The sequence below is a fragment of the Candidatus Zixiibacteriota bacterium genome (genome assembly GCA_022865345.1).
GTDB lineage: Bacteria > Zixibacteria > MSB-5A5 > MSB-5A5 > RBG-16-43-9 > RBG-16-43-9.
On sequence record JALHSU010000134.1, the window covers coordinates 57672 to 106243 of the forward strand.

The following is a 48572-nucleotide window of genomic DNA, read 5'->3' on the forward strand; positions in this document are numbered from 1 at the left end:
CACCGCAAAGGCTGCCGCCGCTAAAACTGAAATGCCACTACACAGTCCATCCATATTATCCAGAAAATTGAAAGCATTCATTAACCCGACCATCCAGAGGAAGAAAAGCAGATCCCCTAACAATCCAAAATTTAACTTGCCAAAGCTCTGGCTTACCAGGAGAAAGATGAATGCGGCAACTATCTGCCCGAAAAATTTAATTCCCGGCCGCATCCCAAACTTATCATCCCACAACCCCAGCCCTAATACAAGTAATCCACCGAGCAAGACTCCGGAAAGCTCATAGCTCCAATGCATACCATAAAAAAAACTCAAAAGGACTCCGCCTAAGAACCCTAAGAAAACCGAGGCGCCCCCCAAAAGAGGAGTAGGATGGGAGTGAATCTTTCTGGGATCAGGGTAGTCCAGGAAATTCTTTTTAAAAGCAAACTTTATGAAAAAAGGGGTAAGGGCTAAGACTAAAAGTAAAGATACACCAAAGACAAATATATATAACATTTCAAAATCTACTCCCGGTAATTGGCTATTATCCTTTCTATGCTTGTCTCTAAGCTTACCCTGGGTTTATACCCTATCAGATGGTTCAACTTGGCAATATCCGGAACTCTCCGTTTCATATCCTCAAACCCTTTTTCAAAGGCTTTCTCATAAGGGATATACACGATCTTGGATTTGCTATTGCTCATCTTTCTGATCAGCATAGCTAACTGCCCGATGGTTATTTCTCTTCCATTTCCTACGTTGAAGACCTCGCCCACCGCCTTAGGGTGTTCGGATAGCCCGATTAAAGCCGATACCACGTCAGAGACATAGGTGAAACTCCGGCTTTGTTTTCCATCCCCATACACGGTAATTGGATGACCCAGTAGTGCCTGTTGAACGAATGAGGGCACCACCATGCCATATCGTCCGGTTTGACGTGGACCAATAGTATTGAATAATCTGGCTACTACAATCGGAAGCTTTTTTTCATGAAAATAGGCTAAAGATAAGAACTCATCTATCGCCTTGGAGCAGGCATAGCTCCAACGGCTCTTGGTAGTTGGACCATACACGCTGTCGTCATCTTCCCTAAAAGGAACTTTGCTATTTTTCCCATAGACCTCAGAGGTGGAGGTAAGGATCACCTTTCTCTTGAATTTATTTGCCGCCCGAAGAACTATCTCGGTCCCCAGGATGTTGGTTTCTATGGTATCGACTGGCTTCTCGATGATCAGTCTCACGCCTACTGCAGCTGCCAGGTGAAAGATCACTTCACACTTGGAGGCAAGATCTTCCATCAGCTTTTCTTCCAGGATAGTCTCGATGGTGATGTGAAACCGCGGATTAGCCGCTAAATGTTTTATGTTCTCCAGCCGGCCAGTGGAGAGGTTGTCGATGACATAAACCTCCTCCCCCCTGCGCAGAAGCTCCTCCGCCAGATGCGACCCGATAAACCCGGCACCCCCAGTGATTAATACTCTCATGAAACCTCTACCCTTAGAAAGTTCTGCCCACATCAGAATCTGCTGAGACCTCTCTTCGCGACTAAATCCTCATATAATTCTTCAATATCTGAAACCAGTCTTGTATAATTTAATGCTGGATAGACCTTTTTCCTACCATTTTCTCCAAATTTTAGACCTTCTTGTGGATTCCTTAACAGATATAACATCCCCTGGGCTAAGTTTTTCGAATCCTGCTTGGGCACAAGAATACCTGTAACCCGGTTCTCCACCAGATCTCTTACCCCTCCAACTTCAGTAGCAACCACAGCTTTTTTTGCTGTTAAAGCTTCAATTATGCTAACTGGGAGTCCTTCATTTAGGGAAGAGAGGACCACAATATCTAAGTCCGCATAAATATCGGTAAGATTCTTTCTGAAACCGCAGAAAATAACTTTATCCTTGATTCCCAAATCTGTGACTAAATCCATTAGTTTTTTTCTCAGCTCTCCATCGCCAACAACAATAAATTTGGCAGAAGGGAAATCTTGACTGACGAGTTTAGCCGCTTCCAGGAAGTAAATATGCCCTTTTATCGGAACAAGCCTGGCCACTATTCCAATTAAAGGAATACCCTCATCTAAATTCAATTCCTTACGAAAAATCCCTTTTTTCTTTTCAGAATTTAAAAAAGGCTCAAGTTCCAAACCCAGAGGAATACAGCTTATTCTGCCTGGATTACAGATCTTGTATTTCAAAAGCGCTTGTTTCTGAGAATGACTTATAGCAATCACCTTACTGCTTAAAGAGGCGAGCAACCTCTCAATATTTAAAAATAACTTGCTCTTCAAAGAACTAAAATATCCCTCAAAAATATTTCCGTGAAATGTATGCACGACTATGGGAACTCCAGCTAACCTGGCTGCAAATCTGCCCAGGGTTCCAGCTTTAGCAGTATGAGTATGAACGATATCTGGTTTTTCCCTTCTAATTATCCGATATAACTTCCACAAAGCAATCAGGTCTTTTCTCAAGGATATTTCCCGGCTTAATTCTTTGACGTAGATCAGCTCAATCTTCTTACTCTTAGCCAGCTCATCCATATCCCCCTCATCTTTTCCTTCACTTCCTTTTACCAGGATGCTTTCAAACCTGTTATGATCCAGGTGTGAAGTCAAAAGAATGGTGTGAAAGGCTGGCCCGCCGATATTCTGCCTGGTTATTATTCTTAAAACTTTGATTCTTTTCATAAGCAAAAGATTTTCCAAGAAACAACATCTATTAATCAAAAATTCTCTTTGACCTGTTTAAACCACAGCTCCAGAAGCAATAGAGCCCAAATCTGAGGTCCATAATCCATTCTTTTAGACTGATGCTCCTCTATCATTCTTTTTATCTCTCTCCGCTCTAAAAAGCTACCAAGCTGGCTATCAGAGGATAAAAGCAGGTCAAAACTCATCTCTTTCAAGTCCTTTCTTAACCAATCCTCAATCGGGAAGGCGAACCCGTGTTTAGGTTTTCTGATGATCTCTTCAGGAAGCTCGGCTCGAGCCAGCAGTTTAAGGATATACTTGGTTTCTTTACCTTTCAGTTTCAAGGAAGAAGGAAGCTGTGAAGCAAATTCAATCAACTCTTTATCTAAGAAAGGAACTCGTCCCTCTAAGCTCCAGGCCATAGTCATCCGGTCTTCCTTGACTAAAAGGTCATCTGTCAAATAGGTATGAAAATCTACAAAGAGAAGCTGATTTAAGCGTTCTTCAGTTTTCATCTTATCAAAATAACTTAAGAAAGGATTTTCGATTTTAATTGCTCCTTTAAAAATCTTTTTTATCTCCTCTGGTTGAAAGATCGACATTATTTTAAAATATCGTTCTTCTTCCTGAGAATCAAGAGTAATAAAGAATTTTTTTAATAGGAGAAGATACTCCCCTATTCTGGTCTTTCTGGAGAAGTTAAAATTTTTAAGAACAGGAGCAAAAATTTTACTTAAAAAGCAATAAGCCAAGTTCCCCAGAGGAAGAGGATAATATCTTCTATACCCAGCAAAAATATCATCTCCCCCTGTGCCGGTCAAGACCACTTTAACCTGTTCTCTGGCTTTCATGCTGATATAGTAGGTTGGCAGAACAGAGGAATCAGCCATGGGTTCATCTAAAAAATAAACGATACGCGGGAGATCATCCTTAATCTCAGGTTTTATTATAAACTCATGATGAAGCGTATTGAATCTTTCGGCAATCACTCTGGCTGAAGGCCTTTCATCGTAATAACCCATCCCCTCATATCCTACCGTGAAAGTTGAAATAGGTGCAGAAGATACCTCTGAAGCAAAAGCCACTACTAAACTTGAATCTAAACCTCCGCTTAACAAAACACCTATCGGCACATCTGATACCAGCTGCCTTTTGATAACTTTCCTCCATAAATCCCTTAACCTCTCAACCTGTTCTTCCCGGGAAATCTCCTTTTGATCATGTTTATAGTTTAAAGTCCAATAAGGTATGTTTTTAATCGATGAAGAACTTACCCGAAGCATATGTCCCGGGGATAATTTTTTGATACCTTTTAAAATGGTCTCAGGCTGAGGGACGTATCCTAAAGAAAGATAAGCTAAAAGGCCTTCCGGGCTTATCTGTGTAAAGATTCCGGGGTAAGCCAGAAGTGATTTTATTTCAGAGGCAAAGATAAATTTTTCCTTGTCTGAGTAATAGAAAAGTGGCTTTATACCCGCATGATCGCGAGCTAAGATCAATTTTTTTTCTTCCGAATCATACAGGGCAAATGCAAAAATCCCATTTAGCTTATTAACGAAATCTAAAGGGTTTTCCTCATATAAATGAACTATAGTCTCAGTATCAGACCTGGTTCTGAAATTATGTCCTTTTAAAACCAGCTCTTGCCGTATTTCAGAAAAATTATAGATCTCACCATTGTAAACAATGACTTTGGTTTTATCCTCATTAAAAATTGGCTGGGAACCGGTCTCTAAGTCAATTATCGAAAGCCTTCGGATACCCAAGCCCAGGCTTCCATTGAGGTAGAAGCCCTCTTCATCCGGACCCCGATGAACCAGCCGCGAGGTCATCCGGCTCAAAATCCCCTTTTCAACCTGCCTGTCAGGTGAAAAATAGAGTATCCCACAGATCCCGCACATAGCCGTTATTGCCTTTCAATTGCTTTATTCAAGACTTTAATAAAAACCGGAGCCCAGACGTCCAAGGCATATTTACTTTCTACGGTTTTACGTCCCCGAACTCCTATTCTCCTTCTCAGGTCTTGATCTTTTATTAAGGTTTGGATTTTCTCAAACCATTCCTCAGGAGAGGAAGCTAAAAATCCGTTCTCGCCATCTTTGATAATCTCTTTGTTCATTTCCACAGGTGAGCAGACAGCGGGAATTCCCATGCTCATATAGAGCAGAAGTTTAAAAGCGCATTTGCCTCTAGTCCACGCATTATCCGGCATAGGCATTAAACCTATATCAAAGGAACCTAGCTCTTCAATCTCCTCTTCCAATTTCCAGGCACGACATTCTGTGCCAGGCAATTGCTTTTCATATCTCTCCGCTCCTACTAATCTGATGACCAAACCTGAATTCTCCTTTTTTAATTTCTGGAAAACGTCTTTTAATTCTAAAAGATATTCTGCCGTGCTGTGGCTTCCAATCCAACCTACTACAATTCCATTTTTCTTATGTGAAGAATTAAATGGTTTGTATTTTTCTGTATCTATAGGGGTGGGAATCACGGTTATGTTTTTGTTAAATTGTTCAGCATATTCATTCAGATAATTGTTTCCTACTATCACCTGCTGTGAAAGACTGATAATCCTGGCAACTTTTCCTGGATTCTTTAAAAAAGATATGGCTCGGTTAGCCTCGCTTCTTTCCCCTAAAAAAATTGCATCGTCGAAATCATAAACTAAGGGTTTGCTAAAAAGTTTAGATGACAATATTTCAAAAAAAGGGGGACCAAAAGGAAAAGCCTCCCGGTGAACGAAAACCAGGTCATATTTGGATGTACTGAGAAGGTCAATTATTCTTTTCAGGAAACTCTTGATAAAAAAATAAATTTTAAGCCAGCATCTATTAGGCTCGTAAAGTATGCGGTAAAATTCAGAGGAGACAAAAGGGCGTACTGAATAATCAATCCCTGCTGCAGACAAATAAGGCAAATACTGCTCTACCCTGAACCTGTTGCTCTGCCCCTCTTTGGGATATGGCACCCAGAAAAGTATTCTCACCTTGGATTTACTTGAAACTTTTTCTTACAGTTAAATAAAATGACTCTGTGAAAAGACTCTACTTTCAGTTCAGATTAGACAGAATAGCCTCTTCAAACTCCTTAGCTGATTCCTTAAGGTCAAATTTTTTTATAAAGTTTGCTCCAGTTAGGGCTAACTTTAGGCGTAGAGGCTGATTCTCTATTAATTTAATAATCTTCTCGGCCATATCTTCTGGATCTCCAACTTTTGTTAGCAGTCCTATCTCCTGATCTTTCACAAACTCTTCTGCTCCCTTATTCCTTGTGCTTATGAGCGCACATCCACAGGCCATAGCCTCAGCCGCAGGCAATCCCCAGCCTTCAGACCAGCTTGGATTTATGAAGATACTACAACTGTTGTAAATATCTACAAGCTGAGAGGGCGACGGGTTTCTCCGATATTCAATCCAGAAAGGTATTTCTGAGTTTCGTGAACATACACTGAAGAAGATAGCTTGAAGCTGAGGAAATCTTTCCTTTACATTTTTTAATGCTTCGATCCCGTCCTTAGAGCCCTTCCACTCATAAATTGAATAACACATTCCTATTTTTATAGGAAGCCGATCTTCAACTGGCCTAATAATTTTAAAAAAATCAAAATCTAAACCATTTGGTATACAAGCTATTGGTTCTTCGTTCATACTTTTAAGCATCTTTTCAAGCCAGATTGAAACCACAATCTTTTTAAGAGGAAGCTTAAAGGTAGCATTTACTTTTACATCTTCCGTATCCCAGTTTTCATACCCTTGAATAAAGTAAAATTTAGTTCCTTTATCTGGGCTTAATCTGTTTACGTTCTCAGCAGTTGACCAAGCCGTAGCTATGACAGCATCAGCTGAAGGGATATTACTATCATCGAGATCAAGCACCACTGTACTTTCTACTTCCGGAGAGAGTTTGAACCAACCTGGCTCAGCTTTTCTACTAAGGAAGGTCTTTGACCAGAATGCCAATCTTAAAAGTTTCTTCCATATATTCATATTCCCCCTGTCGAACCTGAGCGTATGAACTATGCGAACTTTATGCCCCTTATCTACTAAGCAATTAGCATAACTATATACCATCTTAAAACCACCTACCGGAAACCTTGCCCAGCCAGGCAATACAAATGTGATCCTCATAGACTTTTTTTGAACCAAATCTTAAAAAATTATAGCTTTCAGAGCTTCTTGATAAGCTTTCAGCTTTGCCTTTTTCCTTTCTAAAGAGCTATCCTTATCGAATCTAAGCTTAATATAAGCCAGGCGAGTTAATAGGTCAATAAGCATAACTATTCTTATTAAAAAGTTTCCTAACTTACTATAATACTTTCTTCCGAAGTAAGTTCTTCTGACATATGAATGAAAAAGCCGAACGTAAAAAGATTCCGCATCCTCTAAAGAGCTTCCGCCCACTATATGGACGATCTTTGCCTGGGGAAAATAGATCACCTTCCATCCTTTTCTTTGGGCTCTCCAGCAAAAGTCCACATCTTCAGAGAAAAGAAAAAGGTTCTCATCAAAGAGACCTATTTCATCCAGAACCCTTTTCCTGACCAAAAGGCAGGCTCCCGTTACCCAGAATACTTCAAATGGGTCTTCGCTTTCTTTGATCAACTTATCATAAAGACGATCAGTCCAATACTCTGGCAAAATCCTTTCCAATTTCATATAAGGAACAATATCTAGTATTTCTCTCAAAACTGTTCGCCGAGGGAAGGCAGTTCTTTGTTCCTTTTGCTTCTCATCGAGGATCTTACAGCCCAAGATGCCCACCTCTGGGTTTTCTTCCAGAAATCTTATCATCTCCTTTAGACTTGAATCTAGAATCTCAGTGTCAGGATTCAAAAGTAGGATATATTCACTGCTTATCTCCCTTAAAGCCCGATTACAAGCCTTCGAGAAACCTAAATTCACTGAATTGGCTATTAGCCTTACCTTAGGGAAGTTCTCCTTAATTTTCTGCGGACTATTATCATTTGAAGCATTATCCACCACTATAACCTCAAAATCAATATCCTCTACTTTCTCATAAATAGAAGAAAGGCACCGGAGCAAGAAAAATGAAGCTTTGTAATTGACTATAATTATCGAAAGTCTATAAGTATTCTGGATGTGATGTAAATCTGAACTGTATGAATCCATCTGCGGTTACTCGGCTTTTGGTTTAAAAACGTTGAGCAGACCTAAAAAAAAGAGAAATTCAATTCCGCTTACTCGGTAAAACCACTCCCCGGCATAAAAAGAGGAGATGAAAACGAAGAGGACAATCCCCAGAAGTGCAAAAGTTATGCTCGTATCCTGAGGGGTTAAAGATAATTTAAACTTTGCCCAGCCAATTTTTAAGACGGAAAAGAAAAAATAGAATAAAGCCAAAATTCCCAAAATGCCAGCAGAGGAAAGATAATATAGGACTATGTTATGAGGGTCTAATCCATATATATAAAAAACTAAGGGGGAAAATCTAAGTTCCGGAAAAACCTGGGATAGATTGTAGAACTGGCCTAAGCCAATTCCCAGAACTGGATTGTGCAGAAAAGACTTCACAGCCAAACTCCAAAGGTACAAACGTATCTCAGTAGTTTCCACATATCTACCTGGCAAGTAATAGAGTCCATGATGCACTCTCTTTAAAAGCTCAGGGTAACTCAAAAATAAGACCGCCATCACCAGCAAAACCAAAGACAACGAAACCAAAACCCTTTGCTTGGAGAATAAAAAACCCACACTTCCAGCTTTCTTAAGAGCAATGAAACTTAGAAGTAGATAAATTAGAACAAAACTTATCATGGCACCTCTGGTCTGAGTAACAAAAAGCCCTCCCAGGAGAAGAAGAAAAATTAAGCCATAGGTCAGCCTTTTTTTGGGCAAAGGCTCAAAAAGATAAAACGAATAAGAGATTATGAGTCCTCCTATAATAAGATCTGCAACGTTTGGCCCACCAAGTCCGAAAGCTCTTACCTTGCCTGACGCATGCCAGAATTGAAATATACTATAGATGGTGTGCAGGGAAGCCAGACCCAAAAAGAAGTTTAAAAACCTATGAACCTCCCCTGAATCTATACCCCAGCTCACCAAGTAGAAGATTACAAAAACCTGCAGATGCCAGATATAAACTCTAATTCCGCTGCTGAAATCAACCGTATTTACCAGAGAAAGTCCAAGGATAACAAGAAAGAGATAAATAGGTTTATCCAATGGGGTTCCCCTGAAAATCAGTGACCTGGAAGTCAAGAAATACCCTAAAAAAGAAAACACTAAAATTAGACTAATCAAATCAATCGGCACAAAAAACTTACCCATAAAATAAATGTCATATCTTATAAATAAGCTGATTAATAATAAATATACACTCAACTTGTAATTTAAAAGCAGTACAAAGGAAATCCCTATGACCAACGGTAAAAACAAATAGATGGACCCTCTCAAAGCAGAAAGAAATACAAGCAAGATTATGGCAAGATCTATTATGAAAATCGTTAGTAACTGTTTTCTTGATAAATTAAAATCAAATCTCTCAATCCAGGTTCTCATTTTATTCTCGTTTTAATAAAATAGCCGGCAGTGAAAAACCTTTTAAGACCACCCAGGGTCATAAGATTTCCTATCTTGTTTATGAATCTAGGAGGGATATGATGTATCAACTCTTTAATCTCCAAACCAGACCCTTGAAATAAATCAATCAAACTTTTTCTGGTGAAAAACCTTAGATGAGTTCTGTCCAGAATCCCTGCATCCACGTACTCCCACTTATCTAAAAAGATCATATCTTTTAATATCTCCCAGTAAGTTATATTAGGTATGCTGGCAATCACAAAACCAGAAGAGGATAGGTATCTCTTCAGTTTTCTCAAGGTACCCCATGGGTCAGAAAGATGCTCAAGCACATCGCCAAATATTATATAATCAAAATACCTATCGGGATAGGGAAGAGATATCACCTGAATGTCTCCAACTATGACCTTATCTAATCTTTCTTTAGCCTTTAAGGCTGCAGGTTCAAATATCTCTACTCCTATGACCTCTTTAGCCTTACCAGTCCTCTTCAACTCGGAACCGGTAAAACCCTCCCCACACCCAACATCCAAAATCTTATTGCCATTACCCTCAATCATTTGGATCAAGTCATGTCTTATAAGACCATAATAGTTATTGTTTTTTTCTTTATAGATATCCTCTTTATTCATGCGGAGCCCTTATGATTTGCTTTAGCCATATAACATCTTCTCTATGAATCCCTCGAAGAATGATCATGGCTCCTAAATAAACAGCCATTCCTATGAACACTTTAATTAGAAGGTTCCCAGAAAGAGAATATAGAACCAGACCCATAAGAGAGGAAGAACCAAGTACTTTTAAAAGATCGATCCAGGGAATGGATTTCACTATTCTTCCTGAATAAAAGAGAATTAATCCCAGAGTGACTACCTCACATACTATGGTTGCAATGCTTGCGCCCAACATACTATATTTTGGTATAAGTATTAGGTTTAAGGTTAAATTGACCACAGCGCCAATTAAAACGCTGTACATATATTCTTTCTGTCTATCGCTTGCCAGCAAACAAAATGCAAAGGAGCAATTGAAATAAACCGTAAAAACGCTCCAGATTAAGATTTGAAGCGGCAGTATGCTAGACTGATAAGCTGACCCGTAAACAAATCGAATGATTTGGTCACTCAAGATCGTTCCACCTACAGCAATAGGAAGTCCAAAAAAAATAGTCAGTCGTGAAAATTGAAGCACAAATTTCCGAAACTGGTCTAAAGACTCCTTATAGCATCTCGAAAGTACTGGGAATACCGCGGTTCCAAACAGAGAAGCGAAACCGACAAATACCAGAACTATCTTATAAGCTGCATTATACCAACCTACCACCGTTACCCCCTTCATAAAACCCAGCATAATGGTATCTAAATTATAATATATCTGGATCACTACTAAGGAAAACCCCATAGGCAGTGATTGTTTGAAGATTTCTTTCCAGGCTGAAGGATTCAAACTCAGTTTAAATGATCCATTGAGCTTGAAAAATAAAAGAGCCAAAAGGCATAAAGAGAAAAAAGCTGCGATAACTTTTATCAGTGGAACTTGGAAGACATAAGAGCTATTTTTCACAACTATAAAAATGCCTCCAACATAAAGCAGTTGATTCATCAGCTGTCCCAAGGCTATAAATTCCATTCGCTCAATACCTTGAAAAAACCAATTAAGGGTAAATGAAAAGGTGAAAATACTTAACCCATATATAAGGATGAGCTGTTTAATGTCCCAGGGTTTATTTATAAGTAAAACGAAGATAACCAGTAATCCATAAGCCAGAAGAGATAAAAAAAATCTTATGCTAAGCACATTGTTGACTATTTCCTTAATTTTCTCTTGCCCTTTTGCAATTTCCCGAACACCCCATAGATCCAGACCTTGATTTACTAGTAAAACAAAATATATGATTATGGCTTGAGCAAATTCTATCTTTCCAAAACCTTCTACAGTCAGTACCCGCGCTAAATATATGACACTTATAAAGCCTAAAGCTTTAGTGATAAGATCCGCACCTAGTAAAAAAGAAAAATTTCTTAGAATTTTTTTAGAAGTAGTCAATGGGAAAGGTTCAGGTCTTCTAAATCTATTTATTGAAAATCGGTTTATGTGCTTATAGACTTTTTTATCTTCTCTATTACAAAATCTTGTTCCTCTCTTTTTAGCTCCGGATAAATTGGAATCGAGAGGACCTCCTGGGCTTTTTTCTCTGCATTTGGAAGATCGCCTTTTTTGTACCCTAAATCCTCAAAACATTTCTGCAGATGTAAAGGGAGCGGGTAGTAAGTATCAAAGCCTATCTGATTTTGAGCTAAATGCTCTTTCAGTTTTTCCCGGTCTTTGACTGCAATGGTATACTGGTTATAAATATGATAATTGAAACTTTCCACCCTGGGCGTAATCAGGTCCATCTCCTTAAAGGCACGGTCATAGTAAGCTGCGTTTTCCCGTCTCTTTTCATGCCAGGAATCCAGATATTTAAGCTTAACCTTCAAGATTGCTGCCTGCAGAGTGTCTAATCTGCTATTATATCCGACTATTGAATGAACATATTTGGTTTGGGAACCATGTACTCTCAAAAGTCTTAATTTTTCTGCTAAATCTGGATCATTGGTTACCACCATTCCACCATCCCCTGCCCCACCTAAATTCTTTGAAGGGTAGAAACTAAAACACCCAGCATCCCCTATTGAGCCAGCTTTTTTTCCTTTATACATTGCGCCGATGGACTGGGCGGCATCCTCGATTACTTTTATCTTATGCCTTTTTGCTAAAGCTAAGATCGGGTCCATATCTGCACTCTGCCCGAAAAGATGAACCGGCATAATTGCCTTGGTCTTTTTGGTGATCCTTTTCTCGATTTGATCTGGATCTATATTATATGTGAAAGGATCAATATCTACAAAAACCGGCTTGGCTTTCAGGTTGGCGATCACACCGGCTGAGGCGAAAAAGGAAAAAGTCGAAGTAATAACCTCGTCCCCTGGCTCAACCCCACAAGCTCTTAGAGACAAAAGCAGGGCATCTGTGCCTGAGGCAACTCCGATAGCATATTTGGTCTCGCAGTACCGGGCGATTTGTTCCTCCAAAGTCTTTACCTCTGGTCCCAGTATGAACTGGGTATGATTCAACACTTCAGAGATCGCTTGATCGATTTCTTTTCTAATAGAGGCATACTCCCTTTTCAGGTCCAGAAACGGGACTTTCATTTTCTCCTCCAGATTTTTCTATTGATTTTCCAAAAGCTGATCTTCGGGCACGTCTTTCATAACTTTCGCAGGAGATCCCAGGACTATCTTTTTGGAAGGGGTATCTTTGGTGACCACTGCACCTGCAGCCACCTGTGAATCTTCTCCAATCACCTTGCCCGGAAGGATGGTAGCATTAAGCCCGATTCTGCCGCCCTTCTTGACAGTCACTCCCTTGTAATGCTTGAACCTTTCCTTGCTTCTCCCCATATAGTTATCATTACTGGTAGCCACACACGGTGCGATAAAACAGTAATCCTCCAATTCGGAATAAGCTGTTATGTAGACATTGGTCTCCAGTTTGCAATAGGAGCCAATCTTGCATAAATTCTCAATGGCTGCCCCTCTTCCTATTATGGTGAAATCTCCAATTGTTACATTCTCCCTGACTGTGGACAGGTCAGCTACCAACACCTTTTTTCCAAGAGTTGCGCCCCGGTATATGACTACTGAGGTTCCGATTATAGAGTTATCCCCTATTTTCGCTGGAGGAAGCTCCTGCTCTTTAGTAGTAGCACTCCTTGCAGCTTTCATCGGATTCTTGCCAATTACAGTATTATCATCAATCCTCACATAATCACCTATTTCAGTTCCCGGATAAACTGTCACATTGTTCCCAATTACACATTCCTTACCGATCTGGACTTCTTCCCAGATCACCGTGTACCAGCCGACTTTTGTCTTTTCACCCAATTCAGCCTTGGGATCTATATAGTTTTGCATCCTTACTCCTGGTCATCTTGCAGGGCAAACCTTTAGGTTTGCTTTTTTTCGTAGTGCGACCCTTTCAGGGTCGCTATCGCTCCACCAGAGGCGGAGCCCTATGGTTTTACTTTTTGCGTCTCCCGTCTCTCATCTTACGTCTTACTTTTTACTCCTGATTTTTGCTCTTTCTAAAATTCAGTATGTTCTTTAAGCTCGCTAAGTCCTTCCTTACTAAGGAGATCATCTCTTCCATCTTTCTATAATCCTCCGGCTGTTTTCTCTTAGTCCTTTCAATATATTCCAGGCTAAAAGAAAAAATTACACTTAAAAACAAGCTAACTATTCCAGCTATTAATACCATGACTGCCCGTTTGGGTTTGTATTTAGTCTCCGGCGGCGAAGCTTTGTCCAGCACCTGAACCGTGGGAGTGTCCTTGGTTTCCTCAATTTTATATTGCTCATACTGCTGGGTCAAAAGCTCAAACAGCTTCTCCTGGATTTTGACCTCGCGCGTAAGACGAGCCAGCTCTAAGCTTAAAGAGGGAACCTGTGAAAAAGTGACACCCAGGACATTCTTGTCTTTGGTGTTTTCAGAACCGGATTCCAACATGCCCAGTTGCCTTTTAATCTCATTTATCCTGGATTTCAACTGCTGGATCTGCGGATGATCAGGCGACATATTTTTGCCCAGCACGTTCATCTGGATCTCCGCCGAGGTCATCTCGGCTTTTAATTCTGCTGCTGCCTGAACAGCGGCTTTCATCTGCTCGTCAAGGACTATAGCCTTATTCCTCTCCTGATAACTCCTTAGACTATCCTCAGCCGCCTTCAGATTCGTCTGGGTCTGGCTCAGTCTTTCCTCAATGAAGATTCTGGCGTTCTTGGCCTTTGAGGTGCTGGTCATCCTGTTTACCCGATCCAGTTCTTCTACCAAGAGGTTAGCCACCCGTGCAGCCCGGTCTTTATTTTTATCCTCGAATTCAATTGAGATAATCCCCTCACTTTCCACTTTCACCTGAAGATGGGAAAAGAATTCCATCAGACCATCCTCCATCCTGCTTACCCCGTAAACTTTTAGGAGGTTTTCCTGCTGGACCACCGGTTCCACTACTGCCCGACTCTTAAGTATCGCCGCGAAAACATCAGATGGGGTCGCGGTCATCGGAAGGCTTAACCCGCTTAATGTAGAGAATTCACCTAATAGTGAACTGCTAATCCCCACTCCCAGACTGCCTTTTTCCGGAGGTAAAAGGGTAGTTTTAGCCCGGTACCAGTTAGGCAGAAAAAGGGAGAGCAGGCCAACTGTAAAACAAATAAAAATGAAATTGAAAAAAATGAACCGTCTGTATTTGACTAAAACGGCAAGATAACTGTAGAGATTTATATTCTCCAGTTCTGTGGAGGTAGATTCAGGATTATTTGATTTTTCTTCTACCATTTATTTTTTAAAAAAGCTTATTTGGTGGCATTATTTATGACCAAATAAAGAGTGGCTGCACTGCTTATCACTGTTATCACATCTTTAAAAGTACTCAAGAAGCTTTTCTCTGACTTTTCTGGTACCCAGATAACGTCTCCTGGCTCTATACTCCTGTCAGGCTTTTTCCACTCTCCGGTTGTACTCTTGATTAATTTAACTTTCCCCGTACTTGCTCTCCACGAAAAGCCACCTGCTTTTTTGATATAATAACTATAATCCTTCCCTGGCTCATAACTCAAAAAACCGGGGTTAACAACGCTGCCGGTAACCTTTACCGCCAGATTTTTCCTTGGAATAAAGACCTCATCCTTATCTATTAACAGAATATTTTCCTCCGGATCTCCACCCTTAAAAAGCTTAACAAAATCTATTGAGGCCCTGCCTGGTCTTTCTCTGGACTTGGTCTTGAAATATTCATACTCGTAGCTTTTCATATCCGCAACCGGGATTTTTTTCAACCTCTCATATTCCAGATCAGGTTTTTCAGGAATATATTCTCTGATCATCTCTGCTTCTTCTAAGGAAGCCTCTTCTGTAAATCCACCAGCCAGGCTGATTAAATCTAAAAGTCTCGTCTTCCCCTCCTCAATTGCATAAACCCCGGGATAAAGAACCTCTCCATTAATGTTGACCTGTTTTTTCTCCTTGAAATCAGGGGTAGAACGGATAAAAAACCTGTCACCCGGGATCAGAGGTATGTTTTTCCCCCGGTTACCGGCAATGAAAAGCGGAGTTAAATCTTCTTTGAAGGTTTGAGTATTCTTATTGTCGGAAGCAAACCTGACTATCTCGGTTTTGGATAAATCAGCATCCGGCTCCAACCCTCCGGCTAAGTTTATCAAATCTAACAAGCTATCATCTTCAGAATATTCATATTCCCCTGGGTCTTTAACCGCTCCATAAATCCCATAATACATAGCAATGTCCTTTAAAGGAACATAGATGATGTCACCATCCAGGACATAAGGGTTCCGTTCATTATCCCCAGTTTTTAAAAATCTCAGGATATCTATCTTCTTCTGCGACCCATCGTTCCTCTTGAGGATTATGTTCCTGGTAGTAGAGTTAGGCAGTACCCTTCCTGCCCTCTGGATTATCTCTGAAACCCGTTCATTAGCATAAGCCGAATAAACTCCGGGACTTACGACTGCACCGGTTACCGAGACTTTGAACTTTCTTAAATTAAGCAAACTGACAGTGATCTCGATATTTCTATACTTTTTTAAAACTTCTTCCTTAACTCCGGATTTAACCTCCTCCAGAGTTTTCCCGGAAACCAGAAGACTTCCGACCCGGGGGATAAGAATTTCTCCCTCTGGAGTGACTTTCAAATTGTAGGTAGTCTGGAACTCATCCCAGAGCACAATGGAAAGAACGTCTCCTGGTCCGATTACGTATTCCTTTGGGTCAATAGCCTGCTCTAAAGTTTGCTCCCCTGCTGGAAGCTCTGTCTGTCTGGAAATAAGCGTATCCCGGTTAAAGGTTTCCATCCGATATTGAGCAAAGGTAATCGAATAGATGCTCGTTAGAAGTAAAAGACTCAAAATCAATTTTGCTCTCATTTTTTGTCCTTAAAGTCTCAATTTTTATTTAAGAAAACCCTTTTATAAAAAAACCGAGTTTGTTAGGACAGGTTCTCCTATTTGCAACCCGGTGAAAAAATAATATTATCATTTCCCTCAAGTTAAAGAGTTATGCCCTAATAATCTTGGGTCTGTAAATTCCGATTAAACCGTTTCCTATTTTAAAATCTCTAAAAACTATAACTCTTTAACAAATATACTCTAAGCCTTGCCTCCTGAAAAGAGTAAGCTATTCTGCGAAAAATAATAAAATAATCTTGCTTGAATGTCAAGTAAAATATGAGAGCAAAAAGAGTGAAGAAAAGTAGTTCGAGGGTTCGACTATTCGACAAGCTCCCTTTGGGTCTGAGCCTTCGTTCGATACTGAGTCTCACGACGAAGTGCAGGGTCGAAGACATAGTCCTGAACCGTGTCAGAAGGGAGGCTCACATCCCCTGACTGTTCGACTTTACTCACAGTCTGTGAGCGAAATCGAAGGAGGGATGTCCACCAGAAATTCAGCTTTGTCTTTTTTCGTCCGGAATTCGTCATACGTTATTCGTCATTTTATTTCTTATTTTTGCCATTCCTCTATTTTCTGTACATATTCCTTAAATAGCTTTTCAGCAACGCTTTTATCCATAGCCTCCACGTAAATATGTAGATTCGCCTTTCTATTATCCGGAACCACCAGAATCCAGGAATCGTCATACAAAACCCGTACCCCATCGATGAGTTCTCTTTTAAATTTTTCAGTATACTGGATAAGCTCCCTCATCACCTGACCCTTTTTACTCCAGTCACAAGGAATCTCCTCTGTAATCCTGTAGAACCGATCCAACTCCTCTCTGAGGTTGCCAAATTTCCGGTTGGCCCTAGCCATAAGCTCTAAAAGCTTGACCACATCATACATTGCATCTGCCCCCAGCTGGAATCCGGGAAAGATGAACCCGCCTTTTGTCCCACCAACAAAATCAACTTTTAACGAGCTCAAGGCATCCATCATGGCTAAATGGTCATTCCTTACTCTGATTACTTTGACTCCATATTCTGAGGCAATCTTTTCCACTCCCATTGAAGCCACTACCGGCACTGCGATCTTCTGGGCTTTATTAGAGCTTAAGAATAAAGATGTGACTATTAAAAGCAGAAGATCAGCCGGGATAAATTCGCCTTTCTCGTCCACAGCTGATATTTTTTCCGCTCCCGGGTCAAGCAGGAACCCAACATCTGCTTTCAGAGATTTGACGATAGAAGAGAGCCGGTGTAGAGCCTGGATCTCTTCCTCCTCCTTCCGGACTAACCTCTTGGGGTCTAAATAAGCGTTTAAAGAAATAATATCGCATTCTAAAGCCCCTAATATCGAAGGGAATATTTCTGAGGCTCCTCCATATGAATAGTCTATAACCACCTTAAACTCCGACTTTTTTATGGCTTCAGTATCTGTACCCTTCAGGAAGTCATTTCTATAATATTCGATAACCCTCTGCGGGAAATCGAGTTGTCCTACATCCTCCATCGAGGCTCTCCTAAAATCCTCCCTGAAGAAAAATCTTTCCACGGCTTTAGCTTTAGAGGTCGGAAGGTCCTGTCCGTTTCCATCAAAGAAGATGATGTCTATGATTTTGTCATCCAAAGGTGAAGACCTGACGTGAATGCCACCCTGTTCTCTTCCAGATTTCAACTCGTATCTGACCACCGGTATAGGCAGGGTTCTGAGGTCCTGAACGTTCACGCCAGAGGACAAAAGCCCGCAGATGACTGCCCGGTTGGTCATCCTGGAGGTTTTGCCGGTATCCCTGCTGGTGACCACAGTCGCACCTCTACCTAAAATAGCTCCGAAAGCCGCGCCCAATTTCACTGCAAACTCAGGGGTTAATTCCAAGTTCCCCAGGCCGCTGACCTTGGCATCAGTAAACAGTTCCCGGTTCCACTTCTCACCCCAGACCAGGCTGGTGGAAAGTATCGCCCCGGATTCGACCTCTTTCCCAGGCCAGATCTTCACGTTGGCACTGATCTTGGCTCTTGAACCTATGATGCAATTATCGCTCACGATCGAGTTCTCTAAAAGGGTCGCCCCCTCGCCCACGATGGTCTTCGAGCTTACCACTGTCTCCATCAAGGTTGCGCCATTTCCGATGAAACTGTCCTTCCAGACGACCGCGCGGTTTATGTTTACCCCTTCTCCGCAATGAACCCCTTCTCCGATCACCGAATTTGAGATTTTCGATCTTGAACCGATATCAGAATTACTCCCCAAGATTGCCACGCCTTCGAATTCGACCTCCTGGCCCACCTGCACGTTCTTGCCTACCCAGATCATAGCTTCTTTTCTTTTCAGGAGATTCCCTTCTATTTCTATCTTGACTTTACCTTCTAAGATATCCTGATGAGCTTTGGAATATTCATCCAGATTCCCCACGTCTCTCCAGTAGTCAGGAGAAATGAATCCGTAGAGTTTTTCATTTTCTTTAAGCATCAGGGGGAATAAATCCTTGCTGAAATCGAATTCCTTTTTAAAAGGTATTTTCTCCAGAACCTCTGGCTCGAGGATATAAATTCCGGTATTGACCGTATCGCTGAATACCTCCCCCCAGGTGGGCTTTTCAAGAAAACGGGAGATTCTGCCATCCTCCCGGGTGATGACCACTCCATAAGATAGAGGGTTTTCCAGCCGGGATAAGACTAAGGTAGCTGAAGCTTTATTTTGAATGTGAAAATCTATGGCTTTAGATAAATCGATATCGGTAAGCACGTCTCCGGAGATGACTAAGACTTTTTCCTTTTCGCCTGAAACGGATCCGTTGTACAATTGCCCCTCAGCATTCTTCACACTACCGGCCGTGCCGTAATCTTCAGTCGAGGTTACGTATTCAATCTTCACTCCGAATTTTGAACCATCTCCGAAATAATTTTTTATCTCCTCACCCTGGAAAAAAAGCAGAGCTACGATATCTTTGAGATTATGTTTTTTAAGAAGGTTTATGATATGCTCCATCATCGGCTTGTTGGCAATGGATACCATGGGCTTAGGCAAATTGCAGGTCAGAGGCCTGAGCCTGGTCCCAAAACCGCCTGCCATTATAACTGTCTTCATCTTTGATCCTTATCTTCTGTTTATCATTGAAGACAATAAAACGATTTTAAATATAAAATCAACAGTTTTTAAATCCTACAGATGAAGAATCAATTCTTTTGATAAATTAAAGTCCTACAAATATTGAATGTAGTGGTTCGATTTATCGAACCTGTTTTGTAGGGGCGTATTGCAGTTCGACAAACTCACTGCTCTGAGCCAAGCCGAAGAGCAATACGCCCCTACCCTGCTAAAAAACTTCTGCTCTCCTGACAAGAACAAAAAAAACTCCATCCTCAATCCAGATACATTTTTTGTTTTTCTGGAGACAAACGGAGTTTTCCATACCTTTTTAATCCTAATTTGCTGGAAAATTTGAGCTTACATTTAGGTTTATCGGCTGAAATTCGGTTTTTTTAGGAAAAAAATTGCAATTTTCCCTTAATGGGAACCTATGATGGAATCAAAAACTTACTGTATTCATCTTTATTCTTCAAAATCTCAACCGCCCTTTTTATCTGCTCCTGGTATTTTGACCAGAGTTTATATCTTGCCTTAGGTCCGAACTTAGTGGTCAGGATAGCCTCCTCGATCTGCCATTTCAAAAGGCTCTTGTCCTTCTCGAACTCAACTTTCTTCTCCTGTTCTAAAATCGACTCTAATCTGTCCAGAGCTTCTTTCAACCTGCTTCCTGATTCGCTCTTTGAGGAAAGGTATTGCTCCTGGGAAATAGTTTTCCTCAGTTTTTCTAGTTCAGACTCGGAAGCAGTCGTGTATTCTAAATCTTTGGATTTGAGAAATTCCCTGAAATCGCTCAGCACTTTTTCATCTGCCTGAAAATTCTCTGAGATGTCGGGACGTACGACAGTATAATGAACCGCGAAATAGAAAAAGTATCCCTCCTGAAAAATTTTCTGGATCAAAGGAGGGTAAACCGGATCCGGGATGATTATGTCCGGGACAATCCCTCCACCCCCATAGACTTTTCTGCCTTTACTGGTAAGGTAAATTTTCTTCTCTGTCTGTTGTTGCAGGGGTATACCACCCTGACGGGGTTGCTCTTCTGCCGAGGTGATAGTATCGGAGACTTCTTTTATTCCTCTCTCCTTTTGAATCAGCCTGCCACTTGGGAGATAATATTTAGCAGTGGTCAGTTTCAAGCCTTTATCCCCTCTCAGCTCAAACAGGGTCTGTACTGCTCCTTTGCCATAAGTGGTGTCACCTAAAATCAAACCCCGGTCCTGGTCCTGAATGACACCTGCCAAGATCTCAGAGGCCGAGGCAGAGCCGTAATCAACCAGGACGATCATCGGGAGGTTCTCAAAAACAGGCCTGGCAGAGGTATAGAATTTCCTGGTATCCGGATCTCTTCTTCCCCTTATTTCAACTACTAACTCCCCTTTTTTTAAAAAAAGCTCTGCTACCCCAACCGCTTCCTGCAAAAGCCCGCCAGGATTTCCTCTTAAATCTAAGATCAACCCGCTTATATTCTTCTCTTTCAATTCTTTTAAAGCTTCTCTTAACTCAGTGGGCGCATTTTCCGAAAATCTGGTCAACCTGACATACCCAATCCTGTCCTCGATCACCCCTGCAAAGGTTACGCTTCTTATTTCTATCACGTCCCTTTTCAGATTGAACTCCAGAGTATCATTGATTCCCTCTCTAACAACCGCGAGCTTAACCCTGCTACCTTTTGGACCTCTTAGTCTTTGCTGGGCCTGGTCAGCGGACATATCTTTAGCCGATTGATCTCCTATTTTGACGATCTTATCCCCGGTTTTTATTCCTGCTCTATAGGCTGGGCCGTCTTCTATCGGCGAGATAACTGTCGGATACCCTTCTTTGACAGCAATCTCCATTCCCAAGCCCTGAAATTCACCTTTGCTCTCCTCCAAAAGCCCGGCCAGCTCTTTTTTATCCAGATAATCTGAATAAGGGTCCAGATCTGATGTCATCCCTTTGATCCCATCCCGGATTAAATTTTCTTTCTCTATCTTGTCTACATAATTGGAACTTATCAGAGAAGCCGCCTCGTCCAGCTCATCATATTTCTGAAAAGACAGAAATCTAAACGCACTGTTAAGAACCAAAACCAGAACAGTGATAACTATAACCAAAAGAATCAGACTTGAGCTTTTCAATTTTATCTCAGGCATATTCACTCCGGAAAAATCTGTTTAATGAATTAAATATCTTCATCAAACAATTTTATTTGGCCCGTTTCGTCTTGTGCAACTTTATTGGAGACAATCGCTTTGAAAGAATTTAAGTGAAGCTCTTTTTTCCTCTTTGTCCAAGAGTAAAATTCTTCTAATTTTGTATAGTAGATGAACTTCCAATTATCATCGATTATCCTATCTTCCAGAATTGGCTCCTTAATTTTTCTCATGAGAAGGTCTGCTCGCTCATCTGGTATGACTATATACCGATTAATCTCAAACGGTATATGAGAACCCCTGACTATGGCTTCTGTAATACTAGTCGTGTTTTCGATTTCAAATTCGCTTATTATGTTATTGTCTTTACACCACAACAAATCTATGTTCTCTATTCTCTCTAATTGTTCTTTAGTTAGATTTGTCAGGGCTTTTATTTTAACATTACAAAGCTCTGTTAACTTCTTACCTTCAAAAACCTGACTCTGTTCTTTTGAGCCAATCCAGATTTTATAACCAAGTTTTTCCCCTATAATTGCCAGATAATAAATCATTTTTGAGTGCTCCGATTCTCTCTGTTTAACTGAAGGCTTAAGCAACCATTTGCCATCCTTGGTTGGCTTGGCATATTCTTTAAGCAAAGTCTTGATATCATAAGGTTCAGGAGTCAAGGCATTGGGGAACTTAATGAAAATCTCCTGAAGCACGTCATCGAAACTGATTTTTACCTTTCTTCTCAGCACATCTACAATAGCTGTTTCAACTCTATCAGCTAAAGGTACCAGCTCCAAATATGGAATTGTCTTTGGGTCTAAAAACCACCATTTCTGCCCTATCGGTTTGCTTTTTTCATCAAAAACATTAATCAAGCAGAATTCTTTGTAGAGAAACTCTTTCATCACCTCATCTACATTAGTCGCTCCAGTTAAAAATACTCCTTCTTTTTTTAATTCAACATAGATGCCATTCAGGATATAGGTATAAGGAGTCGGCTCGCCCCTCTCCGCCAATATTTTCTTTGCAGATTCTAAAACAACCTTTTTATATCTTTCTTCACTTACCTCTTCTTCTGTTTTGGGCTTAACGCTCTTTGGTTTTCTAAATCTTATGTAATAGTCTCCAACTGCGCTAGCATAAGGATGTAAAAGCCCTTTGGCGGAAGGACGTGCAGGCGGCTGATAAGTAATTTTCTCTAAATCAAATCCTCCATAAGTAACTGCATTTATAATAGATTTCCAGACTTTGATATCTGTATTATGAAAAGTTACCGTCAGATATTTACCTGATTTTAGAACTCTAAAAATTTCTCTAAATGCAACTTTAAGCATTTTATCGTACAATTCAAAATCCTTATTTCTCGCCGGGCTATCGCTTATAATTATCTCGTCCTCAAAATTCACGGGAAACTTTAACCATGAGTTCCACATATAATCTAGTTCTAAATAAGGAACGCTATCACCGTAAGGAGGGTCCGTAAATATATAATCAACACTATCGGTCGGGATATTTGACAGATCCAGAGATGACTGAGTCAACAATAATATATTTGCATTATTATCAAGGTCTGAGAATTCACTTCCTTCTTTAAAATTTTTAATTAATTCATTGGATTCTTCTTTTCCTCTTACCACTTTTTTAAACCGCTCATCAAAACAATTCCAGGCATTTATCTCAAAATATTCAGATGGAACCCAGTAACCTCTTGTCGCCCAGCTGCCCACCTCTTTTTTCCCCTCTACCGTTTTACCAGTCTTTCTTCCTCTTTGTCTAATGACAAAAACCATCTTACTGGCTTGAGGTAGTGCAGATGAAAAGGTAAATCGCATTAATTCTTTTATTGTTTTATCCTTAATTGCCTCTATCTCGTTATAAATATTAGATAAAGCTAATAAATTTCTCCTCGTGAATAAATCAGATACTTTTGTTCCCTTATGAACATTGACCCTTGTATTCCATATAAGCTCATTCTGAGGATACCAGTAGGTAGCATCCATCTTTTCTATTTCCTTCAACAATTTAGAATCGTCTTTAGTAACGTCTTTCCATTGGGTTCCGTTTTCGCAATCACAAGTATATCTTATCTCTTTGGGCGTATTTTTACCCCAGATTATAGCCTCAGCAATTGTTTCTTTCTTGCATTTCGAGCACTTAGTAAGATATAAGTGATAAATCTTCTCCTTCACTTTTTTCTCAATTCTCCTGAATACCCTGGAGAACTCTGTTAAATCCACTGGTAAGAGAGTGCAATATGTGATAAAGTTTGCTAAATGGTCTAAATCTACCGCAATCGCTTTACGATTTAGCTTTAGCGACTCGATTGCGGTAACACCTGACCCCGAAAATGGATCAAGAACAATCTCATTCGGTTTTGAATAGGTTTTGATGTATTCCGCAACCACATTGTGAGGCTTCCGCGCCCAGTACTTATGCATTAAATACATGGATGTATGCGGCTTAGCAACTATGGGATAATTTATCTGCTTCAACTTTTCCACCGTTCTTTTTATCTCCAATCTTCTAAGAAGATATCTGTGACTCCTTTAATCTCCTTCCAGACTTCTTCAATCTTTCCACCACCATCGATCACCTTGAACCTCTTCTTCTCTTTCCTGGCTATCTTCAGATATCCATCTCTGACCCTTTTGTAAAAATCTATCTTCTCCTTTTCAATCCTGTCTTTTTTCTTATTGTTTTGTCTCATCCGACTAGAAAAAACATCAATGGGAATATCGATCAAAATCGTCAAATCTGGCTGAAATCCTGAAACGGAGATTTTATTAAGATATTCTATCATCTTTATATCCAGACCCCTGCCATATCCTTGATAAGCTAAGCTCGAATCATAAAACCGGTCGCAGATTACAAGTTTACCCTGTCTTAAGGCAGGCAGGATTACCCTGGAGACAAGCTGAGCTCTGGCAGCCTCATAGAGCAGAAGCTCGGTCAAAGGATCCATTCCGGTATTTCCGGAGGATAAAAGTACCTGACGAATATTCTCGGAAACCTTTTCTCCACCCGGTTCCCTCAAGAGCATGGCCTTATGACCTTTTTTTTTCAGATAATTGAAAAGTTTTTTTGCCTGGGTGGTTTTTCCGGAATAATCGATCCCTTCAAATGTAATTAGAATGCCTTCCATATCATTTTTTGCTTTTCCTATTTTAGTGGGTCAGGCATCCCTGCCTGACCATAGAGAACAGACAAGATGTCTGTTCCACAATTCAAGAACTTTGGGCGAACACGCAGGTTCGCCCCTACATTCAAAACAAAGAGGTGGTTTATCACCACCTCTTATGTTATAAAAGATCAAACATTCTCATCTCAGATTATCTTTTCTTCCCTACGGGTCGTAAAGCTTTTATCGACTCGGCCGTCTTTCTCTTTTCAACCGTAGGCTTCGCCGCATATTTGTGGACATACTCTTCTGTCTGTTCCCTTGCCTCTTCGTCTGTGACCTGTTTGGGAGGAGACTTCATAAAGTAAGAGGAGGGTGCTTCCATCGCTCCTGAAAGACCGTTATCCAAAGCTAATTTGCAGCATCTGACCGCATCGATAACCACGCCGGCTGAGTTGGGCGAGTCCCAGACCTCTAATTTCAGTTCCAGATTCAAAGGAACGTCCCCGAAGGTTTTCCCCTCTAATCTGATATAGGCAGTTTTGCGATCCAGCAGCCAGGCAACATAATCTGAAGGACCGATATGCACATTATCCCTGCCTAAATCATAATCTAACTGAGAAGTTACCGCATCCGTTTTGGAGATTTTCTTTGATTCCAGTCTTGACCTTTCCAGCATATTGAGGAAATCCGTGTTTCCTCCTACATTTAGCTGATAGGTCCTTTCCAACTTTACTCCTCTTGTTCGAAAAAGCCTGGTAAGCACGCGGTGAACTATGGTTGCCCCTACCTGCGATTTAATGTCATCCCCTATCACTGGCAGATTCCGGTCAGCAAACCTTTTCTGCCAGTATTTCTCCCGGGCGATGAAAACCGGGATGCAGTTAACAAACCCGCATCCTGCCTCCAGCACCTGTTCCACATACCATTTGGTTGCCTCTTCGCTACCTACCGGGAGGTAATTGACCACCACGTCGGTCTTGGTCTCCTTGAGTATTTTCACGATATCCGCAGTCGGTCCCGGAGCTTTCTCGATTATCTTGGAAAGATACTCGCCCAACCCATCATGAGTCATACCCCGGTGAACCGGTATTCCCTGATTGGGAACTTTACAGAATTTGTAGGTATTGTTTGGCCAGGTATAAATTGCCTCGCTCAAATCTTTGCCCACTTTGTTTTTGTCTATGTCAAAGCAGGCAGAAAACTCTATATCCCGGATATGATACCCACCTAAATCAACGTGCATTATTCCCGGGATAAACTGGTTTTCTCTGGCATTCTTGTAATATTCAACTCCCTGAACAAAGGAGGAGGCACAATTCCCCACTCCGATAATTGCCACCCTGACTTTGCCCATTCTTCTCTCCTTTCCTGAAGATTCCTTCAAGTTTCCTCCAGTTTTTTCTTAATGTAGATAATCCTCTGCACCACGGTAATATTTGCGAAAACAGCTATTAACCATAAAGAAAGCACCAAAAAAAAACTTCTGGTTCCGGGGATCGAGCCTAAGATAGCCCCGGACGCCAGAAAAGTCATTCTCTCCGGGCGCTGCATAAGTCCTATTTTGCACTCTATGCCCAGCCCCTCTGCCCTGGCCCGCGTATAGCTGACCATAAAGGAACCGGCAATGGCTAAGATTATCAACAGCACCAGATATGAGCCCTGGCGAAGAAAATAGGTAGCCAGCCCCAGGAAGATCAAAACCTCAGAATAGCGATCGATGGTGGAGTCGAACAGAGCACCGAACTTGCTGATCTTATTGGTCTCCCGGGCAAGCCTTCCGTCCAGCACATCGCAGATTCCTGCCAGGATGATCATTATCCCGGCATAGAGAAATGCCCCCTGGATGAAGTATAAAGCGGCCAGGAGGCTGAAGACCAGCCCGGCAAATGTCACTACATGCGGGTGAACATCCAGACTCACCAGGAGCCTGGCTAAAGGTTCGGTTACGGTCAGGAAACCGTTCACCAGATGTTTATTTAAAAGTTTTATCTCCGTCATCTTTATCACTAAAAAAATTATAATATCATTCAGACCGAACTAAGTCAAGCGAAAAATCTTTTTCCTGAATGGTATACTGCTGCTTTTTCCTCTTCCGATCTTTTTCAATCCTTTTCGCCAGATAAAGACTGAAGATTCCGACCAGGATTCCGGCTATCACATCTGAAATGTAATGAAATCTTCCCCAGATAGTACCTATGAAAAGGCTCAGGATCAAGGGTCCCAGAAAATAAAACAGCCGGCGGGTGTACTTGTAAGCAAAGACGAATACCACCATAGTGACTGCCACGTGCGAGCTGGGCATACAGCCGCCGTGAAGTCCAGCCACTTTTACTACCCACTGGGCTAAGGGCGCGAAGATAAATCCCTTGATCGGCGTTTGATGCAAAGATGCCAGCGCGCACCTGGGTCCTTCTACCGGGAAAAAGATAAAACCTAAATAGGAGATGTAGAAAGATATAGCCGACGCTAAGACTAAACTATCGAACTCTTTCAATTTACCTCTGAAATAAAGGGCAATTCCTAAAATCGGCAGGATAAAATAATAGGAAAAATATGCCATCAGAAAATATTCATTCAGAATCGGGAAGGAGAATCTCTCTAAAAAGATGGTGGGGTAATTCCCCAGAATGGCTAATTCCAAATAATTGATCCAGGAATCGAAAAACCCAGGAAAAATTAGATGAACCAGGTAGCGGGTCTCCTCATACAAAAAGGTGAAAAGAAATATTGGATACCAGTGCCTGAAGAATATCGCCAGTTTTTTTTCAGGAGAAGATAAGTAGTATACAATTGCCAGAACTAAAAATATTATTGAGAAATTGAAAATAAGATAATAATACCAGGGGGGCTGGACATGATGAAAAAGGAGAATGATGAAACTCAAAGCTAAAAGATAGATAATGGTCACCCAGTCAACTGGCAGGAATAAAGGCTTTTTATTCATCTTAGTTTTTTTCGCCACCACAGAGGTTTTGAACCTCCAGACCTTGAACCCTCAGGTTCGTATTTTCGCATGGCTGAAGCCTTGCCCTACGATTCTCATCTTCCTTCTTCCTTTTTCTATTCCCTTTTTCCTTCCACGATCAGGACGAACTCTCCTCGGACTTTAGCAGCTTCGAAGTATTCTTTTATCTCTGATAACTTTCCTCTTTTGACCTCCTCGAACTTCTTGGTCAACTCCCTGGCAATGCAGGCTCTTCTGTCTCCAAGTATACTTGATATATCCTCTAAAGTTTCCAAAAACCGGTGAGGTGATTCATAAAAGATCAAAGTTCTTTTTTCCTCGGACAGATCCAGAATCCTTTTTTTTCTTTTTCCGGATTTGGGCGAAAGGAAACCTTCGAAGATAAACTTATCCGTGGGCAGACCTGAAATTATCAGGGCCGAGACAAATGCAGTAGGCCCTGGTATGGATTCCACTCTGATACCTTCCTGGATGGCTAATTTGACCATAAGAAAAGCCGGATCCGAGATTCCCGGTGTGCCGGCATCGGAGACCAGAGCAATCGAGTTTCCGGATTTAAGAGACTGGAGTAAATCATAAGCTTTTTTCTCTTTGTTGAAATCATGATAGCTGGTAAGCTGATTGGAAATCGAATAATTTTTAAGGAGTATCCCGGTTTTTCTGGTATCCTCGGCCGCGATCAAATTCACTTCCTTTAAAACCCTGAGAGCCCGTAAAGTTATGTCTTCAAGATTGCCGATCGGGGTGCTGACCAGATAGAGCACTCCTTGATTTCCTGTAGCCGAATTCATAAGCAAACTTATCTTTAAGCTGTTAGAGCTTCTTTAGTAGGAACCCAGTCGTTATCCTTTTTCTCTAAAGGAATCTTCCCGTTCTTTTTGTATCCCCAGAGGATTTTATAAATATAAGGCAGGGTAAGTTGAAAAAACTTCTTGGGCCTTAAGTAGAAAGAGAGATAAGCCCGGATGATCAATCTCTGCAGCTCCTTAGGAGTAATTTTATCCAGGCGTATAACTGGCTGACCTCCCCAGTATATCTCCCAGTTATCAGTTAAGAGCCTGTCTTTTACCGAGTCGTAAAGACGGGTACCAGGATAGGGGGTTAAAACGGAGAACTGTGCATAAGCCGGGTCAAGCCTCTTGGCATAGCGTATGGTTTTTTTGATCATCTCGCTGGTCTCATCCAGACACCCGATGATAAAGCTTCCCCAGGCATCGATTTTATTTTTCTTTAAGATCTCCATACCCTTGAAAGCTGTGTCCGCTTCTAAGTTCTTGCCGAATCCATCTAAGGTCTCTTGATCTCCACTTTCAAACCCGATGAAGACCTGCCTTAACCCGGCTCTGCTCATCAACTGAACCATTTTTTCATTTTTGACGATGGTATCTATCCTGGAAAAAGCCCACCATTCTAAATCCCACCCCTTTTGCAGAATCCTTTCGCAGAAATCAACAACCCGGTTGGGATTCAGGGTGAAATTGTCATCTAAGAAGGAGATGGCACGGTACCCGTAATGGTTATAAAGAAAAGAGACCTCGTCGATGATGTTGTCAACGGACCTGGTTCTCCATTTTACCCCGGAGAACTGCGAGCAGGAGCAGAAATCACAATCAAACGGACAGCCCCTGGAGGTAACCATAGTGGCAGAGTACCTTTTCCCCATGTTAAGAGTATACAGATTCAATGGAAGAAGGTCGCGCGCAGGAAAAGGGAGAAAGTCAAGGTCCTGGATAAAGGGACGAGGAGGATTTTTATCCCAGGTTCCGTTTTCCCTGTAGGAAAGACCCCCAATTTTTCCGATCTCCCCATCATTTCCAAGTGCATCCGCTAAATCCAGGATAACATACTCTCCTTCACCTCTTATCACATAATCAGCCGAAGAAGAACTCAAAATCTCCTCATCGAAAAAGGTGGCGTGAGGTCCGCCCATCAACACTTTGACTCCACGTCCTTTAGCGGTCTGCCCAATTTTTTGTGATACCGGGTAGCGGGTGGTATCAACTGAAATCCCCACCAGGTCAAACTCTCTATAGGGAAGAGACCGGTAATCCAGAGACTCCACGTTCAGATCCACAATTTTTACCTGATGTTTCTTCTGCCTCAGGATGCTGGCTAAATATGCTAAACCCAGGGGCGGAAGCTTAAGCCCGATCCGGTGATAAAAGTTAATAGCCGGGGGATTAACCAAAAGTATCTTCATCTTGTCCCTATAGCCCTTTAAAGGTTATTTGATTCAAACCTGTGCTCTAAATTTAGCAGCGAACTCCTGCTCCCAGATCGGCTCTGCGATCTTATGTATGCTTCTGAATATCTGTCTGTTGAAAAATGTAACAGAATTTTATTTATCTCCTTTACCAGGGACTTTCTAAAGTTCTTTGCATCATAACCCTCCTTGTCTAAAAGATTAAATACTTTTCTACAAGGCCTTTTTGAATTTACGATTTTTGTAGTGCAATTACAAGAAAAATATCAGAAAAGATTTCTCTATTTTCAGAAAGTCAAGCGATAATTTTAAAATTAATTTTATAATAGTAAAGAATTTTGGATTCTGCAAGAAAAAAAATGCAGACGGATCATCGCGGGAAAGGAATTTCCCAACGAAAAAAAATTGAGCGGCCACAAAGGATCGCACTGGGAAAAGAGTATGGCAAGTCCGTCAAGGTCTTCAGACTTCAGCCGTGCAAAAAAAAGTTCACACCTACCGCACGTAGATGAACTAAACGCTGGGCGAGGAAACCTCGCCCCTACAAAAATTGTCAAACCCATCCTACGGGGTATGCTTGTGAAAGGGGAAAATCGTACGGCAAGGCATTAGCCTTGCATGGTTTATTAAAAGTAGGGGTTCAAAATTTTGAACCCCTACATATCGAAATGCCGGAGCCCGGAATTGAACCGGGACAGTGAGTAATCACCGAGGGATTTTAAGTCCCTTGCGTCTACCTATTCCGCCACTCCGGCGTTTTAAAAAAGTGGTTGGTGGATAGTTGTTAGTTTATAGTCCTCCCCACCCTAAAAATATCAAGTTCGACCTCTCTAGAATCGATTATAATATGGAATTATATATTTCTGTCAAGAATTCTTTTTGAAAATTGCACCCACGGAGGGACAACCTGCTTGCTTATTGTTTTATCCGCATCTTATGAACTTCTTCGGAACTTCTTTCTTTTCTCCTTAGAGATTTTTTCGGTGGCATACTGGATTATCAGCCGGGGAGCTTTATCTTTCCATTTATAGAGAAAATCCTCCACCTTCTCTGGTGCTTTTTTCCAGGTTTCCCGTAGAAGCCAGCCCACTCCCTGGTGAACCACCCTTTCCGGATCAAGGATCAGCTTCCGGGCAACTGACAAGCCTTCCTTTATATAATCATCTTTTGAGACCAGCTTCACCAGGGTTACTGGAACCGCTCTTCTTTTCCATTTAGAAGAGGACTCAGTCCACTCCATAAGCTCCTTTAAAGGGACCATCTTATCCTTTATGAAGAAATATAAGATGGCACCGCAAGCCCAATCAGAGTGCGCCCAGTTTACTATATATTTCTGAAACCATTTTCCTATTACCTCGAACAGTTTTTTGTTGTAGTTTTTCTTTAATCGGATGAAGAAATCGAGGGCGACCGAAGCCTCTTCATACTTGCCTGTCTTAATCAGGTTTTCGCACAAGGCGAGAAGTTCATCCTCGGTCAGATTTTTCTGACAGGATTCAAACCACTCTTCTCTTTTCTTCTGAAATTTATCCGGGTCAATTCCATAGGCGTCGTATCCCTCTTTAAAATAGCGGGCATATTTCTGAACGATCTTCTCATCCGCATTTTTCTTTAGAAACCCTTTGATCTCTTTTTCAAACTTTTCAACCATCTGCTTTTTCCCTTCGTTGGAGAGGGGCTTGTTGAGCTTTGCGAAATCCCCTACGGGGGGTCCCCTCTTACTCTATTTACCACTCTCGGGCGACCACACGGTTCAACAGGCCCACCGTCCTGAGCAGGGTCGAAGGAAGGTCGCCCCTACTTTTCAGCTTGTCAACTATAAATTTTGTGATGAAATTAAAGGGCTTGATGAATCAAGCCCTTACCAATTAAGCCCTGCCTGTATTTGATTTTTTTCTTCAAACTCCAAACTTTTAAACTCTTAAATTTTTAAACTGTATTCAAAGGCGGCTTCCGGATTTGAACCGGAGAATCGAGGTTTTGCAGACCTCTGCCTTACCACTTGGCTAAGCCGCCAAATTAGAGTGACAAAGTGATAAAGTGATAAAGTGATTTTTTACTAATCACTAATCACTGTATCACTTCATCACTTATCCTGGAGCGGGAAACGGGATTTGAACCCGCGACATTCACCTTGGCAAGGTGACGCTCTAGCCAACTGAGCTATTCCCGCTTGTGAGTTTTAAGATATACGTTCAGAAAAAACTTGTCAATAAAATTTTCGCTATCCTTCTCCTTATTTCTATAAGGTATCCCGGATTATGCCGATCCAGGGAGTCTTCTCCTTTTGGCTGTTTGACTTTAGACTTTGGACTATCGCCTCTTTTTTGCCACTGCTTTATTGTAAAGCTGTATATACTTTTTGGCCGAAGCCTCCCACGAGAAATCCTTTTCCATCCCCTGAAGCATAAGGTTTTTCCAGGCAGTCCGGTCTTTGAAAAGAATCAAAGCCCTTTTTATGGCCGAGAGAAGTTCATCTCCATTATAATCTTTAAAAACAAAACCCGTTCCTTTCTGGTTTTGAGTATCATAATCTTGAATGGTATCTGCCAGACCACCGGTTTCACGCACTATTGGAACAGTCCCATATCTCAAGCTGTACATTTGATTCAGGCCGCACGGCTCATATCTTGAAGGCATAAGAAAAATATCTGCGCCCGCCTCGATCAGATGAGCGAGTTTATTATCATATTTCAAGTATATTTTCGCTTTATCCGGATATTTTTTCTCCAGCCCGGATAAGAATATGTGATATTTCTGCTCGCCCGTGCCTAAAATTATTAATTTGACCCCCAAAGACAACAGTTTATCAGCTATCTCATGGAGTAAATCAAACCCCTTCTGGTCAGCCAGTCTGGAGATCATCCCGATCAAAGGTTCGTTTCGGTCTGTTTCCAAACCAGCTTGTCTAAGCAGTAATTCTTTATTTTTGCTTTTTATCTGAAGATTACCTTTTCCATAATTATAAGGGATGAGTTTATCCTTTTCCGGGCTCCACTCCTCATAGTCTGCCCCGTTCAATACCCCGTATGTATCCCTGGTCCTATCTTTTAATATCCCCTCCATCCCGTACCCGAACTCTGGCCCGGATTGAATCTCCTGCGCATATTTTTCACTTACCGTGTTTATCAGATCAGCATAGGAAATCCCGATCTTCAAGAAATTCACTCCACCCCAGTATTCAAAAGGGCTCAGGGGATAAAAAAGCTCCTTTTTGAGTCCAAGCTTGTCAAAGGTGCTCCTAGGGAAATTCCCCTGATAAGCGATATTGTGAATGGTCAAAAGCGTGGCTATGTTCTTATAAAAAGGCTCCTCTTCTAAGATGGTTTTAAGGTAAGCCGGGATCAAAGCTGACTGCCAGTCATTGCAGTGGATTAGGTCTGGCTTCCAGTCTAAAGCCTTTATGGTTTCAAGAACTCCCCTGGCAAAAAGGATAAATCTTTCATCATTATCCTCATAATCTTGTCCGGTTTTCTTATCCGCATAAAGCTCGTCTCTGTCAAAAAACTCCTTATTTTCCAGGAAAAGATATTCTGCATTAGAATCCGGCAGATGGCACTTCTTTATTTTGAATTTTACTTCCTTTTCCGCTATCCTGATTCCCGGCAAAAAGCTGTCGATATTCTCCAAGCCATACTTTTTTTCATCCACCATTTTATATTTTGGCAGGATTGTTTTTACCTCGCATCCCATTCGGGACAAGACCTTAGATAATGCACCAGCCACATCAGCCAGACCTCCTGTTTTAGCGAAAGGAACAACTTCCGGAGATACAAGAAGTACCCTGAGTTTATCTTTTGCCAACTTTACTCCTTTTTTGCTTTTTGATTTTAGACTTTAACCTGTAGCCTTCAGACTATATTTCGATCTCCTTTAGATACTTAGCCGCATCCTCCGGAGAAGTGGGATTTATGTAGAAACCGGTCCCCCATTCAAACCCTGCCACCCGGGTGAGTTTTGGTATAATCTCAATATGCCAGTGATATTCCTCCAGTTCCTCATGATTGAGGATGGGGGTGGTGTGGATGATATAATTATAAGGTGGGTTATTAAGCGCCCTAGAAAGACGGAGCAGGGTTTCTTTGAGAATTTTAGCTAAGGCTGGAACTGTTTCTTTTTTAGTGCTCTCAAAGCGGGAGATATGCGACTTGGGCAAAATCCAGGTCTCAAAAGGGAACCTGGCAGCAAAAGGCTCTATGGATATGAAGAAATCGTTCTGGGTGATCACCCTCTCGTTCTCAGAGATCTCCTGTTTGATGATGTCGCAGAAGATACATCTCTCCTTATATTCAAAATAAGTCTTGGACCTTTCCACTTCCTCACTCACCCTTTTGGGAACAACTGGAGTGGCGATGAGCTGGCTATGGCTATGCTCTAAGGAGGCGCCAGCCTCCTCACCCTGATTTTTGAAGATCATTATATATCTGAAGCGCTGGTCTTTCTTCAAGTCGTTCATCCGGCAGATGTATGCCCAGATCACGTCTTCAACCTCTTTATCCTCATAATCTGGAATATCTTTTATATGGTCCGAGGTTTCGATTATAACTTCGTGGGCACCTATACCGTTCATCTTATCATAAATGCCCTTTCCTTCCCGGTTAAGATCGCCTTCTATCCTCAAAGCCGGATATTTATTAGATATAACCCTGAGAGTCCAGCCAGGCTTATTCGGTTCTGAAAGAGATGGCCTGAAAGCTAAAATCTCAGGCGGGGTAGAGGATTCATTTCCCGGACAGAAAGGGCAAAGGGGGCTTTTCTTCCGTTTAGGAAGGTTAGCAAAATCAGAGGGTCTTTTACCCCTCTCAGTTGAGATAATCACCCACCTGCCGATGATAGGGTCTTTTCTCAGTTCAGGCATCTTCTCTCCTCTTTTCTGCCTTTTTTCATATAGATTATATAATCTAAAAAACCAGTTGTCAACCTGTAAAGTCGTAGTGCGAGGCTTTCAGCCTCGCTTTGCGACCCTAAAAGGATCGCACTACATCTGCGAGGAGTCCATTTGGACGACGAAGCAATCTCTCTTTTTTAAGTAAAAGGATTGCTTCGTTCCCTCCGGTGACTCGCAATGACTGATTAATCTTCTGTAGGGCCCATCGGGCTTTTTTTTCTGCCAGGCAGAAGTCTTGCCCTACTGTGGTGGAGGTCTGAAGACCTCCGCTACATCTATCGAGTAATTGTAGCGGAAGGCCGTCAAGGTCTTGTCCGCAGGATCCTGGCGAAGACTTCAGCCTTCCATCTTTTTTTGCTATAGTCTCCTTTCCCGTTTGCTTAATTCAAACAATACAGAGAAAAGCTTCTTTTCTTTTGAAGTTAACTTTACCCCTCTTCTTTTCATCACAATTTCTGCCGTATCGATCATCTTCTCCAGCTTGTACTCGGTAAATCCCATAACACTCCCCCAGCTAAAAGAGGGGACGAATTTCTCATTAACCATCCCTCCACCGAAAATATTTGAGCCAAATCCGATATACACTCCGGTATTGAGTAAAGTCCCGATGCCGGTCTTAACGTGATCGCCAATCATTGCGCCAACCTTGATTAGCCCTGTGTCGATCTCTTTTCCGTTCAAAAGGACTTTAATCTTGCCGTAGTTATTCTTCAAATCGCTGTTAGTGGTCATTGCCCCTAAATTCACCCATTCTCCCACATAGGAATGACCTAAAAAGCCGTCATGATACTTGTTATCGTAACCTGAGAAGATTGAATTCTCTACTTCTCCACCTACTCGGCAGAAAGGTCCTGTACTTGTCCCTTCCCTGATTTTCGCTCCCATCAGAACACTATTCGAGCCGATACAGGATGGACCTTCTATTCGGGTGAAAGACTGAATTTCCACATTCTCATCAATATAAATCGGACATTTTCTGGCATCTAAAACCACGAAAGCATCTATGCGGCAATTTTTACCAACATAAACATCTTTTGGATTATAGATTTTAACTGAAGATTCAACCCCCTTTTTGAAGTCATTTTTCTTAACCTTGCTTAACCTTCTGAAATCTTTTATGATCTCCTCGGGATTTAGTCTAATAAGATCCCAGAGGTAATTAACGACTTCGAACCTAATCTCAACTTTCTTTATCTTTTTTAATATCGACTCAATACTCGTTTTCTTATATAGGGTCTTAACCTCAGCTTCGTATTTTTTGAAATCCTCACCTTTCAGACATAAAGCCAGAAGTTCACCCTTCGAGGTAAATGCTCTTTCTTTTGTTGAGAAATTTATCTTTAGAGGAAGCTTCTCTTCTGCTAACATCCGCCCATTCAGGAAGAGCAGAAGGTCTTCTTTTTTTAGGTTAAAGTTATTGACCTTGTAAGAGGTCTTCTGTCTCAAGACTTCAGCTAAATAATCCCGGCAGAGGAGGGAGACCTCAGCCCCAGGATAAAGCTGGATTAACTTATCCTTGACTTTCAGAATGCCACTTAGAAGCTCATAAACCGGGCGGTTGTAAGTCAAGGGATAGAAGTTTGAGAACTTGTCGTCTTCGAAAATGAAAAGCTTTTTCCCCATTTTTCTCCTAAGAATCAAAGCGAAGGAGAGGTTTTTGACCTCTGCTTCAGAGCCGTAAAGCTTTTATCGGCTGCTGAGCCCTTAAGGCTCGGCTACGCGCACATTTCTTTTGTCTGTCATTTGTCACTTAACGAACGACATCGCCCTTAACCTCTTAATCCTATCTTCAGTCGGCGGATGAGTATCGAAAAGGTTGTTCAATTTGCTCCGGTGGTCCAGTAACGGGTTAACGATATAAAGATGGGCAGTTGCTTTATTTGCCACCTCTAATGGTTCGGTATCTTTGGAGATTTTCTCCAGGGCAGAAGCCAGCCCTTCCGGATAACGGGTGAGCAAAGCGCCTGAGGAGTCTGCTAGATATTCCTTCTGCCTGGAAATGGCTAACTGAAGAAGTTTTGCGATAATCGGAGCTAAGATCACCAGGATTAAGGCTAAAAGTAGGATGATGGCATTTCCACCGCCTCTTCTACCTTCTCTTCTGCCTCTTCCGTAAAAAAAACTCCTTCCCATCCAGTCAGAAAGTAAGGCTACAGTCCCGACAAGGACGACAACCAGAGTTGAATAGCGGATGTCATAATTTTTGATATGCGACATCTCATGAGCAATGACCCCCTCCAGTTCCAGACGGTTCATCTTCTGCAAAAGACCAGTGGTCACCGCAATAGCTGAATTCTGCGGATTTCTGCCAGTGGCAAAAGCATTCGGAGCTGTATCGTCGATGATATAAGCTTTAGGAGCTGGAACCCCTGCCGCAATTGCTAATCCCTCGATGGTATTGTAAAGATACGGGTTTTCCTTAGGATCAACCGGCCTTGCCTGGCTTATACCCAGGACCATCTTATCTCCGTAGAAAAAGGTGACAAAGGAGATGATGATGGCAAGAGCCACAGCCAAGATAATTCCAGTCTCGCCCGCATTATAGGCCTCCCCAAAAACCCACCCTAAGAACACGATAAAGGCGATGAAAAGAACAAGTAACAAAAAGCTTTTTCTTTTGTTCTCTGTTATTTGTTCATAAATCATACTTCCTCGGTAGAACAGACATTCTTGTCTGTTCTCTCTTTAAGGTCAGAAGGAATGTCTGACCTTCCAGCAACAGACCTTCACTCGGTAGCACAGATATTCCTGTCTGTGCCTTCAATTCTTCGACTCTTATTGTCAGACATATTGGATTTAAATCAGTTGGTGTTCTTTTAAGGCTTCAAGGAATTTTATTGTAGCTTTTTCCATCTCTTTTACATCTTCTCGCTCAAAGTAAATAAGCTCTTTCTCCAAGTTCAATCCGGCGATATCCTTGATGCCTTTTTCGACCCATGCAATGACATCTTTTCCTTTCCCCTGTGCAAAATTGAGCTCTTTGATTAACCATGTGGGGGTCGTATAACCTCCACTAGCTAATTTATCCCGTTTAACAAAAATGCTAATAAGAAGATCAGAACTACGGATTCTACTTTTCATTTTCACTTTTTGGGGTATACTATGCTTGGAATATCTCTCTCCTGTCTTAAACTTAATTTTCAGTGCATCCAGAATTCCAATGACATATTGATTAACGCCTCTATCTGCGTTCTTAAAACTCATTGATACAAATGGGATTAAAGATTTCGTCTTAGCTTTCTTAACCTCATCTTTCCGAAAATTTTCAATTCTTTCTCTGTAGGCTTTTAATTGTGATATGCATACCTCTATATGACCCTGATATTGCGCTAATTGTTCTGAGTGACTGGGTTCTTCAACAATTGGAAGTGCAAATGGTTTTGTCACATTTATTCTGAAATTCTTTGCTTCTTCTTTAGAAAATAGTTCAGAAAGAAGCATCTCGGTTCCACTATATGCTAAATCATAATTTTCATTATAACTTTTCTCATAAGTAGCTTCTTTCAGAATATCCTCAAATTTTTTTATCTTCTTATCAATTAGTTCAATTGCCTTGGCTTTTGGGATTTTCATGTAGAGCCTCTTAATTTCTGTATCTGACAGGAATGTCTGACATACCGGGTTTCTATCCGGTAGAACAGGCATTCCTGCCTGTTCAGGGGTCAGACAAGAATGTCTGACCTACCATTTATCACTGTGTTTTAGACCTTTTTAAAAACCTACCTTCGGTACTTCTCTTTTGGCTGCTCCCTCCACCTCGAAGTATTCTCTTGGTTTAAAGTTGAACATATTGGCGATGATGCTGGAGGGGAAGACCTGCTGGGCATTGTTGTAAGAGAGAATCGTATCGTTATAGAACTGCCTGGCATAAGCGATCTTGCTTTCGATTCCGGCCAGCTCCTCTTGAAGCATCAGGAAATTCTGGTTGGCTTTTAGCTCCGGATAATTCTCTGCCACCGCGAATAAAGTCTTGAGTGCAGAAGTCAGCATATCGCTGGCTTCAGCTTTTTCCTTAACAGTACCTGCCTGTGCCCACTGAGTCCTGGCTTTGGCAACTGCCTCAAAAACTCCTCTCTCGTGAGTCGCATACCCTTTTACCGTTTCGACCAAATTCGGCACTAAATCCGCCCTTCTTTCCAACTGCACATCGATCTGGTGCCAGGCATTGTCCCCCCGGTTTCTCAAAACCACCAGCCGGTTGTAGATTCCGATTATTATCAGAATCGGCACCCCGATGACGATCAGCAAGAAAAACAAAGTGATTAACATCTTACCTCCTTGGTTTAAGTAGGTTGTAGGTAGTAGACAGCATATAGGGAACTACTCAACTCTGTCTATTGTATACTTCTAATCAGTCCGTGCAGCATTCTACCTATTTCCTCAGTTGCGTTTATTAATTCCTGATTCTCTGGAACATAATTTAGATCCTTCGCTAAAATCAGATAATAGCGCAGTTCTTCAATTGATCCCTGAGCTATGTTGTAGAAATTGGATTTATCTCTCAGGCTTCGCTTCTTGAAGCCTTCCGCCAGATTTGCCGGTACCGAAACCGCTGCCCTACGCATTTGTGAAACAAGCCCGAACTTCTCTTCCTTTGGAAAATCTCTGGTAAGCTTATAGATTCCCAAAACTAGTTTGTGAGCCTTTTTCCAAACCTCCAAATCCTCAAACCTCTCTGCCTTTCCCTGCTTATTCATAATTCTATCTTTTCCCCATCTACTATATGCTATCTACTATCTTCTTTCTTTTCCCTGTCTACTATCTACTACCTACTACCTACTTTCTTTAGCTTTTTTCTTAATTTATCGTCAGACAGCGCCAGAATCTCTGCCGCTAAAATCCCAGCATTTTTTGCTCCGGATGAGCCTACTGACATAGTGGCTACCGGCACACCTGAGGGCATCTGCAAGATGGAAAAAAAAGAATCCATCCCTTTAAAAGGAAGTGAAGGCAAAGGTACCCCAATGACCGGTAGTTTTGTATGAGCCGCTATAACTCCGGGCAGATGAGCCGCCATTCCGGCACCCGCTATAATCACGTTTATCCCTTTCTTTTCCGCCTCTTTTGCCAACTTTCTGGTCCTCTCCGGATTGCGATGGGCAGAGGAAACTACTATCTCATAACCGATTCCAAAATCTGAAAGAACTTCAGCCGTTTTATTCATCACTTCCCGGTCTGATTCGCTTCCCATAACGATTAATACTTGATTTTTCTTCATATTGTTTCCTCAAATTAATCCGGTCATTGCTTCGCCCTACGGGCTCGCAATGAAACAACCTCTACTGCTCGCAAAAGCAAGCTTTTGCACTCCTACTCACTGTTTTTTTCCCTTAAACCCTTCAATCCTTGAAACCTTTATCAAAAGTACTCTCTCCTCACATTCGTAGCCCTATACCCGATATCGTGTCGGTACTGCATCCCGTCAAACCTTATTTTATCTACTGTGGAATAGGCTCTACCCAGTGCCCCTTCCATGGTCTGGTCAAAAGCGGTTACCCCCAAAACTCTTCCCCCGTTCGTAATAATCCTATTGCCGGCCTTCTTAGTCCCGGCATGAAAAACCAGTACATTGGAATTCCCCACTCTGTTCAGCCCGAAGATCTCCTTCCCTTTTTCATACTTATCCGGATAACCGCCTGAGGCTAAAACCACGCATACGGCTGAGCCTTCTTTCCACTTCACGTCCTGCAGATCTAATTCCTCCTCCACAATGGAAAGGAAAATTTCGGCCAGATCGCTCTCCAGCAGAGGAAGGACTACCTGAGTCTCAGGGTCACCAAACCGGCAGTTGAATTCTATAACCTTTGGTCCCATCTCGGTAATCATCAGACCTGCATATAAAACCCCCTTGAAGACTCTCCCTTCCTTATTCAACCCGAAGATGGCAGGTTCCAGGACCTCCTCGGTAATCTTTTTCATCATCTTGTCGTTTACTATCAATGTCGGAGCATATGCTCCCATCCCCCCGGTATTTGGTCCCCGGTCCCCGTCATAGATCCTCTTGTGGTCCTGAGAGGAGACCATAGGTAGAACAGTCCTGCCATCTGTAAATGCCAGGATTGTCACCTCCTCGCCGATTAAGAAATTCTCCACCACCACTTTACTACCGGCTTCTCCAAAGATCTTCTGCACCATCACTTTCTCCACTGCCTCCTCCGCGCTTTTCAAGTCCTCCACTACGAAGGCTCCTTTGCCCGCAGCCAGACCATCTGCCTTGATCACCAAAGGGAATTCTGAAGAACGAACAAAATCTATTGCCTCCTCTTTTTGTTCGAAGATCTTGAAACTGGCAGTTGGGATATGATATCTCTTCATAAATTCCTTGGCAAATCCCTTGCTTCCCTCGATCAAAGCAGCCTCTTTTTTAGGTCCAAAGATCTTCAGCTTTCTTTTCTCGAACTCATCCACAATCCCCAGAATCAAGGGCTGTTCAGGTCCAACCACAGTCAGGTCAATTAAATTCTTTTCCGCAAAATCAGCTAACCCTTTGATATCCTCAGAAGAAATCTCAATACAATCTCCCAGACTGGCTATCCCGGCATTTCCCGGACAGGCGTAAATCTTTTTAACCAGCGGAGACTGGGAAAGTTTCCAGGCGATGGCATGCTCTCTTCCCCCGCTCCCTACAACTAGAATCTTCATCTTTATCTCTCCTGAAAAAAACTAAAAACCCACTCTTGAAAATTTGAGATTAATAATAAACCTAATCAAACCCAAAAGGCAAGGATTTTTTTGTGGACAGCGCTTTCCGACTGACTTTAGTCAGGCTAAATATACGCCACTAAAGTGGCTATGAACTTTTTTTGGTCTATGTGAGCTTGAGCTGGCATCCCTTAGACTGATCATTTTTCATTGACAATCATTACTTATTGACCTTTCTTTACCCGAAAATCGATGCCTATGACTTTTTCGCCTAAGTATATAGCCCAGGCTGGAATAATTGCAGCCTTTTATGCAGTAATTACCATACTTCTGGCACCCATAAGTTACGGGCCTGTTCAGATTAGAGTCTCCGAAGCTCTGACTGTCCTCCCCTATTTAACCTCATCCGCAATCCCCGGGCTTTTCCTGGGATGTTTATTGGCAAATATATATGGAGGGCTGGGTATTTATGACATAGTAGGTGGAAGCTTTTTGACTCTAATAGCAGGATTTTTCACCTACCTTTTATCCAAAAAAAGGAAACCAGTACTTGCTCCTCTTCCCCCTGTTCTTTTTAACGCTTTTGGCGTAAGTCTCTATCTGCATTTTCTTTTCAAATTGCCTTACTGGTTAACAGTCGTTTATGTAGGTGCCGGGGAAATAGTAGCCTGTTACCTAATAGGTTATCCTCTTCTGAAGATCATACTCAGCCGTCAAAGCTGGACAGGTTTCTTCAGGATATAAGAAAAGAATTTTAAGGGCAATTCATGTCCACTTGGATCCATCTGGAAATTGCCCCTACTAAATAGTGTAGATTGAATAACGGTAGGGGTTCAAAATCCTGAACCCCTACCATGAAGACAACCTTTCCTAATCTTTTTTAAATCGACCCCCAACTGTTAATCTCTTAAAGCGTAATCTTATTATAAATGAACTGATGAAAGACTGGAGGATAATTGTGAAAAAAATAACCTACTTCTACCCGATCTTTCTTTTCTTATTACTTTTCTCCTCATCCCAGGCACAAAAAAAGCCAGTCATAGGTCCGAAGATCTTTATGCCTGAAAAGGAGTGGGATTTTGGTTACATCCCGCAAAATGCGGTTGTCTCCCATTTTTTCCTGATCAAGAATACCGGGGATGACACCTTGCAGATCATAAAGGTCAGACCTGGCTGTGCCTGTACCTATGCCCCTTTGAAGAAAGACATCCTAGCTCCCAAGGACAGCACCTCTCTGGAGGTTATCTTCAGCTCAAGAAACTATCAGGGTTCTAAGACTCTGGTGGTAGCTATTTTTTCCTCAGACACCTCAAACTTCTCGGATATTAATTTCACTGCTAATATAGAAAATGAGTTTCCACTATTTCAAGTCGATCCTCCACAGGTTAAATTTGATTCCATAAGGGTAGAAAAAAACAACCAAATGAAAGTCACCATATTAAGCAAATCTACTTCTCCTCTACAGATAGCAGTGGCAGAAAAACCCAAGGAGTTCATTGATTTCCAGATTTCAAAAAACAGTTTAAATCCTAAGGAAAAGGCTGAGATCCTGCTGCAGGTAAATCGTAAAGCCACCCCTGGTCCTTTCCAGACCAATCTGACCCTTGATTTTTCAGGAGGCTCTACCGGACAGGGCTCTGAGAAAACCAGATACACCCTTCCGATCAGCGGAATCATCCTTTCCAAATAAAATAGATGAGCTTAAAAAAAGGTTCGTCCAGGATATTTCTTCAGGCTATTTTAATAGTCTTTTTTTCCCTTATCATTGGAGTTGCATACAATTCAATCTCAATAGAAGGAATCACAGTCAAAGGAAACTGGAGCAAAAAAGCAGTTTCCGATAGCCTGATTGTTCCCTATTCTTATTCAAAGGACGACCCCCCAGCAATAAGCCTGGGCCAGGCTATGACCTATTTCCAGACTCATAGCACCATTTTTCTGGATGCCAGATTGGAGCCAGATTATAAAGCCGGTCACATCCCTAAGGCTCTGAACCTGCCTTTTGAGGAGTTTGAACAGTATTACCCTAAAGTCGAGCCTTTGCTATCAAGAGATAAGAATATAATCACCTATTGCGATGGGACAGAATGCGAAGCCAGTCTTTTCCTGGCTCGACTTTTGAAGACCAAAGGATTTGGGAACTTGAAGATTTTCTTCGGAGGCTGGACCGAGTGGAACAAGGCCGGACTGCCGGTTCAAAAATCCAATTAGCTTTCTTATGAGAGAATTGATAGGCAATAAATGGCTGGTTGTACTTTTTCGATTGATAGTCGGAATAACCTTTCTCTATGCCAGCCTGGACAAGATTGTGCATCCGGACCAGTTCGCCCGCATAGTTTATAATTACAAAATCCTGCCAGGTTCTTTTATTAACATTTTTGCCATCACTTTGCCCTGGATAGAGCTATTCTGTGGTCTTTTCCTGATCCTGGGACTTTTTATCGAGAGCTCTTCGATCCTCCTCGGTTTACTTCTGGTCAGCTTCACTATCGCCTTATCGGTGAATTTCCTAAAAGGGGTCGACATCGCCTGTGGCTGTTTCACCACTGACCCGAATGCCAAAAAAGAAGGTGCCTGGCTTTTAATCCGGGATTTGGTCTTGCTTTTGATGAGCCTGCAGATTCTTTTTTATAACCGAGACTTCCTGAGCCTTCAGAAAATTATTCAGAAAAAATCGTAGGGCAAGCCTGTAGCCCCTAGGGGCAATTCATGAATTGCCCCTACAAAAAAAATCTATCTCAATAAAATCATCTTCCTTGTTTCGGTACTTCCGGAACATTCCAGGCGATAGAAATAAATTCCGCTTGTGACCTCTTTGCCTTTGTCATCTTTTCCATCCCAGACTACCTCATATCTTCCGGGCAATTTCTCCTCATCCAATAGTGTTCTCACCAGCTGCCCCAAGATATTGTAAATCTTGAGGGTGGTGTGGATGGGACCCTTGAACGTTGAACCTTGAACCTTTAAACTGAAGGGCAGGGTGGTGGAAGGGTTGAACGGATTGGGATAGTTTTGCTTTAAACTAAAGCTATTTGGTATTAAAACCTCTTCATCTGATTCTACATCCGTTCTTACATCGTAATATTTTATCTTAGCAGCTTTGACATTCTCCTTAAGGTCAGAAATATCATTCCCCGCTACCACTGCAAAAGCAACAGTTGTGCTTTCCTGTGATGGAATGACAAAAGGTCCCGCAGATGAAAGCATTGACCAGTCTCCCGCATAAAAACTTGAAGAGGTATCTGAGGGTAATAGGGTATCACCGCTCAAGTATAAATACTTCTCCTCTTTAGTAAAACCATCAAAAAGGCAGAGCTGGTTATCTATCAGTTTGTTTGAAGCCGGAGCCTGGCTTAGAGGCAGGACAGTCAGATATAAGGAGGAAGCAGAATTATATTGATAAGCTATAGGTATGCCTTCAACTGTGTCCAGCATGACTCTATCATTCACAGGAGAAGAAAGACTTATATCCCAGTCAAAGAAAAGTCCCGGGTAAATGTCTTTAAGAGTATCAGCAGTTTTATTCCGCAAAGTGAACTCCAAAATAATATAATCGTCATCCGGAGGATTGGCAAAAGCGAAGCTTCTCTGCTCGATCTCCAATCCGATTGGATTTATTGCCCCGCTATCTGAGAAAACCCCTATCCCATCCTGGTCTGAGATTTTTCCAGGTACAGTTATGTTAAAGTCACCCAACGGGACAAAATCACCTTTGGAGAATTTGCCGGTTCCGTCTCTTGCCGCATCCATCACCTGGGTTCTGGATTTGCCAATTAAAAAAGCACCCTCAAACAGATTGTCTTTTCCGGATTTGGGAAATCTAAAACCTCTCCCTCCTGCAGGACAAATTGAACCCTCGCCTAAACCATATCTCCCCAGATTGGATAGTGTAAAGGCTAAGTTCCCGATATCGTGCGTTCCTATGTTGCGACTCGAGGTTAAATTCAGAGTCAATGAGAACTTCAGGGAATCAGAATAGTTTCCGGAATTATCGAAAAGCTTAAGCTGGAAAGAGGTCTGGTAATTCTCAGGAAGATTATTTCCACATGATAAAACCAGGGGAGAATTGAGATTGACTTCTGCCTTCTTAGAACCAATGGAATCAAAATACAAGCTATCTTTTTCCAGGGTGATTAATGAGTCCACGCTCTCAAGGACAACATTCAGTGAATCAACTCTTGCCCCATAGTTTTTCAAGACCAGGAAGAGTTTTAATCTTGTTCTACCATCCGGATAAATCTGTGTATCGCTTTCCACATAATTACTGTCCAGCCAGATTTTAGGAAAAGGAGGCGGCGGCATAAAATCCAGAGCTTTTTTCAGATTGACCAATCCCCAGCCGTAATCATTATCCTCGCCTGCCAGGCCTAAGTCAGTGCTTGAAAGAAGCAGGGCGTTTTTTATCTCCTCAACTGTAGCCTCAGGGTTAAACTCTTTGAGCAAAGCAACTCCTCCAGCGATGAAAGGAGCCGCAGATGATGTCCCGCTTAAAGCTTTGTAGGTTCCATTCAGATAGCTTGAGCGAATTCCCACCCCTGGTGCAGAGATCTCCGGTTTAATGCTTATACCATCACAGCCTGATGGACCTCTACTGCTGAAAGAGGCGATAGGAAAGTCCGGGTATCGATTATCAACTGCTCCCACTGAGAAGCTATTGGTCGGTGAGGTAGCCCGGTCAGCAGGAGTCCTTATGGACATAGGAAAAGGACCTTCATTTCCGGCAGCAAACATAACTACAATCCCGGCAGCTTCGAGGTTGTCGATCGCTGACCAGAAGGTCTGGTCACATGGAGGCTTGGCTGCTAAAGGTATACCCCAGGAGTTATTGATCACATCCGGCACATCATCTGTTGTCTGGGGATTTCCGTCCGGGTCTATAGCCCACTGAAAAGCCTGCAGGATATCTGCTATGGTCTGGTCAAAACTCTTCCCCCGATCTATAACTCCGGCGGCAATCCAGCCTGCGTCATATGCCACCCCTAAGGTTTCAGATGGAGTCATTCCTACCATAATGCCCATAGTATGGGTCCCGTGTCCGTTAGCGTCAACTGGAAAACTTGAACCGTAGGGATCAAACCAGGCGCTGCTGTTCCCTCCCTGCAAGCCTCCTTTCCAGTTATGGAAAAGAGCCGGGTGCGTCCATTCCACTCCGGTATCGAATCCGCAGACCAGCCTGCCTTTGCCAGTGTAGCCCATTTTCCACAATTCTCTTGTTCCAGTTGCCTGAAAATAGTCTATTCCACCAGTTTTGGATGAGCTTATCGCTTCGGACACCGGAGCGATAAGTGAAACGGGATAGTTAGGAGAAACCAACTGCACCTCGGAACGTGAAGCGATTTTCTCGACTTCTGATTTAGTCGCAGATATCAGAATCCCGTTGACAATCCAGAAACTTTGGTAGCTTTTAACTGAGCCGTTATTTTTCTGTTCATCCAAATATTTTAGAAGTTCTCTCTGGGTATTTTCCGGCTTACTTTTGAGCTGGTAGATCAGGCTGGAATGTCTCTCTTTTTGTGTTTTTAATTTTTTATTAAGCACTAAATCTTTTGGCTCAACCTGATCTTTCAACATCACCAGACAGGACAGGTATTCGTCTTCCTTTACGGCTTTAAACTTCTCTTTCAGATCCGGGCTTACCTCACCAGAGAAAGAGTAAGAAAAATCTAAGATGATTAAAGTTATTAGGATTGAATTTGCTTTAAGAAGTTTCATTTTCTCCCCTCAAGTTTATGATTCTACTCAATTTAAAGCAAATCCTCTGCCTCTGGGATAAAAATGTGCAACAGTTGATCCCTGGTTTTATCAATTAGAAACCTTTTCATAAGCTCTGAGGTTATAATAAGATAAAATGATTGTCAAGCAGAATTTTTTAGGAAGCCCTTTTGCAAATTGCGAAATTTTCAAACAGGAGAGTTCTCTTATGCAAACGGCAATAAAAAAAATGCATCCACTTGCATAGGTAAAAAATGTTAGATTACAGATTTTATGAGTGTAGGGGCACAGCATGCTGTGCCCCTACCTGAAAAGATAACGCAACTATTTATTCCCTTAGAAACATGCCAAGTCTCCTTTTTATTATAAGGAGAGGGCAAGGGTGAGGCTCACTCAGAATAAAAAAAGGGAGGGGACACGCCCTCCCCTACGAAAAAAATAGACTTAATTAAAACCTTCGATTTCTCTTATTTTTTGTTTTATAGCTTTCTTTTAGTTTCTTCAGCTCATCCCGGTAAAAAGCCGCTTTTTCAAAATCCAGGTTTTTGGAAGCGCTCCGCATCGCTTTTTCCAGATGCTCGATTTTGTCCTCTAAGGTCAAAAAGTCCAGATAATCCATCTTCTCCTCTTTGACTGTGGACTCGGTCCTGGAATCCGCAAATGCGGTGGTTTTCAGAATCTCCTCTCTGGTCTTATAGATCGTCTGTGGAGTGATCCCGTGAGCTTGGTTATATTCCTCCTGGATTTTCCTTCTCCGGTTGGTCTCGCTGATCGCCTTTCTCATCGAGTCTGTAACTGCATCAGCATACATAATCACCTCCCCGGCCTTATTCCTTGCCGCCCTGCCTGCAGTCTGGATGAGGGATGTTTCCGAGCGCAGGAAACCTTCCTTGTCTGCATCTAAGATAGCAACCAGTGACACCTCTGGCAGGTCCAGACCCTCTCTTAAAAGGTTTATCCCGACGAGCACATCGAATTCTGCCAAGCGTAAACCCCTCAAGATATCTACCCTTTCTATTGCATCTATTTCAGAGTGGAGGTATCTGACTTTTATCCCTAACTGGGAAAGATAATCTGCCAAGTCCTCAGCCATCCTTTTGGTCAGCGTGGTTACCAGGACTCTTTCTTTTCTCTCCACTCTTGATTTTATCTCCTCCATCAGGTCATCCACCTGGTTTTTCAGGGGCTTGACAGTGATCTTGGGGTCAATTAGACCTGTGGGACGGATGAGCTGTTCAAGCACCATCCCCTTGCTCCTCTCCAACTCGAACTCGGCTGGTGTAGCAGAGACGAAAACAACTTGATGGATCATGGATTCGAACTCCTTGAAGAAAAGGGGACGATTATCTAAAGCTGAAGGAAGCCTGAACCCGTATTCAACCAGAATCTCCTTTCTGGACCTGTCCCCTGCGTACATCCCTCTGATCTGGGGAACGGTCTGATGCGATTCATCTATAATCATCAGATAATCTTCAGGGAAAAAGTCTAAAAGACAGTAAGGCCTTTGACCAGGTTTTCTGCCGGACAGATGTCGGGAGTAATTCTCTATTCCAGGACAGTAGCCGATCTCCCTCATCATCTCTAAGTCAAACTTAGTCCTGGATTCTAACCTCTGA

At 42.0% G+C, this 48572-nt stretch carries 39 protein-coding genes and 3 tRNA genes (1 of these 42 only partly in view); 4 read left to right on the forward strand and 38 right to left on the reverse strand.

The genetic code is table 11. The features are described from left to right. The 36 genes from MUP17_06070 to purD all read right to left on the reverse strand — a co-directional run. A protein-coding gene (locus MUP17_06070) for a sugar transferase (GenBank protein ID MCJ7458539.1) crosses the window boundary here: on the reverse strand, window positions 1-498 show its 5' portion. Its footprint begins 1815 nt before the window's first position; the window shows 498 of its 2313 coding nt (coding positions 1-498); its start codon is at window positions 496-498; its stop codon lies off the left edge, out of view. 8 nt (window positions 499-506) lie between these two features. After that, window positions 507-1466 (reverse strand): GDP-mannose 4,6-dehydratase, encoded by a 960-nt coding sequence (locus tag MUP17_06075; protein MCJ7458540.1) that lies wholly within the window; start codon window positions 1464-1466, stop codon window positions 507-509. Window positions 1467-1498: 32 nt separating this feature from the next. Next, window positions 1499-2674 carry a glycosyltransferase family 4 protein gene (locus tag MUP17_06080; protein MCJ7458541.1) on the reverse strand — a complete coding sequence of 392 codons (1176 nt, stop codon included), beginning with the start codon at window positions 2672-2674 and terminating at the stop codon, window positions 1499-1501. 35 nt (window positions 2675-2709) lie between these two features. Then, complete coding sequence (gene asnB / locus MUP17_06085) at window positions 2710-4578, reverse strand: asparagine synthase (glutamine-hydrolyzing) (protein MCJ7458542.1); 1869 nt, start codon at window positions 4576-4578, stop codon at window positions 2710-2712. Between the two features lie 5 nt (window positions 4579-4583). Then, complete coding sequence (locus tag MUP17_06090) at window positions 4584-5666, reverse strand: glycosyltransferase family 4 protein (protein MCJ7458543.1); 1083 nt, start codon at window positions 5664-5666, stop codon at window positions 4584-4586. Window positions 5667-5730: 64 nt separating this feature from the next. Next, complete coding sequence (locus tag MUP17_06095; protein MCJ7458544.1) at window positions 5731-6807, reverse strand: glycosyltransferase family 4 protein; 1077 nt, start codon at window positions 6805-6807, stop codon at window positions 5731-5733. 21 nt (window positions 6808-6828) lie between these two features. Next, entirely contained in the window at window positions 6829-7809 is a 981-nt protein-coding gene (locus tag MUP17_06100) for a glycosyltransferase family 2 protein (GenBank protein ID MCJ7458545.1), read from the reverse strand. 6 nt (window positions 7810-7815) lie between these two features. Continuing rightward, complete coding sequence (locus MUP17_06105) at window positions 7816-9198, reverse strand: O-antigen ligase family protein (protein ID MCJ7458546.1); 1383 nt, start codon at window positions 9196-9198, stop codon at window positions 7816-7818. After that, window positions 9195-9851 (reverse strand): class I SAM-dependent methyltransferase, encoded by a 657-nt coding sequence (locus tag MUP17_06110; protein ID MCJ7458547.1) that lies wholly within the window; start codon window positions 9849-9851, stop codon window positions 9195-9197. Before MUP17_06110 ends, MUP17_06105 begins: the two co-directional genes overlap by 4 nt. Continuing rightward, window positions 9844-11265, reverse strand: a complete 1422-nt coding sequence (locus MUP17_06115; GenBank protein ID MCJ7458548.1) for a flippase — start codon at window positions 11263-11265, stop codon at window positions 9844-9846. Before MUP17_06115 ends, MUP17_06110 begins: the two co-directional genes overlap by 8 nt. A gap of 44 nt (window positions 11266-11309) precedes the next feature. Then, entirely contained in the window at window positions 11310-12413 is a 1104-nt protein-coding gene (locus tag MUP17_06120) for a DegT/DnrJ/EryC1/StrS family aminotransferase (protein MCJ7458549.1), read from the reverse strand. An 18-nt stretch (window positions 12414-12431) separates the two neighbouring features. Then, window positions 12432-13175, reverse strand: coding sequence for an N-acetyltransferase (locus MUP17_06125; GenBank protein MCJ7458550.1), 744 nt, complete (start codon window positions 13173-13175; stop codon window positions 12432-12434). A 148-nt stretch (window positions 13176-13323) separates the two neighbouring features. Beyond that, entirely contained in the window at window positions 13324-14595 is a 1272-nt protein-coding gene (locus MUP17_06130; protein ID MCJ7458551.1) for a Wzz/FepE/Etk N-terminal domain-containing protein, read from the reverse strand. Between the two features lie 17 nt (window positions 14596-14612). Continuing rightward, complete coding sequence (locus MUP17_06135; GenBank protein ID MCJ7458552.1) at window positions 14613-16199, reverse strand: SLBB domain-containing protein; 1587 nt, start codon at window positions 16197-16199, stop codon at window positions 14613-14615. 574 nt (window positions 16200-16773) lie between these two features. Further along, entirely contained in the window at window positions 16774-19296 is a 2523-nt protein-coding gene (locus MUP17_06140) for a sugar phosphate nucleotidyltransferase (protein MCJ7458553.1), read from the reverse strand. 431 nt (window positions 19297-19727) lie between these two features. Next, window positions 19728-21431: a S41 family peptidase gene (locus tag MUP17_06145; GenBank protein ID MCJ7458554.1), complete on the reverse strand. Its 1704-nt coding sequence runs from the start codon at window positions 21429-21431 to the stop codon at window positions 19728-19730. A 29-nt stretch (window positions 21432-21460) separates the two neighbouring features. Further along, window positions 21461-23944 carry a hypothetical protein gene (locus MUP17_06150; protein MCJ7458555.1) on the reverse strand — a complete coding sequence of 828 codons (2484 nt, stop codon included), beginning with the start codon at window positions 23942-23944 and terminating at the stop codon, window positions 21461-21463. Beyond that, window positions 23935-24567 (reverse strand): dTMP kinase, encoded by a 633-nt coding sequence (tmk, locus tag MUP17_06155; protein ID MCJ7458556.1) that lies wholly within the window; start codon window positions 24565-24567, stop codon window positions 23935-23937. The genes MUP17_06150 and tmk overlap by 10 nt, the downstream gene beginning before the upstream one ends. A gap of 187 nt (window positions 24568-24754) precedes the next feature. After that, window positions 24755-25900, reverse strand: coding sequence for an inositol-3-phosphate synthase (locus MUP17_06160; GenBank protein ID MCJ7458557.1), 1146 nt, complete (start codon window positions 25898-25900; stop codon window positions 24755-24757). A gap of 26 nt (window positions 25901-25926) precedes the next feature. Then, window positions 25927-26544, reverse strand: coding sequence for a CDP-alcohol phosphatidyltransferase family protein (locus MUP17_06165; protein MCJ7458558.1), 618 nt, complete (start codon window positions 26542-26544; stop codon window positions 25927-25929). A gap of 25 nt (window positions 26545-26569) precedes the next feature. Continuing rightward, window positions 26570-27511 carry a phosphatase PAP2 family protein gene (locus MUP17_06170; GenBank protein ID MCJ7458559.1) on the reverse strand — a complete coding sequence of 314 codons (942 nt, stop codon included), beginning with the start codon at window positions 27509-27511 and terminating at the stop codon, window positions 26570-26572. Between the two features lie 95 nt (window positions 27512-27606). Continuing rightward, window positions 27607-28302 carry a 16S rRNA (cytidine(1402)-2'-O)-methyltransferase gene (gene rsmI, locus MUP17_06175; protein MCJ7458560.1) on the reverse strand — a complete coding sequence of 232 codons (696 nt, stop codon included), beginning with the start codon at window positions 28300-28302 and terminating at the stop codon, window positions 27607-27609. Window positions 28303-28316: 14 nt separating this feature from the next. Beyond that, window positions 28317-29711 carry a B12-binding domain-containing radical SAM protein gene (locus MUP17_06180; protein ID MCJ7458561.1) on the reverse strand — a complete coding sequence of 465 codons (1395 nt, stop codon included), beginning with the start codon at window positions 29709-29711 and terminating at the stop codon, window positions 28317-28319. A 672-nt stretch (window positions 29712-30383) separates the two neighbouring features. Then, window positions 30384-30469 (reverse strand) — tRNA-Leu (locus tag MUP17_06185). Window positions 30470-30648: 179 nt separating this feature from the next. Next, window positions 30649-31365, reverse strand: a complete 717-nt coding sequence (locus MUP17_06190; protein MCJ7458562.1) for a DNA alkylation repair protein — start codon at window positions 31363-31365, stop codon at window positions 30649-30651. Window positions 31366-31658: 293 nt separating this feature from the next. After that, window positions 31659-31730, reverse strand: a tRNA-Cys gene (locus MUP17_06195). Between the two features lie 80 nt (window positions 31731-31810). Beyond that, window positions 31811-31887: transfer RNA gene (locus MUP17_06200), tRNA-Gly, on the reverse strand. A gap of 140 nt (window positions 31888-32027) precedes the next feature. Beyond that, the gene (glgA, locus tag MUP17_06205) at window positions 32028-33518 is read right to left on the reverse strand and encodes a glycogen synthase GlgA (GenBank protein MCJ7458563.1); all 1491 of its coding nucleotides are present in this window, start codon (window positions 33516-33518) and stop codon (window positions 32028-32030) included. Window positions 33519-33570: 52 nt separating this feature from the next. Further along, window positions 33571-34572, reverse strand: a complete 1002-nt coding sequence (gene galT / locus MUP17_06210) for a galactose-1-phosphate uridylyltransferase (protein MCJ7458564.1) — start codon at window positions 34570-34572, stop codon at window positions 33571-33573. Window positions 34573-34959: 387 nt separating this feature from the next. Continuing rightward, window positions 34960-36225 carry a hypothetical protein gene (locus MUP17_06215; protein ID MCJ7458565.1) on the reverse strand — a complete coding sequence of 422 codons (1266 nt, stop codon included), beginning with the start codon at window positions 36223-36225 and terminating at the stop codon, window positions 34960-34962. Window positions 36226-36348: 123 nt separating this feature from the next. Next, on the reverse strand, window positions 36349-37248 hold the full coding sequence (gene htpX / locus MUP17_06220) for a zinc metalloprotease HtpX (protein ID MCJ7458566.1): 900 nt from the start codon (window positions 37246-37248) through the stop codon (window positions 36349-36351). A gap of 150 nt (window positions 37249-37398) precedes the next feature. Continuing rightward, entirely contained in the window at window positions 37399-38247 is an 849-nt protein-coding gene (locus MUP17_06225; protein MCJ7458567.1) for a hypothetical protein, read from the reverse strand. Between the two features lie 66 nt (window positions 38248-38313). Next, window positions 38314-38871, reverse strand: a complete 558-nt coding sequence (locus MUP17_06230) for a LemA family protein (GenBank protein ID MCJ7458568.1) — start codon at window positions 38869-38871, stop codon at window positions 38314-38316. 65 nt (window positions 38872-38936) lie between these two features. Further along, window positions 38937-39299: a four helix bundle protein gene (locus tag MUP17_06235; protein ID MCJ7458569.1), complete on the reverse strand. Its 363-nt coding sequence runs from the start codon at window positions 39297-39299 to the stop codon at window positions 38937-38939. Window positions 39300-39367: 68 nt separating this feature from the next. Next, a complete protein-coding gene (gene purE, locus MUP17_06240) occupies window positions 39368-39820 on the reverse strand; it encodes a 5-(carboxyamino)imidazole ribonucleotide mutase (GenBank protein MCJ7458570.1) in 453 nt (150 codons plus the stop codon). Window positions 39821-39960: 140 nt separating this feature from the next. Beyond that, a complete protein-coding gene (gene purD / locus MUP17_06245) occupies window positions 39961-41244 on the reverse strand; it encodes a phosphoribosylamine--glycine ligase (GenBank protein MCJ7458571.1) in 1284 nt (427 codons plus the stop codon). Between the two features lie 252 nt (window positions 41245-41496). On the opposite strand from purD, the gene MUP17_06250 reads away from it, so the two are divergent. From MUP17_06250 to MUP17_06265, 4 genes are all read left to right on the forward strand, one after another. After that, the gene (locus MUP17_06250; GenBank protein MCJ7458572.1) at window positions 41497-41988 is read left to right on the forward strand and encodes a QueT transporter family protein; all 492 of its coding nucleotides are present in this window, start codon (window positions 41497-41499) and stop codon (window positions 41986-41988) included. A 214-nt stretch (window positions 41989-42202) separates the two neighbouring features. After that, entirely contained in the window at window positions 42203-42934 is a 732-nt protein-coding gene (locus tag MUP17_06255; protein ID MCJ7458573.1) for a DUF1573 domain-containing protein, read from the forward strand. A 5-nt stretch (window positions 42935-42939) separates the two neighbouring features. Further along, window positions 42940-43455, forward strand: coding sequence for a rhodanese-like domain-containing protein (locus MUP17_06260; GenBank protein ID MCJ7458574.1), 516 nt, complete (start codon window positions 42940-42942; stop codon window positions 43453-43455). Window positions 43456-43462: 7 nt separating this feature from the next. After that, window positions 43463-43924, forward strand: a complete 462-nt coding sequence (locus tag MUP17_06265; protein ID MCJ7458575.1) for a DoxX family membrane protein — start codon at window positions 43463-43465, stop codon at window positions 43922-43924. Between the two features lie 53 nt (window positions 43925-43977). Here the strand turns inward: MUP17_06265 and MUP17_06270 are convergent, their stop codons facing one another. Together MUP17_06270 and MUP17_06275 are read right to left on the reverse strand one after the other, a co-directional pair. Beyond that, window positions 43978-46956 carry a S8 family serine peptidase gene (locus MUP17_06270; GenBank protein ID MCJ7458576.1) on the reverse strand — a complete coding sequence of 993 codons (2979 nt, stop codon included), beginning with the start codon at window positions 46954-46956 and terminating at the stop codon, window positions 43978-43980. 448 nt (window positions 46957-47404) lie between these two features. After that, window positions 47405-48572: UvrB/UvrC motif-containing protein (locus MUP17_06275; GenBank protein MCJ7458577.1), on the reverse strand; the 1168-nt coding region annotated here is incomplete at its 5' end.

What these genes read in the sequence shown, in the direction of transcription:
- MUP17_06075 (MCJ7458540.1), bottom strand. Translation starts at nt 1,466, where the DNA reads ATGAGAGTATTAATCACTGGGGGTGCCGGGTTTATCGGGTCGCATCTG.
- MUP17_06145 (MCJ7458554.1), bottom strand. Translation starts at nt 21,431, where the DNA reads ATGCCTGAGATAAAATTGAAAAGCTCAAGTCTGATTCTTTTGGTTATA.
- MUP17_06160 (MCJ7458557.1), bottom strand. Translation starts at nt 25,900, where the DNA reads ATGGGCAAAGTCAGGGTGGCAATTATCGGAGTGGGGAATTGTGCCTCC.
- MUP17_06100 (MCJ7458545.1), bottom strand. Translation starts at nt 7,809, where the DNA reads ATGGATTCATACAGTTCAGATTTACATCACATCCAGAATACTTATAGA.
- MUP17_06080 (MCJ7458541.1), bottom strand. Translation starts at nt 2,674, where the DNA reads ATGAAAAGAATCAAAGTTTTAAGAATAATAACCAGGCAGAATATCGGC.
- MUP17_06105 (MCJ7458546.1), bottom strand. Translation starts at nt 9,198, where the DNA reads ATGAGAACCTGGATTGAGAGATTTGATTTTAATTTATCAAGAAAACAG.
- MUP17_06095 (MCJ7458544.1), bottom strand. Translation starts at nt 6,807, where the DNA reads ATGAGGATCACATTTGTATTGCCTGGCTGGGCAAGGTTTCCGGTAGGT.
- galT (MCJ7458564.1), bottom strand. Translation starts at nt 34,572, where the DNA reads ATGCCTGAACTGAGAAAAGACCCTATCATCGGCAGGTGGGTGATTATC.
- MUP17_06110 (MCJ7458547.1), bottom strand. Translation starts at nt 9,851, where the DNA reads ATGAATAAAGAGGATATCTATAAAGAAAAAAACAATAACTATTATGGT.
- MUP17_06130 (MCJ7458551.1), bottom strand. Translation starts at nt 14,595, where the DNA reads ATGGTAGAAGAAAAATCAAATAATCCTGAATCTACCTCCACAGAACTG.
- MUP17_06140 (MCJ7458553.1), bottom strand. Translation starts at nt 19,296, where the DNA reads ATGAAGACAGTTATAATGGCAGGCGGTTTTGGGACCAGGCTCAGGCCT.
- rsmI (MCJ7458560.1), bottom strand. Translation starts at nt 28,302, where the DNA reads ATGAATTCGGCTACAGGAAATCAAGGAGTGCTCTATCTGGTCAGCACC.
- MUP17_06235 (MCJ7458569.1), bottom strand. Translation starts at nt 39,299, where the DNA reads ATGAATAAGCAGGGAAAGGCAGAGAGGTTTGAGGATTTGGAGGTTTGG.
- MUP17_06120 (MCJ7458549.1), bottom strand. Translation starts at nt 12,413, where the DNA reads ATGAAAGTCCCGTTTCTGGACCTGAAAAGGGAGTATGCCTCTATTAGA.
- MUP17_06230 (MCJ7458568.1), bottom strand. Translation starts at nt 38,871, where the DNA reads ATGTTAATCACTTTGTTTTTCTTGCTGATCGTCATCGGGGTGCCGATT.
- purD (MCJ7458571.1), bottom strand. Translation starts at nt 41,244, where the DNA reads ATGAAGATTCTAGTTGTAGGGAGCGGGGGAAGAGAGCATGCCATCGCC.
- MUP17_06250 (MCJ7458572.1), top strand. Translation starts at nt 41,497, where the DNA reads ATGCCTATGACTTTTTCGCCTAAGTATATAGCCCAGGCTGGAATAATT.
- MUP17_06165 (MCJ7458558.1), bottom strand. Translation starts at nt 26,544, where the DNA reads ATGACGGAGATAAAACTTTTAAATAAACATCTGGTGAACGGTTTCCTG.
- MUP17_06125 (MCJ7458550.1), bottom strand. Translation starts at nt 13,175, where the DNA reads ATGCAAAACTATATAGATCCCAAGGCTGAATTGGGTGAAAAGACAAAA.
- MUP17_06260 (MCJ7458574.1), top strand. Translation starts at nt 42,940, where the DNA reads ATGAGCTTAAAAAAAGGTTCGTCCAGGATATTTCTTCAGGCTATTTTA.
- MUP17_06265 (MCJ7458575.1), top strand. Translation starts at nt 43,463, where the DNA reads ATGAGAGAATTGATAGGCAATAAATGGCTGGTTGTACTTTTTCGATTG.
- htpX (MCJ7458566.1), bottom strand. Translation starts at nt 37,248, where the DNA reads ATGATTTATGAACAAATAACAGAGAACAAAAGAAAAAGCTTTTTGTTA.
- MUP17_06135 (MCJ7458552.1), bottom strand. Translation starts at nt 16,199, where the DNA reads ATGAGAGCAAAATTGATTTTGAGTCTTTTACTTCTAACGAGCATCTAT.
- asnB (MCJ7458542.1), bottom strand. Translation starts at nt 4,578, where the DNA reads ATGTGCGGGATCTGTGGGATACTCTATTTTTCACCTGACAGGCAGGTT.
- MUP17_06190 (MCJ7458562.1), bottom strand. Translation starts at nt 31,365, where the DNA reads ATGGTTGAAAAGTTTGAAAAAGAGATCAAAGGGTTTCTAAAGAAAAAT.
- purE (MCJ7458570.1), bottom strand. Translation starts at nt 39,820, where the DNA reads ATGAAGAAAAATCAAGTATTAATCGTTATGGGAAGCGAATCAGACCGG.
- MUP17_06225 (MCJ7458567.1), bottom strand. Translation starts at nt 38,247, where the DNA reads ATGCCTGTTCTACCGGATAGAAACCCGGTATGTCAGACATTCCTGTCA.
- tmk (MCJ7458556.1), bottom strand. Translation starts at nt 24,567, where the DNA reads ATGGAAGGCATTCTAATTACATTTGAAGGGATCGATTATTCCGGAAAA.
- MUP17_06180 (MCJ7458561.1), bottom strand. Translation starts at nt 29,711, where the DNA reads ATGAAGATACTTTTGGTTAATCCCCCGGCTATTAACTTTTATCACCGG.
- MUP17_06270 (MCJ7458576.1), bottom strand. Translation starts at nt 46,956, where the DNA reads ATGAAACTTCTTAAAGCAAATTCAATCCTAATAACTTTAATCATCTTA.
- MUP17_06215 (MCJ7458565.1), bottom strand. Translation starts at nt 36,225, where the DNA reads ATGGGGAAAAAGCTTTTCATTTTCGAAGACGACAAGTTCTCAAACTTC.